This window comes from Bacillus thermozeamaize (assembly GCA_002159075.1).
Lineage (GTDB): Bacteria > Bacillota > Bacilli > ZCTH02-B2 > ZCTH02-B2 > Bacillus_BB > Bacillus_BB thermozeamaize.
In genome coordinates this window covers 1-57671 of record LZRT01000097.1, presented here as the reverse complement: position 1 = coordinate 57671, position 57671 = coordinate 1, and the positions used below count along the sequence as shown (strand labels likewise).

50 protein-coding genes, 2 tRNA genes, 1 rRNA gene, 1 pseudogene and 3 other annotated features (1 of these 57 running past the window's edge) are annotated in these 57671 nt (G+C 55.8%); of the genes and pseudogenes, 4 read left to right on the top strand and 50 right to left on the bottom strand.

Translation table 11 applies throughout. The annotated features are described in order from the left end of the window. The 15 genes from BAA01_06520 to BAA01_06450 all read right to left on the bottom strand — a co-directional run. Window positions 1-416, bottom strand: the 5' end (the start) of a protein-coding gene (locus BAA01_06520; GenBank protein OUM85790.1) for a cobalamin biosynthesis protein CobD. 544 nt of this gene lie to the left of the window's left edge; only the first 416 of its 960 coding nucleotides appear in the window; it begins with the start codon at window positions 414-416; its stop codon lies off the left edge, out of view. Between the two features lie 186 nt (window positions 417-602). Beyond that, window positions 603-1244 carry a bifunctional adenosylcobinamide kinase/adenosylcobinamide-phosphate guanylyltransferase gene (locus tag BAA01_06515; protein ID OUM85777.1) on the bottom strand — a complete coding sequence of 214 codons (642 nt, stop codon included), beginning with the start codon at window positions 1242-1244 and terminating at the stop codon, window positions 603-605. Continuing rightward, window positions 1244-2323: a nicotinate-nucleotide--dimethylbenzimidazole phosphoribosyltransferase gene (locus BAA01_06510; protein ID OUM85776.1), complete on the bottom strand. Its 1080-nt coding sequence runs from the start codon at window positions 2321-2323 to the stop codon at window positions 1244-1246. Before BAA01_06510 ends, BAA01_06515 begins: the two co-directional genes overlap by 1 nt. 118 nt (window positions 2324-2441) lie before the next feature. Further along, window positions 2442-3209 carry an ABC transporter ATP-binding protein gene (locus tag BAA01_06505; protein ID OUM85775.1) on the bottom strand — a complete coding sequence of 256 codons (768 nt, stop codon included), beginning with the start codon at window positions 3207-3209 and terminating at the stop codon, window positions 2442-2444. A gap of 139 nt (window positions 3210-3348) precedes the next feature. Beyond that, window positions 3349-4389, bottom strand: coding sequence for an iron ABC transporter (locus tag BAA01_06500; GenBank protein ID OUM85774.1), 1041 nt, complete (start codon window positions 4387-4389; stop codon window positions 3349-3351). A gap of 10 nt (window positions 4390-4399) precedes the next feature. Further along, a complete protein-coding gene (locus tag BAA01_06495; GenBank protein OUM85773.1) occupies window positions 4400-5368 on the bottom strand; it encodes an iron ABC transporter substrate-binding protein in 969 nt (322 codons plus the stop codon). Window positions 5369-5713: 345 nt separating this feature from the next. Then, window positions 5714-5900: a binding site (cobalamin riboswitch), on the bottom strand. 113 nt (window positions 5901-6013) lie between these two features. Continuing rightward, window positions 6014-6805, bottom strand: a complete 792-nt coding sequence (locus tag BAA01_06490) for a hypothetical protein (protein OUM85789.1) — start codon at window positions 6803-6805, stop codon at window positions 6014-6016. 115 nt (window positions 6806-6920) lie between these two features. Then, window positions 6921-7523: an ATP:cob(I)alamin adenosyltransferase gene (locus BAA01_06485; protein ID OUM85772.1), complete on the bottom strand. Its 603-nt coding sequence runs from the start codon at window positions 7521-7523 to the stop codon at window positions 6921-6923. 65 nt (window positions 7524-7588) lie between these two features. Beyond that, the gene (locus tag BAA01_06480) at window positions 7589-9751 is read right to left on the bottom strand and encodes a hypothetical protein (protein OUM85771.1); all 2163 of its coding nucleotides are present in this window, start codon (window positions 9749-9751) and stop codon (window positions 7589-7591) included. After that, on the bottom strand, window positions 9738-13538 hold the full coding sequence (locus tag BAA01_06475; GenBank protein ID OUM85770.1) for a cobaltochelatase subunit CobN: 3801 nt from the start codon (window positions 13536-13538) through the stop codon (window positions 9738-9740). Before BAA01_06475 ends, BAA01_06480 begins: the two co-directional genes overlap by 14 nt. Window positions 13539-13542: 4 nt before the next feature. Beyond that, window positions 13543-14424: a cobalt ABC transporter ATP-binding protein gene (locus BAA01_06470; protein ID OUM85769.1), complete on the bottom strand. Its 882-nt coding sequence runs from the start codon at window positions 14422-14424 to the stop codon at window positions 13543-13545. A gap of 12 nt (window positions 14425-14436) precedes the next feature. Next, window positions 14437-15240, bottom strand: coding sequence for a cobalt ECF transporter T component CbiQ (locus BAA01_06465; GenBank protein OUM85768.1), 804 nt, complete (start codon window positions 15238-15240; stop codon window positions 14437-14439). After that, entirely contained in the window at window positions 15237-15548 is a 312-nt protein-coding gene (locus BAA01_06460) for a cobalt ABC transporter substrate-binding protein CbiN (GenBank protein ID OUM85767.1), read from the bottom strand. The genes BAA01_06465 and BAA01_06460 overlap by 4 nt, the downstream gene beginning before the upstream one ends. A 15-nt stretch (window positions 15549-15563) precedes the next feature. Continuing rightward, complete coding sequence (locus tag BAA01_06455) at window positions 15564-16325, bottom strand: cobalamin biosynthesis protein CbiM (protein OUM85766.1); 762 nt, start codon at window positions 16323-16325, stop codon at window positions 15564-15566. A gap of 141 nt (window positions 16326-16466) precedes the next feature. Beyond that, window positions 16467-16676: a binding site (cobalamin riboswitch), on the bottom strand. Window positions 16677-16727: 51 nt separating this feature from the next. Next, window positions 16728-16946: a hypothetical protein gene (locus BAA01_06450; GenBank protein ID OUM85765.1), complete on the bottom strand. Its 219-nt coding sequence runs from the start codon at window positions 16944-16946 to the stop codon at window positions 16728-16730. A gap of 220 nt (window positions 16947-17166) precedes the next feature. Here BAA01_06450 and BAA01_06445 point away from each other — a divergent pair, with 220 nt between their 5' ends. Then, window positions 17167-17541: a hypothetical protein gene (locus tag BAA01_06445; protein ID OUM85764.1), complete on the top strand. Its 375-nt coding sequence runs from the start codon at window positions 17167-17169 to the stop codon at window positions 17539-17541. A 170-nt stretch (window positions 17542-17711) separates the two neighbouring features. On the opposite strand, the pseudogene BAA01_06440 reads toward BAA01_06445, so the two are convergent. From BAA01_06440 to BAA01_06425, 4 genes and pseudogenes are all read right to left on the bottom strand, one after another. Beyond that, window positions 17712-17843 (bottom strand): annotated as a pseudogene (locus tag BAA01_06440) (proline reductase). Between the two features lie 180 nt (window positions 17844-18023). After that, window positions 18024-18335, bottom strand: coding sequence for an alkyl hydroperoxide reductase (locus BAA01_06435; protein ID OUM85763.1), 312 nt, complete (start codon window positions 18333-18335; stop codon window positions 18024-18026). A gap of 297 nt (window positions 18336-18632) precedes the next feature. Then, complete coding sequence (locus tag BAA01_06430) at window positions 18633-19007, bottom strand: hypothetical protein (GenBank protein ID OUM85788.1); 375 nt, start codon at window positions 19005-19007, stop codon at window positions 18633-18635. A gap of 65 nt (window positions 19008-19072) precedes the next feature. Continuing rightward, complete coding sequence (locus tag BAA01_06425; GenBank protein ID OUM85762.1) at window positions 19073-19690, bottom strand: metal-binding protein; 618 nt, start codon at window positions 19688-19690, stop codon at window positions 19073-19075. A 158-nt stretch (window positions 19691-19848) separates the two neighbouring features. On the opposite strand from BAA01_06425, the gene BAA01_06420 reads away from it, so the two are divergent. Beyond that, window positions 19849-21144 (top strand): MFS transporter, encoded by a 1296-nt coding sequence (locus BAA01_06420; GenBank protein OUM85787.1) that lies wholly within the window; start codon window positions 19849-19851, stop codon window positions 21142-21144. A gap of 58 nt (window positions 21145-21202) precedes the next feature. Here the strand turns inward: BAA01_06420 and BAA01_06415 are convergent, their stop codons facing one another. The 21 genes from BAA01_06415 to BAA01_06315 all read right to left on the bottom strand — a co-directional run bounded on the left by BAA01_06415 (window position 21203) and on the right by BAA01_06315 (window position 44479). Further along, complete coding sequence (locus BAA01_06415; GenBank protein ID OUM85761.1) at window positions 21203-22978, bottom strand: acyl-CoA dehydrogenase; 1776 nt, start codon at window positions 22976-22978, stop codon at window positions 21203-21205. 32 nt (window positions 22979-23010) lie between these two features. Further along, complete coding sequence (locus tag BAA01_06410; protein OUM85760.1) at window positions 23011-24195, bottom strand: acetyl-CoA acetyltransferase; 1185 nt, start codon at window positions 24193-24195, stop codon at window positions 23011-23013. A 37-nt stretch (window positions 24196-24232) separates the two neighbouring features. Next, window positions 24233-26629, bottom strand: a complete 2397-nt coding sequence (locus tag BAA01_06405; protein ID OUM85759.1) for a 3-hydroxyacyl-CoA dehydrogenase — start codon at window positions 26627-26629, stop codon at window positions 24233-24235. Between the two features lie 163 nt (window positions 26630-26792). After that, a complete protein-coding gene (locus tag BAA01_06400) occupies window positions 26793-27194 on the bottom strand; it encodes an S-adenosylmethionine decarboxylase proenzyme (protein OUM85758.1) in 402 nt (133 codons plus the stop codon). Window positions 27195-27447: 253 nt separating this feature from the next. Further along, window positions 27448-27523, bottom strand: a tRNA-Ala gene (locus BAA01_06395). 11 nt (window positions 27524-27534) lie between these two features. Continuing rightward, window positions 27535-27611: transfer RNA gene (locus BAA01_06390), tRNA-Ile, on the bottom strand. Between the two features lie 89 nt (window positions 27612-27700). Continuing rightward, window positions 27701-27961: a hypothetical protein gene (locus tag BAA01_06385; GenBank protein OUM85757.1), complete on the bottom strand. Its 261-nt coding sequence runs from the start codon at window positions 27959-27961 to the stop codon at window positions 27701-27703. A gap of 50 nt (window positions 27962-28011) precedes the next feature. Next, window positions 28012-29451 (bottom strand): hypothetical protein, encoded by a 1440-nt coding sequence (locus BAA01_06380; protein OUM85756.1) that lies wholly within the window; start codon window positions 29449-29451, stop codon window positions 28012-28014. Window positions 29452-29453: 2 nt separating this feature from the next. Then, window positions 29454-30281 (bottom strand): hypothetical protein, encoded by an 828-nt coding sequence (locus BAA01_06375; protein ID OUM85755.1) that lies wholly within the window; start codon window positions 30279-30281, stop codon window positions 29454-29456. Window positions 30282-30404: 123 nt separating this feature from the next. After that, window positions 30405-31595, bottom strand: a complete 1191-nt coding sequence (locus BAA01_06370; protein OUM85754.1) for a hypothetical protein — start codon at window positions 31593-31595, stop codon at window positions 30405-30407. Between the two features lie 25 nt (window positions 31596-31620). After that, window positions 31621-33123 carry a hypothetical protein gene (locus tag BAA01_06365; protein ID OUM85753.1) on the bottom strand — a complete coding sequence of 501 codons (1503 nt, stop codon included), beginning with the start codon at window positions 33121-33123 and terminating at the stop codon, window positions 31621-31623. A gap of 66 nt (window positions 33124-33189) precedes the next feature. Next, complete coding sequence (locus BAA01_06360) at window positions 33190-34488, bottom strand: guanine permease (GenBank protein ID OUM85752.1); 1299 nt, start codon at window positions 34486-34488, stop codon at window positions 33190-33192. A gap of 222 nt (window positions 34489-34710) precedes the next feature. Next, window positions 34711-36987 carry a hypothetical protein gene (locus BAA01_06355; GenBank protein ID OUM85751.1) on the bottom strand — a complete coding sequence of 759 codons (2277 nt, stop codon included), beginning with the start codon at window positions 36985-36987 and terminating at the stop codon, window positions 34711-34713. Next, a complete protein-coding gene (locus BAA01_06350) occupies window positions 36974-38254 on the bottom strand; it encodes a hypothetical protein (GenBank protein OUM85750.1) in 1281 nt (426 codons plus the stop codon). The genes BAA01_06355 and BAA01_06350 overlap by 14 nt, the downstream gene beginning before the upstream one ends. Next, window positions 38251-39165, bottom strand: a complete 915-nt coding sequence (locus tag BAA01_06345) for an AAA family ATPase (GenBank protein ID OUM85786.1) — start codon at window positions 39163-39165, stop codon at window positions 38251-38253. The genes BAA01_06350 and BAA01_06345 overlap by 4 nt, the downstream gene beginning before the upstream one ends. A gap of 321 nt (window positions 39166-39486) precedes the next feature. After that, window positions 39487-40266 carry a hypothetical protein gene (locus tag BAA01_06340; protein OUM85749.1) on the bottom strand — a complete coding sequence of 260 codons (780 nt, stop codon included), beginning with the start codon at window positions 40264-40266 and terminating at the stop codon, window positions 39487-39489. Window positions 40267-40544: 278 nt separating this feature from the next. Beyond that, window positions 40545-42161, bottom strand: coding sequence for a chaperonin GroL (locus BAA01_06335; protein ID OUM85748.1), 1617 nt, complete (start codon window positions 42159-42161; stop codon window positions 40545-40547). Window positions 42162-42267: 106 nt separating this feature from the next. Continuing rightward, window positions 42268-42549: a co-chaperone GroES gene (locus tag BAA01_06330; GenBank protein ID OUM85747.1), complete on the bottom strand. Its 282-nt coding sequence runs from the start codon at window positions 42547-42549 to the stop codon at window positions 42268-42270. A gap of 268 nt (window positions 42550-42817) precedes the next feature. Continuing rightward, a complete protein-coding gene (locus tag BAA01_06325) occupies window positions 42818-43603 on the bottom strand; it encodes a twin arginine-targeting protein translocase TatC (protein OUM85746.1) in 786 nt (261 codons plus the stop codon). Window positions 43604-43680: 77 nt separating this feature from the next. Beyond that, the gene (locus BAA01_06320; protein OUM85785.1) at window positions 43681-43869 is read right to left on the bottom strand and encodes a preprotein translocase subunit TatA; all 189 of its coding nucleotides are present in this window, start codon (window positions 43867-43869) and stop codon (window positions 43681-43683) included. 133 nt (window positions 43870-44002) lie between these two features. Beyond that, the gene (locus BAA01_06315) at window positions 44003-44479 is read right to left on the bottom strand and encodes a hypothetical protein (protein ID OUM85745.1); all 477 of its coding nucleotides are present in this window, start codon (window positions 44477-44479) and stop codon (window positions 44003-44005) included. Between the two features lie 60 nt (window positions 44480-44539). On the opposite strand from BAA01_06315, the gene BAA01_06310 reads away from it, so the two are divergent. Then, window positions 44540-45004, top strand: coding sequence for a hypothetical protein (locus tag BAA01_06310; GenBank protein ID OUM85744.1), 465 nt, complete (start codon window positions 44540-44542; stop codon window positions 45002-45004). Here BAA01_06310 and BAA01_06305 read toward each other — a convergent pair. The 9 genes from BAA01_06305 to BAA01_06265 all read right to left on the bottom strand — a co-directional run bounded on the left by BAA01_06305 (window position 44963) and on the right by BAA01_06265 (window position 55925). Next, entirely contained in the window at window positions 44963-46648 is a 1686-nt protein-coding gene (locus tag BAA01_06305) for a hypothetical protein (protein OUM85743.1), read from the bottom strand. The genes BAA01_06310 and BAA01_06305 overlap by 42 nt on opposite strands. Window positions 46649-46758: 110 nt before the next feature. Then, complete coding sequence (locus BAA01_06300) at window positions 46759-47712, bottom strand: hypothetical protein (protein ID OUM85742.1); 954 nt, start codon at window positions 47710-47712, stop codon at window positions 46759-46761. Beyond that, window positions 47703-48005 (bottom strand): hypothetical protein, encoded by a 303-nt coding sequence (locus BAA01_06295; GenBank protein OUM85741.1) that lies wholly within the window; start codon window positions 48003-48005, stop codon window positions 47703-47705. The genes BAA01_06300 and BAA01_06295 overlap by 10 nt, the downstream gene beginning before the upstream one ends. A 47-nt stretch (window positions 48006-48052) precedes the next feature. After that, window positions 48053-48661, bottom strand: a complete 609-nt coding sequence (locus BAA01_06290; protein ID OUM85784.1) for a cytochrome B oxidoreductase — start codon at window positions 48659-48661, stop codon at window positions 48053-48055. Between the two features lie 29 nt (window positions 48662-48690). Then, complete coding sequence (locus BAA01_06285; GenBank protein OUM85783.1) at window positions 48691-50505, bottom strand: cytochrome c oxidase subunit I; 1815 nt, start codon at window positions 50503-50505, stop codon at window positions 48691-48693. 101 nt (window positions 50506-50606) lie between these two features. Further along, the gene (locus BAA01_06280) at window positions 50607-51641 is read right to left on the bottom strand and encodes a cytochrome c oxidase subunit II (GenBank protein OUM85740.1); all 1035 of its coding nucleotides are present in this window, start codon (window positions 51639-51641) and stop codon (window positions 50607-50609) included. 150 nt (window positions 51642-51791) lie between these two features. After that, window positions 51792-52562, bottom strand: a complete 771-nt coding sequence (locus BAA01_06275; protein OUM85739.1) for a hypothetical protein — start codon at window positions 52560-52562, stop codon at window positions 51792-51794. A gap of 96 nt (window positions 52563-52658) precedes the next feature. Further along, window positions 52659-52764, bottom strand: a binding site (cyclic di-GMP riboswitch class I). Window positions 52765-53012: 248 nt separating this feature from the next. Beyond that, window positions 53013-54296: an isocitrate lyase gene (locus tag BAA01_06270; protein ID OUM85738.1), complete on the bottom strand. Its 1284-nt coding sequence runs from the start codon at window positions 54294-54296 to the stop codon at window positions 53013-53015. Window positions 54297-54320: 24 nt separating this feature from the next. Then, on the bottom strand, window positions 54321-55925 hold the full coding sequence (locus BAA01_06265; GenBank protein ID OUM85737.1) for a malate synthase A: 1605 nt from the start codon (window positions 55923-55925) through the stop codon (window positions 54321-54323). A gap of 347 nt (window positions 55926-56272) precedes the next feature. Between BAA01_06265 and BAA01_06260 the strand changes: the two genes are divergently transcribed. Further along, complete coding sequence (locus tag BAA01_06260) at window positions 56273-57469, top strand: peptidase M14 (GenBank protein ID OUM85782.1); 1197 nt, start codon at window positions 56273-56275, stop codon at window positions 57467-57469. A gap of 85 nt (window positions 57470-57554) precedes the next feature. On the opposite strand, the gene rrf is transcribed toward BAA01_06260, so the two are convergent. After that, window positions 57555-57671, bottom strand: a 5S ribosomal RNA gene (rrf, locus tag BAA01_06255).

Genomic DNA, 57671 nt, shown 5'->3' with positions numbered 1-57671 from the left:
TCCCGCTCGTCCATGTGCTGCGTCTGGCGCCCAACAATCTTTCCGACATGTTCCCGCGCCCTCACAAGGCCTGCGGGTCCTGCCTCCACCAGCGGACGCCGGACAGCCTCTGCCGCCCGCGCCAGCTCGCGTGGCGCCACTGAGACATAGACCCCCCACACCGATACGGCGTAAGCCAACCAGGGACTGATCTGCCCGCTGATCCACACCAGTCCCAGCGAAACAAGGCATACGAGCAAAAGCACCGTTCCAACGAGAACCATCCCGGCCAGCCTGGCAAGCCACTCCCGGCAGCCCGGCCGGTTCAGCAGCCGATCGAGCCAGCGGATCACGTTGCCGATGAGCACCACCGGATGGGTGGGGCGAACCGGATCGCCCAGCACCGCATCCAGAAGCAGGCCGGCTGCCGCCACCATCCCGGCAGCGGACGGCAACCAGCCGACCCAGTCAGCCCAATCATCCCCATCCGTCCACACCAGGCCGGGTGTTATTGTTGACAAAAACCAAGCCGAAAAATCCCCATCCACCTTCTCATTCCCTCTTTGCCGCAAGTTTCGTTTCTGCGGGAAATCCTGAGGAAATCTTGCGGGAAATGCTGCATCCTACTTATGGGCAGAATAACCGGTTTCAGGTTTGATGCAGACCGGTATGCCGGATACCATCAGGATCACCTGGTCAGCCAGGCTGGCCAAAAGCTGGTTGCATCGCCCCGCCAGATCCCGGTATGCCCTTCCAAGCGGCGTTTCAGGAACCACCCCCCAGCCCACCTCATTGGTGACGATGATCAAATGATAAGGTATGCGTGACAGCTGCTCGCCGAAGCTGCGCATCTCCTCTTCCAGATCTGCTTCCAGGCTTGCCAGTTCCATTCTTGCCAAGCTATCCAGTTGTTGAGCCGACCCTGACTCCTCCGGCGCGGCCACCGCCAGGAGGCGGTTACTCCAGTACAGCGTGGCGCAGTCCACCAGGACGCCGGCCGGCGGGACTTTCCGTGCCGCCAGCTCGCGCAGGGTGGAAAAAAGCGCCATGGGCGATTCGACCGTTTCCCAGTCAGGCGGCCGCCGCTGGCGGTGGCGGCGGATGCGATCCGCCATTTCCTCATCCAGAGCTTGGGCGGTGGCCACATACACGACCTCTCCCCCGCCGTCCCCCTTCTCCCGTTTTCCCCGCACCAACTCAACCATCAACCGCTCAGCATACCTGCTTTTGCCGGATCGGGCGCCGCCTGTGATCAGGCAGAACATCACGCACCCTCTCCCTTCCGGTTGTCCACGCCGGCTTCGGCAAACGTGGCCATTCCCCAATGCACCTCAGCCGCCACATCAAAGGCGGACAGCATCATCCCTGCCCCTGTCCCTTCACCAAGCCGCATCTGGAAGTGGAGCGGCGCCCGCTGGTCCAGCAGGTCCAAGGCGATCTGGTGCCCTTTTTCCGCCGAGACATGCGAGGTGAACAGATAGGGCTTGACAGGCGGACAAAACCGGACAGCCCAAAGGCCCGCCACAGTGACGATGAACCCGTCCAAAACGACGGGAATCCGTGCCCGGGCCGCACCAATGACCGCCCCGGCCAGAGCGGCAATTTCCAGTCCGCCGACACAGGCCATCACGTGCAGGAGATCATCCTTGCCCACGCCACCTTCCAGCCGGTGAAATCGCAGCGCCTCCTTGACCACAGTCACTTTACGGCGGTAGGTCCTTTCATCCATGCTGGTTCCCATGCCCACTACCTGCTCGGCCGGCAACCCGGTCAAGGCCGCCAGCAGGCAGGAACTGGGCGTCGTATTGCCAATCCCCATCTCTCCCAGAGCCAAAACTTGAACGCCCGTCTCAGCCAGCCGGCAGGCCGCGTTGATCCCGACACGAACCGCTTGCTCCGCTTCCTCCAATGTCATGGCCTGCGCCCGCATCAGATTGGCCGTCCCCGGACGCACCTTCTGCCGCCATAAACGGGGATGCTCCGGCAGTTCCTGGCAGACGCCCACATCCACCACCGTCACCTGGGCGCGGACAGCCCTTGCCACCGCATTGATGGCCGCCCCTCCCGCGAGAATATTCTGGACCATCTGGGCTGTCACCGTCTGCGGATAGGGCGTCACGCCTTCCGACACCACCCCGTGATCCCCGGCCATCAACAACACGCCTTTGGCCGGATGACGGGGCATCTTTCCCCCGGTGATCCCGCACCAGCGGATGATCAGCGATTCCAGTTGGCCCAGGCTGCCCGGGGGTTTGGTGAGTTGATCCAGCCGCTGCGCGGCCTCCCGCATCGATCCTTCATCCAGCGGCAGAATCCCCTGTCGCACCTCTTCCTGAAACGACATCCGCTCTCTCCTTCCTCTGTCCTTGTTGCCGGCATTGTCCGGATCATGTTGCATGCGAACCGAAACTTGACTGCTTTCTGCGAACCATCACTTTACTGCTTTCACTTTTCGGGCCTTCTCAGGCCAAAAGCACCTGGGGGACCCCTTTCCGCGGATGGGGAAGGATAATCGGGGAGGTCCCGTACACCTCGCGAATCAGCGGTTCAGTCAGCACCTCCTGCAAGGAACCGAAGCACCGGACGCGTCCCTGGTGCATCAGGATCAGCTGTTGGCTATACAGGGCCGCCAGATTCAAGTCGTGCAGGACGGCGATGACCGTCAGGCCACACCCCGTCTGCCATTGGCGGATCAGGTTTAACAGCGCGATTTGATAACCGATATCCAGAAATGTGGTGGGCTCGTCCAGGAGGAGCAGGCGGGGCTGTTGGGCCATTGCCTGGGCAATGGCCGCTCGCTGTCGCTCACCACCGCTGAGCTGCTCAAGGGGTTTGTGACGCAGGTGGATGAGCCCGGTTTGTTCCAGAATCTGCTCCACCACCCGTTCATCCTCCGGCGTGGGGCTCTGAAGCCATCTCTGATAGGCAAACCGGCCCATCATCACTACCTCTTGTACCGAAAAGGGCAAAGGAGGCAGGCCTTCCTGGCGGACCACCGCCACTTTCCTGGCCAATTCTTTCCGGCGATAAGCCAGCACCGGCTTGCCCTCCAGCCTCACCTGGCCGGTATCGGGCCGTTCAATCCCCGCCAACAGCCGGATCAACGTGCTCTTTCCGCATCCGTTCGGCCCCAGGATGCTGAGAAACACCCCTCTGCCCACTTCAAACTGAATGTCCTGCAGGACAACCTGTTCCCCATACCGCTTGCTCAAGCCCTCCACGGACAGCATCTCGCCTCTCCCCTTTCCGCACGATCGAACACTGTGGGCGCCTTGCTTGTGAACTGTGAGCGCCTTGCTTGTGACTGGTTCCGGATGCCATGCGATTTCCACTCGCCGCGATTGGCTCTCTCCCATTGACCGGACGGGATTACCCCCGCTGCCGCCGGACCCGCCGCAGCAGGTAGGCAAAAAAGGGAGCTCCCAACAAAGCCGTGATCACGCCGACCGGCAATTCGCGCGGGGAAAAAACCATCCGGGCTGCCGTATCTGCCCATACCATCAGAATGGATCCCGCCAGCGTGGACACGGGGATCAGGATCCGGTGATCGGCGCCGACGAGCAGACGCATCATATGCGGAATGACGAGTCCCACAAAGCCAATCGTCCCCGAAACGGACACGGCCGCCGCCGTCATCAGGGTGGAGGCGGTCAGGACCAACAGGCGGACCCGATCCACCGAGACCCCCAGGTGGGCTGCCTGCGCTTCGCCAAGCGAGAGGATGTTCAGGGAATTGCTCAGCGCAAACAAAAGAAGCCAGCCGAACATCAGGAAAGGAAGGACGACCCAGGAAGAAACCCAATCCTTCAAGGCAAAACTGCCCATCAGCCAGTATATGATCTGCTGCATCCGGTCATCCGAAATCGAAAGAAAAAAGGAAAGCAAGGCGCCTAAAAAAGCCTGTACCACCACACCTGACAACAGCAGCGTCTCCATGGCCACCCCCCGTTCCACCATCGCCAGCCGGTAGACCAGGAACAGGGTCAAAAGCCCCAGGCTAAATGCCACCGCCGGAATGGTCCACTCGCCGAGCAAGCTCTGCCAGCCAAAGACGATCACCACTGCCGCACCCAAGGCGGCGCCCGACGACACACCGAGAATATAAGGATCAGCCAAAGGGTTGCGCAAAACGGCCTGAAACCCTACGCCAGCCACTGCCAAAGCAGCGCCGACAAGCATGGCCAGCAAAATCCGCGGCAGCCGGACCTGCCAGACAATCGTCTCCGCCGACGCGGGCCAATCAGCCAAGGTGTCCGGATACAGGCCCGCCTTCAATAAGAGAATCCGCCAAACCACATCCACAGGCAGCCGGGCGCTGCCAATGGACACGCTGATCACGACGCTCGTCAGCAATACGCCCGCCAGGCCACAGATCCAGGCCAGAATGAGCCACTTTTTGTACAAGTTCATGCACCCTGATTTAGAAACGTTCCGGATACAGGCACTTGGCCACCTGTTCCAGGCCTTCCACCAGGCGAGGGCCGGGACGGGAGACCAGATCGCTGTTTAGATCATAAATCCGGTTCTCTTTGACAGCGGGAAGATCGGCCCAGGCCTTGCGGGCGCGGATTTGCTCCGACGGTTTTTCTGTTTCATACCCCCCATAGGTGGTGATGATCACATCCGGCTGTGCTGCGATGACCTGCTCTTCTGAAAGTTGCACCCAACCTTCTTCCTCTGCCGCCACATTTATCCCGCCGGCCAACCGGATGAGATCATCGATAAAAGTCCCCCGGCCAGCCGTGTAAAGATCGGGACTGACCTCCACCCAGACCTTCACCTTTTCTTTTTCGCTCAAATCAGCCACTTTTGCGGTAATCGCCGCCTTTTTCTGCTCCATCTGCTGAATGACCTCTTCCGCCTTGTCCAGGGTGCCTGTCGCTTTTCCGAGCATACGCAAGGCTTCATACACCCCATTAAAATTCTTCGAGTCCGGCAATGCCAGCACCTTCAGGCCTGCATCCCGCAGCGGCTGGATCGACTTGTTGTTGGCTGACACGTGGGCGATAACCAGGTCGGGCTCCAGAGAGAGGATCTTTTCGATGTTCGGCTCGAGTCCCCCGATCTTCTCGATTTCCTTCACTTCTTCAGGGTAATTGTCCCAATCCGTCACGCCCACCATTTTGCTGCCCAGTCCCAGCGCGAAGGCATTCTCTGTATTGGACGGCGCAAGGGACACCAGTCGCTCGGGCGCCTTTTCCAGGTGAATCTCCGCACCCGAGGCATCTGTGATCGTCAGGGGAAAAGCAGAAGTTGATGCGCCATTTTCCGCCGGTGCCGGCTGTTGCTCGGGCTGCGAATTGGAAGCGGCACCCCCGCATCCCGCCGTCAGAAGAACGACCACAAGCAATGCCACATGCAAAAACCGCCATTTTCTTCTCCAACTCATCGTTACCGCATTCCTCTCCTTAAGATTTTTATTGATGTTTTCCAGATTGAAGCTTTTCCTGCGCCATGATGGTTTCGTCGATGGTGTTTTCCGCTACCGCGGATAAAAAGAAATACCCCTGCCTTCACAAAAAGGCAGGGGATCATGTCTGCGACATCCGCTCATGATGGATGAAACGACCGATGACGATCTCGCTCTGTTCAGGCGGGCAGGCCGCTCTGGAAATCAAGGAAATCAAAGACATCAAGAGCAGCAAAAACTTGCCGTGGCCGCAAGAACGCCACGACATCCAGCCCTTGCCTGCAGCGAGAGGCATCCGTCGTACCGCCATTGCCCTTCCGCGAAGGATAGCAGTTGCAAATAGGCAGGTCTCCTGGCTCATGGTCATCGAAACACCAACCCTTCCCATTCGCAAGATGCGAACAGTGGCATGTTGGGTTCTCCCATTCACAGTGGCGGGACCGCGCCGGATTTGCACCGGACTTCCCTTTTCACACCCGCTGTACGGGTGACCTATTTGCCGCTCTATGCACTTGTAAAGTGACAAGTCCGCAAGGAATGAATCGTTCGTTTCTTGAAAGCTTTCAGCTTGACCGGTCAACTGATGCTTTCATTATAGACGATTCCCACTTGTTGAACAAGTGTTTAAGCCTCAATGGCCACTTTGTATCCGCTATGTTTCTTCACATGAAATACCCCATGTTCAAAAATCAGGTACTGGCCCTTGATGCCGACAAGACGGCCCGAAATTTGCGTCTGCTTGTCCAGGTTCAATGGACGGATTTTTTGAATTTGCTCCAGCATCGGGTACATGATTTCGACCAACTGCCCGTCATCCAGCAGGAAGGAACGGAAATGCTCAGGCACCCATTCCCGCACCTGATCGCGGACGGCAAACAGGTCCGCCTCTGCCAGCTCGCCGGCCAGCATTCGCCGCCAGTTGGTTTTGTCCGGCAAATACTGGCTCAAATGGGCTTCCAGCTCCCCGGCCATCTTGCGCGTCGGCAATTCGGCAATCGGGATGGCCTGGATTGCCCCTTGGTCAATCCATCGCTTGATGGAGTTCCCCTTGCGCGTAATCCCTACCTTGACATCACTGCTGAGGGCCAAGTAGACAATGTGGGGTGTCATGCAGTGTACCTCGGCCCATGCCTCATCCCGGCATGTACCGAGATGAAAATGGCATTCGTGGGGCTTTACGATGCACAGATCGTTTTCCGCCAGATCGCGAAAACAGGGGTAACAATACCCGTTGTTGTAGGTCTTCTTGACCTTTCGCCCACAGTGGATGCAGGCTTTCTCATGCAAAAAAGAGAGGGAGAGTTCCTGATCCAGCCAGTCGTTCAGAGCCACCTGCTGCTCATCCAGTTGCAAAAAGTACTGCACCGGCTCCCATACTTGATGATGCAACCCCTGGATATACCCCTGAACTTTCATTTCGATCACCCCTAGTCCCTCGCCGCTTTCTCACCGCTCCTGTTTGTTGATTGTAGCATAACCGCGCAAGAAACATCACCTCTTCCTTGCAGGAGGGGTGAATCAGGCAGCCGGCTCACTCCGCCTGTTCCTGCTTCTCCAACCGTGACCTGTTGCGGAAAACCTCGCGCCCCCGCTCATATTGAATGTCCTCCACCGCTTCGCGGGCGTTGGCGGCCCGGGCCATCACAAAAAAGAGATCGGAAAGGCGGTTTAAATAATGCCGCACCTCGTGATTGATCTCGCCTTGGCGGGTGAGCGTCACGGCGCGCCGCTCCGCCCGGCGGACGACGCTCCGGCAAAGATGCAGGGCAGAAGCAATGGATGTGCCGCCGGGCAACACAAACTTTTTCACCGCGGGTGCCTGCGGCAAATAATGGTCGATCCACTTTTCCAGGCGCTCCACGTGTTCTGCGCTCACCTTGTACGGGCGCCGCTCCTTGATCACGGCCAGGTCGCCGGCGCAGTCAAACAGTTCTTGTTGCACCTCCGTGAGCAACGCGATCATATCGGCATACTTTTCCCGATCCCGCTCCGCCATGCGAGCGATGGCATCGCCGACAAAACAGTTGGCCTCATCCACCGTCCCGTAAGCTTCTACCCGCACATCATCCTTGGGCAGCCGGCCGCCGAAGACCGCGGTTTCGCCGGCATCTCCCCGACGCGTGTAAATCTTCATCGGACAACGCTCCTTTATCGCTCCTTATTATGTTTATAGTTCCTTTATGTTTATAAAGGTCATTTTCAATCATTTCCGGTAAAAACATCATCTTCTGCCATTCCCGGCCCCTTCATCCCCTCCAGCCGGAGGTCATCCAGACGGATCACCGGCGCCTGGAGCGCTTCGGCAAGCAAACGGGCGCACCCCAACCGAAGCCAGCCTGTCTCCGTATCAATAACCGTGGCGGAAATGCCTTCCCGGGCAAGGCATCTTGCCTCCTTCAGCACCTCCGCAACAGGAGAAGGTTCACCCTTGCTTTGGAGGGAGACTTGCGGCAAATTGACCCTGCCATCCGTAAACAGCACCAAATGCGGTTGCCATTGCGGCTGTTTTTCCCGCCAGCGCAGAAAAAGCTCCCGGCTCTTGCGCAATCCTAGGGCCAACGGCGTATTGCCACCGGTACGAAGCGCTTCCAATGCCTTCCGGGCCGCCTGCAGGCTGCGCGACGGCGGAAGCAGCAATTCCGCCTGCCGATTGCGGAACGCAACAAGAGCAAACATCTCGCGCCGCCGATAGGCGGCCTCCACGAGAGAAAAAACGGCGCCCTTGACCTGGGCCATCCGTCGATAACTGGCCATGGAACCGCTGGCATCGATCAAAAAGAAGGACAGGCGCCGTCGCCTCAGGCGGAATACTTTTTGCTGCAGATCCTCCGGCCGGAGGTGGATGCCTCCTCTTGCCCGCTGGTGCAAAGCAGCCTTGTATAGGCTCTTGGTCCAATCGATGCGCCGCACGCGTGCCAGGCCGGCATCGGAAAGCGGGCGGGTGCCGACCCGCCGCCCTTTCAAGGGGTGCGCTACTCCCGTTTTCATCCCGCGGGAGGCTGGACCGTAACCACGGCGGGCCTTTTTGGCTGAAGGTCGCTTCACCTCTCCGTCCAGATGGGGGGATTGCGCGCGAAACCAGCTATCCAGGGGGAACATCTGCTCCATTCGCCGTTCACCTGGAAACATCTCCGTCCCTGTACCCGGTTCCCCGGAAGGAACGTCTGGATTGCCTGAAAGAGAATCTAAATTCCCTGCTGTCGTTGCCGGTTTCCTCACAGAATCCCTCTCCAGGGAACCACGGGAGCTTTCCATCGCCTCCCGGCCCATCTGTCCTTGCTCCTCGCCCTCTTCCCCCTCTGCAGGCCCATGCTCCCCCCGCTCCCCTGTTTCAGGAGCGAAAGAGGCTTCGCCATCCGTTCCCTGCCTGCTGCCCCCATCACCCGGGTCAGGCTGCCAAGGCTGGCGGGCACGGTGAAAAAGGGCCAGACGGGCGGCCTGGTTGACATCCTCCGCCGTCACCACATCCCTTCCCCCATAAGCAGCCAGGGCCTTGGCCGCCTCGCAGATGACCAGATCGGCGCGCATCCCTTCCGTCCGCGCCTCCAAAGCAATCCGGGCCACCTGCTCCATCCGCTCCCGCGGCATCTGAACCCGATGCAGCCGCTCCCGCGCCAGGCTGACCCGCATGGCCACCTCTGCCTGCCGCTCCTCCCATTGGCGACAAAAGGCATCTGGATCCTGCTCAAAGGCCATCCGCCGCTCCATCACCGCCATTCGCTCCTCCACCGTCTGCGGCGTCACCACCTCCACGGCCAGACCGAAGCGATCCAGAAGTTGCGGACGCAGCTCCCCTTCCTCGGGATTCATCGTCCCCACCAGGATAAAGCGGGCCGGATGGGTGAGGGAAAACCCTTCTCGCTCCACACGGTTCCAGCCGGAAGCGGCAGCATCCAGGAGGTAGTCCACCAGATGATCCTCCAACAGATTGACCTCATCCACGTACAAAATCCCCCGGTGCGCTTGCGCCAAAAGCCCTGGCTGAAAGCAGCGTTCCCCTTTTGCGAGCAGCGCCTCCAGGTCCGGATGGCCGAGCAGCCGGTCTTCCGTCGTCCCCAGAGGCAGCTCGACCAGCGGCGGCTTTCGCCATGCCGCCTCCCCCTCCCAGGGCCTTCCCTGGCAATGGGGACAGAAGACAAAAGGCGCTTCCGGATCACAACGATAAGGACACCCTGGAACGACGGGAATGGGCGGCAGAAGGGCGGCCAGGGACCGCACGGCCGTCGACTTGGCGTTGCCCTTTTCCCCCTGGATCAACACGCCACCCACCCTGCCTGAGACGGCATTGAGCAACAGCGCCAGCTTCAGGTCCTCTTGTCCGACGATGGCAGTAAACGGGAAAACGGGCTTAGCTGCGTTCACCCTTTTCTCTCCTCTCCATGCTCCCTTCTTCGATCCATCCTTCCGCGGCCAACAAGGCTTCCGCCAGCGCTTGCAACGTCTCAGGGCGCGGCTTCTGCCACATGCCCCGCTGGGCTGCCTCCAGCAACCGTTCCGCAATGTCTTTGAAAGCCCAGGGATTGGCGCGGCGGAAAAATGCCCGCATCGCGTCATCCAGTACGTACGTCCGGCTCAGCTGCTCATACATCCAATCGTCGATGATCCGGGCCGTGGCATCGTAACCAAAGAGAAAATCGACGGTGTTGGCCATCTCCAGCGCCCCTTTGTAGCCATGGCGCTGGACCGAGGCCAGCCACTTGGGGTTGACCACCCGGGTACGGAAGACGCGCCTCGCCTCCTCAGACAGGGCGCGCATCCGCACGTGCGCCGGATGGGCCGAGTCACCGAAGTACATTTTCGGATCCTTGCCTGTCAATGAGCGGATCGTGGCCACCATCCCGCCATGCTCCTGAAAATAATCGTCGCTGTCAAAAATGTCGTGTTCCCGGTTGTCCTGGTTTTTGGTGGCGATCTGCACCTTTTTCAACCGGTTTTGGAATTCCGCTGCCGCCGGCTTGCCGTAGTGCTCCTGGGTATAAGCATAGCCCGACCAGGTGAGAAACACGCGGGCCAGATCCTGCTCATCCCGCCACTCGCGGCTCTCGATCAAAGGCAAGAGGCCGGAGCCATACGTGCCCGGTTTACTGCCGAACACGCGGTACATCGAAGTCTCCCGCGCGTCCGCTTCCGGAAGGCCGGCAGCCACTTTGGCGGCGGTCTCCTCGCGCACATGCCGCGCGAGGGGATTTTGCTCATCCGGCTCATCCAGCCGGCTGACCATCTCGACCGCCTGGTTGATCAGCTGAACCAGGTTCGGAAAAGCATCCCGGAAGAAGCCGCTGATCCGCACCGTCACATCCACCCGGGGGCGGCCCAGCTCGGCCAGAGGAATCACCTCCAGGCCTGCGACCCGGCGGCTTTCCTGCTGCCAGACGGGTCTCACCCCGAGAAGGGCGAGAATTTCCGCCACATCGTCGCCGCGGGTGCGCATCGCCGAAGTGCCCCAAACCACAATCCCCACCGTTTCGGGATATTTCCCCTCTTCCTCCAGATAACGGGCAATCAGCTTCTCCGCCAGTTGCTTCCCGGTCTCCCAAGCCGCCGGCGACGGCAGGGCGCGGGGATCCACCGAATAAAAGTTCCGCCCGGTAGGCAAGATGTCCGGCATCCCCCGCGTGGGCGAACCGCTGGGACCCGGCGGCACGAAACCGCCGTCCAGCCCGTGCAGCAGGTTCGTGATCTCTTGTGACGTCTTTAGCAGCCGGGGAAGCAGGTCCTCGCGCGCATAGGCGATCACCTTGGCCGCAGGGCTCCCGGGCGAGAGCAAGGGCGCAGGCAGCTGCATCGCCCCGGCGCTGCGCGTGATCGCGTCACCCAAAGCGGGCCGGATCACCGCTGTTTTCAAAAGCGCTTTGCTGAGGCGCACAATCTCTTCCCGCAGCCGGCCGGCCGTCCGGACTTTCCGGATGCCTTCGGCCGGCACGGCGCGTTCCCGCCTTCTTCCCACATCCTCCTCTAGTTCCTGCCAGTTCAGGCCCAATCCGCTCGCCACCGCTTCCGGCAAGGACATCCGCTCACCTGACGGCAGCTGCAACAATCCATAGAGCAAATCCGCCCAGGCCTCTTCATCACCCGGCAGTTGCCCTAAAATGTGAAGGCCGTCACGAATCTGGGCAGACTTCAGTTCACAGATGTACCCGTCGATCTCACCGATAAACGCCTCAAAATCTTCGGGATAGGTTTCCACCTGCAGATCTTTGTCCAGCTGGGCCCCGACGACTGTCTGCCAGATTTCCCGTTCAATGTGCGGCAGCTTCTTCGGATCCAGGACCTGCATCTGGGCGTGCTCATCCAGCAACTGCTCCAGCTTGGCCAGCGCATCGTAGGTGTCGGCAGTCGTCAACACCGGCACCAGATGGCTGATGATCGTGGCATGACTGCGCCGCTTCGCCTGCGTCCCCTCGCCGGGGTTGTTGATGATGTAAGGATAAAAGTTGGGCAAATCGTCCAATACCACTTCCGGAAAACAGCTCTTGGAAAGGCCGGTCCCTTTTCCCGGCAGCCACTCGAGGGTGCCGTGTTTGCCGACGTGCACCACCGCGTCCGCCTGGAAAATCTCCCGCAGCCAATCGTAATAGCCTATATAGTGATGGGTGGGCACCAGATCGGGACTATGGTAGATCGCGATCGGATTGTCCCCGAAGCCCCGGGGCGGCTGCAGGCCAACGAAAATATTGCCGAAGCGAAGGCCGGGGATCACCAGTTTTTCGTCGTACAAAAAAATCTCTCCCGGCGGCTGGCCCCAGCTTTCCACGATCTTTTCCCGGGCATCGGACGGAATCTCTGCCCAACGCTTTTGGTACGCCTGCCTGGTGAGATGCCCTTCCGCGTTGGCCAGCTGTTCCTCGGTCAGATGGTCGCGGTCGTTGCTGCAGCGGGCAATCAGACGGTGCACCAACTCATCCCCGTCTCGCGGCAGCTGCGCCGCATCGCCCAGGTCGTACCCCGCCTCGGCCATCGCGTGGAGAATCCTGACCAAGGAATTGGGCGTATCCAGGCCCACCGCGTTGCCGATACGGGAGTTTTTGTGGGGGTAGTTGGTCAGCAAAAAGGCAATCTTTTTCTCGGCGCGCGGTTTCTTCCGCAACCGGATCCAGCGGCTCACCAGGCGAGCCAGAACATCCACGCGATCCGGCACCGTCACGTAGCGGCGAAGGGGGGCCCCGAGAACAGGATCCTCCTGAACCAGCTCTTTGAAAGAAAACGGTACCGTGATGATTCGGCCGTCAAACTCCGGCATCGCCACGTTCATCGCCGCATCCACCGGCATGAGCCCGGCCTCGCTCTTTTGCCAACGCTCCCGGCTGTGCAGCGAGATGATCGCTTGGAAGACGGGCACATCCAGGCGTTCCAGCCATGCCTGTTCCGCCTCCTGCTGTGCATATGCGGAAAAGCTCAGCGTGACAATTAAGGCATCGACGAGCGTTTGACCCGTTTCATCCATCAGGAAGTCAAGAAACCGGCGCTCTCCCTTTCCAGCTTGATCCAGCTTCAGGCTCTGGGTGAAGATGGGCAGGGCGGTGCACCCCTGCGCCGCCAATGCGTCGATCAGATCGTCCACAAACTTCAGGTTGCGGCTCATCCAGTGGGCGCGGTAAAAGAGGATCCCGACCACCGGCCGGCCCAGATCGGCGGTTTTTCGCCATGCCGCAAGATCCAGCGCTTCCAGGGAACCTTTTTGGTAGATGCCCGCCCAGGGCAGTTCCGCCGGCTCATCGTAGCCGAAGCGGGTGCCCAGCCAGGTGTCGCTGATCATCCGCAACAGTTGCTGAAAGTTTTTCACGCCGCCGTAGACGGCATAGAGCATCGCCCGGTTGGACAGCGAAACAGCCACGTTGGTCGCCTCGACGAGCTCCGGGTACGGCTCCTGATCCCCCGGCCAGGCCAGCAGGGGGATCCGCTTTTTGTGGCAAACAGCCACAATCCGCTCAAAAGCCGCGGGATGCGCTTTTTTTCCTCCCAGCAGGCGCAACACCACGACACCGGCTTGCTCCAGCCAGGCATCCAAAAAGGCGTCAGCCGCCTCCTCCCGTTCGCCCCAGTCCGTCACATTGGCCGCGCGGATCGGGGGGAAACCGTCCGGCAACCCATCCAGGGCCGCCCGCAACGTCAAAATATCGGTGTCCGCCGTCGTCAGGTAGATGATCACGTGGTCATCCCTCCTCCGCATCTCTGTTTGTCCCGTCCAGGCTTGCCGGCAAAAACCGCCGCAACTCCTCCACCGTGCGGGGCATCCCCCGCACCGGAACGGCCCATGTTTGACCCAGCGTTTCCTTCAGCACCAGCCAGACTTCCGCCAGCAGCGGCACGCCGAGCCGGATCGCCGTCAACACCTCCCGTTGGCTGAACACCTCTTCGGGCGGGCCTTCCAACACCAACCGGCCCTGATCCATGACAAAGATCCACTCTCCCCACGCCAGCGCCAGATCCAGATCGTGCGTGGCCATGAGAATGGTCGTCCCCGCTTCGTGCAGGCGATCCAATTCCGCAAGCAAGCGTTTCTCATGGAACGGATCCAAGGAGGCGGTGGGTTCGTCCAGCAACAGCAATTCCGGTTCCACCGCCATGACCCCTGCCAGGGCAACCCACTTCTTCTGCCCCAGGCTCAACTGATGGAGAGGATGTTGGGCAAAGCGGACAAGCTCAAATTGTTCCAGAATGTCTGAAACACGCCGTTTCACCTCCGCTTCCGCCAACCCCAGGTTGCAGAGGCCGTAAGAAATATCCTCCGCGACGGTACCAGCCACAAACTGCTGCTCGGGATCTTGCAGCAGGAGTCCCACCTTGCGGCGAATCTCCGCCAGCCATTTGCGCTCATAACGGAACGCCTGTCCGCGCCACCTCACCACTCCGCGTTGCGGACGGCAAATGCCGTTGGCGTGCAACAAGAACGTCGATTTGCCGCACCCGTTACGCCCCAGCAGGACACACTTCTTCCGCGGGGGAACGCGGATGCTCAAACCGTGCAGCGCCTTCTCCGCCGCTCCTGGATAGGCAAAGTGCACCTCCTCAAACTCCAACAACCACTCAATCATCTCATCCCGTCCTCATCCACCATGGGTCCTCAACCACCATTCCAGGGACAACAGCAGAAGCCAGCCGGCCATCGCTTCCACCGCATAGCGGCGGGAAGGTTGATAACCAACCGCGCTGACCACCTGCAACTGGCCCGTGAAACCCCGGGCGGACAGCCCCGTCGCCAACTGTTGAACCCGCTCGTTGGTACGGACAAACAGCTTGACGATCAGCCGCCCCAGGTCGCTCATCCCCTGGCGAAATCCCCGGTATCCGCCGCGGGACACTTGGGCAATCCAAATCTGTTCCGCTGTCTCCAGCAGGACAAAGACAAACCGGTACATCACCAGCAGCAGCTCCGTCAACAACGGTGGCACGCGCATCCTGCGCATGACCTGCAACAGCTCGGCAAAAGGCACCGTCAACAAGACAAAAGAGAGGCAGGAAACGGCGGCCGCTGCGCGGAGGGCCACTTGCAGCGCCTGCGCCACGCCCGTGTGGCTGAGGTATATGGTGTACGCTCCCAAGCGAATTCCGGCCCAGACATCGGCAACGGCGGCCGGCATTTGTCGTGCCGGCATCCATGAGACGCACAAGGCCGGCAAACTCATCATTAAAAATGCGGAGATCACGCTCAACAAACCGCCATACGTTTTCAACGGGATTCTGGCATATGCCACGATCCAGCCGCTCATCCACAAAAACACGCCCGCCTGCACAAGAGGATGGCCGAGAAGCGCAATCAACAACGTTCCACAGGCAAAAAGAAGCTTCTGTTCGGGCGGCAGTCCCCGCAAGCGATTGGTATAGGCCAGGGTATCCATGTGCAACCTCACTGGTCCGATCCGCCCCGCGTCCGTTCTCTTTCCATCCGGCCCCGCAGCAAGCCGGCGATGTACCCGATGACAGCCGCGCCAATCCCTGCCTGCAACGCAAACAGGAAACTCTCCACCTCCGAGCCAGGCGGCGCAAACAACGGCTCAAACCACGGCCGATAATCCGGGGCCATCTGGCTGATCGCCTCGGTCGCCTGCGCATCGGCTCCGCTAAAGTCTTTACTCTTGATGAGCCACAGCGGGCCCGCCACCAACGCCACGAGCAATCCGACGAGCGCCGCGTTTGTCTTCCATCCATTCCGCTTCATTCTCCTGTTCCCCCTCTATTTCTCCAACGCCTCTCTTTGGAAGATGGGCAGGGTCCGCAGTTCCCGCGTTGGTTGCGCCACCAGCCAGTTCCAGACCAACACCGTTAAAATCCCTTCGCTGATCGCCAGCGGTACCTGTGTCACGGCAAATATGCCCGCAAATTTGAGGAATGCGGCCATTACCCCGCCCGTTGCGTCCGGGAAGGCCAATGCCAGCTGAAATGACGTGACCACATAGGTGGAAAGGTTCCCCAGCGCTGCGGCTGCAAAAACAGCCAGCTTTTGATTCCCGCCCGCTTTCCGGATAAGATGAAAAAAGCCGTATGCGACAAACGGACCGGCAACCGCCATCGAAAACCCATTGGCTCCCAGCGTGGTCACCCCCCCGTGCGCCAGGAACAAGGCCTGAAACAGCAAAACCAGACTCCCCAGAACCGTCATCGCCGGCGGTCCGAACAACAATGCCCCAAGCCCCATCCCTGTGGGATGAGAGCTGCTGCCGGTGACCGACGGCATTTTCAACGCCGAGAGAACAAAGGCAAAGGCACCGGCCAACCCGAGAAACAGTTTGGCATCCGGATGCTCCCTCACCACCCGCGCCAGGGAACGCAGCCCCAGGAAGAAAAAGGGCAAAAACATGGCGTACCAGAAAAGGCTCCAGTGAAGCGGCAAAAACCCCTCCATGATGTGCATGGCATGGGCCTCCTGCGGCGACGCCGTGAAGAAAAACACGGTCAAACCCAGCGACAATAGCAACCAAAAACCAGATCGCTTCACACTCGGCACCTCCCCGTTCACACATTTTCACGAACATGTTTACAGAAAAAACAAAATAAAAAAGAAAGCATCTTTCCACGCTCGGAAAAGATGCCAAATCACCCATCGCCCATATGCTGCACCTCCTCATCCGCGTGAGTCCGGTTGCTTCCGTTCCATGGCAGGTCTCCTGGCTCCAAGTACAAACGCAGCATCGCGCCCTTCCCATTTTCCGTCCGCGCAGAAAACAGTGGGTCACACTGGCGATGCCACTCCTTGTCACAGTGGCGGGACCGCGTCGGATTTTCACCGAACTTCCCTTTTAAGCCATTTGGAAATCATCCAAACGGCACCATGGAACGATCGTATGAAGTTGTCCCTATTGATTGTAGCATAGAAAGTTTAAAAAACAAGGGCAATTCCTCAAAGCCGGCTCTCATCCTGCCATCCGTCACTGATCCCCAACAGCTGCGCCACCCGCCGCTGGTATCTCAATCCTGTCTTCTTTCCGGACAGCATTTCGCTGAAACGGCTCTCCGGTATCTGGTGCTCCCGGCAAAATTCTTTTTGCGTGATTCCCAAATCCAGCAATCGTTTTTTCACGCGCAAGCCAAATGGCGTCAGTTGCCTCCGCCGTTTCACATCCTCTTCCCCTTTCCCTCTTTCATTCCGTCCATCATCCCTCTGTGAAGAAACGCCGCATCGATGTATAATGGGACTATCTGGAATGAATTACAAAAAGTCATCACTGCTTTTATTATAATCCCGTTTTCGGGAATGTTCAACAAAATTTTCTCTTATAAGGGATTTTCGCGATGTCAAAGAGAAATAATGAAGGAAAATGACGGAAGGAAGAGTTAGGTTGTCACACCTCGACAAGCGACTGGATTCCCTCGGAAACCGCCTGCGGCATCTGCGGAAAGAGGTCCACCGCCTCACGCTCGAACAATTGGCACGTCAAACCGGGATTTCGCGCGCCAACCTCAGCCGCATTGAAAAGGGAGAGGTCAGCCCGACCGCAGACACATTGATCACGTTGGCCAACTTTTTTGGTGTCTCCCTTGACTGGCTGGTCTTGGGGGAAGAAAAAGGCGTCTCTGCCAGTACCGTCCGGGAAACGAGCCATTTCTACACGTGGATGGAGGAACTGGACGAAAAGGAAATGACAGAGGTGCAACTGTTCGTCGATTTCTTGAAATACCGAAGAAAGAAAACGAACCCCCGTCCCAAAAATTAAGGGGCTCAGGAACAGATGGATCAATAGCTGGGAAAGTCCATCACGTAGGTGAATCGCCCGCGGTGGCGCATCACGCCGGATGGGTCAGGATTCAGGGTGACAAGGACCGTTGGAATGCCGGCGGCTCCAATCGCCCGCTGCACCGTGACCACGGTACGACGGCACAAAGGTCACCCCGCTGTCAAGAGCACCCCATCCGCCTTGGAGCGTGTGATCTCCTTGGCCACGGCCGGGACCGTTTCCTCGACAATTTTCTTCAGGCGCATCGCATCCCCCATCATCGTGATGTGCTTGTCGCCCACCCACCGATAAACCCTCAACCGCCAGTTTCCGAAGGCGATCGATGGGAACGTGTTTTTTCGTTAATTTTCGTATGTCGCGAGTTTTTGTTCATGATTTTGTTTTCTTGCATTATCGACGGGAAAGAGAGCATGTACAGGGATGTACATGCTCGTTGCGTGAATCTGGCGTTACGAAGGATGTTACAGCTTGCGAAGGACTTCAAACAACTCCTCGTTGTCCGGCAGCTGATCGATGGGATGCACGTCGATGAAGCGGATAATTCCCTCTTTGTCGATGATAAAGAGAGCCCGCTCACTCATCCCCTCATCCCTAAGAACACCGTATTTTTCGGCCACTGCGCCGTGCGGATAAAAGTCTGAAAGAAGCGGATAGGTGATGCCGCCAAGCGACTTCTGCCAAGCTTCATGACTGGGAATGCTGTCAACGCTAATACCCAAAACTTGGGTATCATACTCTTCAAAACGAGGCAGATCGTCCTCGTATGAAGGCATTTGCGCCCCTCAAACAGGCGTCCAATCCAGCGGATAAAAAGCGATAAAAACGTTTTTCTTGCCGAAGTAGTCACTCAAGGTGATGACGCGATTACCCGTGGCTTTCAGGGTAAAATCAGGTGCCTTGTCGCCTACCTTCAGTGTCTTTGTCTCTGTTGCACCTTTCGGCATTCCCTCATCCTCCTTACTGCCTGGTCTTGGAATGGGATGTCCCAAATGGCAGTATACCATGTTTGAACCTGGCTGAACAAATGATGACAATGTGAAAATAAATTTATTGTTTCTTGATAATTAATTTTAAAAAATGCCCCCGTGTTTGTGAAGAATCTCCTCGGCCTCGGGCAAATCCTTTTCATCGGCAATGACGGTGACCAGCACATTGCGGGTGATCGCCATTTCGTTGCCGTCTGCCATCCCACTCGCGCTCGGATCGGCGGCCAACAAGACGGCCGCATCCCGGTTCGTAAAATCGGTACCCAGCACCACATTTCCCAGGCCCGGAACCTTTCCGGTGATGAGGTTGTGAAACGCGTCGGTCGGCTCGCCCGGATCCATCCTCACCTCGTCCATCTGGACCGTCTCAAAGCCGCTTTTCTTCAGCTCGGAGACGGCCTTTTCCGCCTGATCGAAAGAGGAAAATGTCGCCAAAATGCTGCGCTGCGGCGGCTCCAATCTCAAGTGGTCGCACCTCCCGGATTCTAGGGCATACAACCATAGCTTGGATGAGCCGGCCGATTTTATGCACGGACAAACGGGTTGTACCGTTTTTCTTCTCCGATGGTTGTGGCTGGACCATGGCCGGGATAAACGACGGTCTCATCAGGCAGGGTGTACAGCTTTTCCCGAATCGAACGGGCCAATTGGTCAAAGTCGCCTCCCGGAAAATCGGTCCGGCCAATGGAACCTTGAAACAACGTGTCTCCCGCAAAAACGACGTCATTGGCGACAAAGGAGACGCATCCCGGCGTGTGTCCGGGGGTATGCCGAACCTCCAGCTCCCATCCTGCCAATGCCAGCCGCTGCCCATCGTACAGCAGTTCGTCTGCGGGCGGCCCATCAATCGGTTGGCCAAACGATACCGACATGTTGAGCCTGGGGTCAATCAGCCAATCCTTGACCGCTTCATGGATGTATATCGGGGCACCCGTCGCTTCCTTGGTCGCCGCCAGGCCGCCAATGTGATCCAAATGGGCGTGCGTGAGCAAAATCGCTTTGACCTGATACGGTTTGATCAGCGACAAGATCTGATCTTCCCCGTAACCGGGATCAATAACCACCGCCTCGTTGGTCGCTTCGTTGACCAGCAGATAAAAATTGGTTTGCCACATTCCCAAAGGCCGGGTGATGATTTTCATACCTATCCCTCCATCTGCTCAAAGTGCGTTGCGCTTACTGTCATTGTAACCCTTTGGCCGAAAGCTGCAAAAGGTGAATAGTCGCCGTTTCCCCAGGAGACATTAGGAACAGATTTGATCTCATCCTCATTATCACGAACGCATAGAGGAGCATGTATGTGGCTGAAAGCAAATCATCCGGCAAAACCAAAGACTTAGTCGCATTGACCAGCGTCCCCTTGATCATGGTGCTGGGCAATTCCATGCTCATTCCCGTATTGCCACAGATAAAATCTGCCTTGAAAATCAGCCAATTTCAGGTCAGCTTGTTGATCACGTTATTTTCGCTCACGGCTGGAATTGTCATTCCCCTGGCCGGTTTCCTCTCCGATCGCATCAGCCGCAAGGCGGTGATCATCCCTTCTGTTTTGCTGTACGGTGCCGGAGGATTGCTGGCTGGCTTTGCCGCTCTATGGGTGGATAAGCCCTATGCTCTGATCATTGCAGGGCGTGCCTTGCAAGGGCTGGGAGCTGCCGGCACAGCACCCATCGCCATGGCTTTGCTGGGCGATCTCTTCAGGGGCGGCGCACAAAGCAGGGCACTGGGACTGTCTGAATCAGCCAATGGCATGGGGAAGGTGATTAGTCCCATTGCCGGCTCGTTGCTCGGCCTCATCGCCTGGTGGGCTCCTTTTTTTGCCTTCCCCATCCTGTGTGCCGTCTCCGCCCTGATGGTGTGGCTGATGGTGAAAGAACCGGTACAGAAAGAAAAATCGCCTTCCCTGCGTGAATATGTTCGCGCTCTCGGTGACATTTTCAAGCGGGAAGGACGATGGTTGCTCTGTGCGTTTTTTGCCGGTTCAGCTGGGCTGTTTGTGCTGTTTGGCATTCTGTTTTACCTCTCCGAAGTCCTGGAATCCCAGTATCAGATTGACGGCGTGTGGAAGGGAGGCGTACTGGCCATCCCGCTGCTCGGTATGGTGGTCACCTCCTTTGTCACCGGTTCCCTCATCCGAAAAAACGGAAAGCTGATGAAATTCCTGATCATTACTGGACTTTTCGCCCTTTCAGGCAGCCTGGCGCTGGCCATTTTATTCAAGAACCTCTATCTGTTTATCGGCCTGATTACGCTGGGCAGCATCGGTACCGGCGCCGTTCTGCCCTGTCTGAACAGTTTTATCACGGGCGCCGTGCGCAAGGCAGAACGCGGCATGATCACCTCGATATACGGCAGTGTCCGGTTTTTGGGCGTGGCTATCGGGCCGCCTGTGTTCAGCTGGTTAATGGACATCTCCAGAACCGTGATGTTGGCATCCGTGGCCAGTCTGGTGGCCTTTGCCGCCTTGTTGGGCTTATTTCTCATCCATCCGGCCAAAAACGGCGGCCAGACAGAAAAAAATGCAAAACGCAAAAAAATGCCCTTTTTTCCCAGCCATCTCATTCAGAAGCGGGCGCGCGGCCGGGTACGGACATGAAATGAGAGGGGCTGTTCCGGTCCTGAGGAACAGCCCCTGTTCTACTTCATGAAATCTTTTAGCTGACATATTTTTCTGCTTCAATGACCCGCTGGGCAATCGCCCTTTTCAGCGCAATGGTGTTCGCCGGATTGCGGCGCGCGAGTTTCTTGAGAATGGACAACTGGGTAAGCAGTTGGTCGCCTTCGCTGATCGCGGCCAGCGATTCGCGCGCCAGTCGTTCCACTTGCTCAAACGCCTCGTGCACATAGACGCGCGTCATGTCGATTTTGTTTTGATGCGCCGCTTCCCCATCGCGCGCGATGGCCTTCAGCGTCCGCAGGTAGGCCGATTCCATCGTGTAAATGGCGATGATCATGTCTGCCACGTTGGCCAGCAGCTCCTGTTCTTGCTCCAGCTTGGTCTGGTACTTTTGAACGCCCAATCCGGCAACCATCAACGTGATCTTTTTGGCCGCGTCAATCAGTGTTTTTTCCGCGCCCAGCAGGCCTTCAGCCGGCGTCGGAATGTAACTGATAAGCTCTTTCTGCAGGTTCTGGATAGCAGAAAGCAAAGGAAGGTCGCCACGCATCGCCTTCTTGACCAGCGTTCCCGGAATCAGCAGGCGGTTGATTTCGTTGGTCCCTTCAAAGATCCGGTTAATCCGGGAGTCACGGTACATCTGCTCGACCTTATACTCTTGGATGTAACCATATCCGCCGTGGATCTGAACAGCCTCATCCACGACCTGATCCATGATCTCGGATCCGAACACCTTGTTGATCGAGCATTCAATGGCGTATTCTTCGATCCGCTTGCCGGTCACGACGCCGATGTCCGGAGCGTTGGAATCCAGCCCCTGCAGCGCCTGATCAATCAAGCCGGCGGTACGGTAAACGGTCGATTCGTTGACATAGGCGGCGATGTTCATTTCCGCCAGTTTTTGCTGAATCAAGCGAAAACGGCTGATCGGCACATTGAACTGCTTGCGCTCATTGGCGTATTTGGCGGACAGTTCAATCGCCCATTTGGTTGTGCCCACGGCGCCGACGCCGAGCTTAAAGCGGCCGATGTTGAGGATGTTGAAGGCGATGACATGGCCCTTGCCAATCTCCCCGAGGACGTTTTCCACGGGCACCTTCACATCTTCCAGAATCACAGGACAGGTGGAGGAACCTTTGATTCCCATCTTCTTCTCTTCCGGTCCGATGGTCACGCCAGGGAAGTTGCGCTCGACGATGAAGGCGGTAAACTTTTCCCCGTCCACTTTGGCATAGACGATGAAAATGTCGGCAAACCCGCCGTTGGTGATGAACTGCTTGCTGCCGTTGAGGATATAGTGCTTGCCGTCCGCTGACAATACGGCCGTCGTTTTGGCGCCCAGCGCATCGGAACCGGAGCCAGGCTCGGTCAGGGCGTAGGCGGCGATCAGTTCGCCGGTCACCAGTTTCGGCAAGTATTTTTGCTTCTGTTCCGGACTGCCGAACAGGACGATGGGCAAACTGCCGATGCCGATGTGCGCCCCGTGCGTCAACGCAAAGGAGCCACCACGAGTCATGTTTTCGCTGAGGATGGTCGCGCTGATCTTGTCCAGATCAAGCCCGCCGTATTCTTCCGGCACTTCTCCCCCGAGCAAACCCAGTTCCCCGGCCTTGCGCATCAACTGGATCGACAGGTCGTAATCGAGGCTTTCCAGCTTTTCCCGTACAGGCTCGATTTCTTTTTCCACAAACTCAAGCACCGTACGCCCAATCATTTTTTGCTCTTCGGTGATGTCTTCCGGTGTAAACACTTGCTCCGGGGAAATCTCTTCCAGCAAAAAGCTGGCGCCTTTCACTTTCTCCTGTGTGCTCATCCACATTCCCTCCTTAAAATGGCTGTTGTCGATTACGCTGGGAACTCGAAGACGCCGGCCGCTCCCATGCCGCCGCCGATGCACATCGAGACGACGCCATATTTTCCGCCGCGGCGCTTCATCTCATATATCAGTTGCACCGTCAGTTTCGCCCCCGTGCAGCCGAGCGGATGCCCCAACGCGATCGCCCCGCCGTTGACGTTGATTTTCTCCAGATCCAGCTCCAGTTGGCGGATCACGGCCACGCTTTGCGCGGCAAAGGCCTCGTTGATTTCAAACAGGTCCACTTGATCCACGGTGATGCCGGCCAGCTTCAGCGCCTTCGGAATGGCCACGACAGGACCGATGCCCATGACCTCCGGCTCGACACCGCCGACAGCAAAGGAGCGGAAAATGGCCAGGGGTTTTAAGCCCAGTTCCTCCGCTTTATCCGCCGACATGACCACCACCGCGGCCGCACCGTCGCTGGTTTGCGAGGAATTCCCCGCGGTGACTGTGCCATTGACCTGGAAGGCCGGACGGAGCTTGGCCAGCGTCTCCATGTTGGTGTCGGGACGAACCCCTTCGTCGGTGTCGAACTGCTTCGTTTGCTCAATCACTTTCCCGCTTGTTTCGTCAAACGTCCGCTCAACCACCGTGACCGGAACAATTTCTTCTTTAAACTTTCCTTCCTGTATCGCCCGGTGGGCCAGCCGGTGGCTGCGTACCGCGAATTCATCCTGCATTTCGCGCGTGATCTGGTAACGCTTGGCCACCTGTTCCGCGGTGTGCCCCATCGACATGTAAATTTGCGGCATGTGTTCCACCAGATAAGGGTCGGGCGCAATCTTGTTGCCGGTCATCGGCACCATGCTCATGCTCTCCACGCCGCCGGCCACGATCACGTCGGCCATACCGGTCATGATCTGCTGGGCGGCCAGGGCGATGGTTTGAAGCCCCGAGGAACAAAAACGGTTCACCGTCATGCCGCATACCGTCGTGGGCAAGCCGGCCCGCACGGCGACAATCCTGCCCAGGTTCAGCCCCTGTTCCGCCTCCGGCATGGCACAGCCGATGATCACATCTTCCACGTCTTCCGGTTTCAGTCCGGGAGCGCGGCGAATCGCCTCTTTGACGACAATGGCCCCCAGCTCTTCCGGCCGGGTGTTTCGGAGCGAACCGCGCGGCGCCTTGCCGACGGCCGTGCGTGCCCCGGAAACGATCACGGCTTCTCTCATTGGCTTCTCCTCCTCCTCATGTCTTGTTTGTATTTCATCAGTTGCGCAGCGGCTTACCCTTGACAAGCAAATGTTGCATCCGTTCCTGGGACTTGGGTTCGCCAACCAGGCTCAAGAAAGCTTCCCGCTCCAGATCCAGCAGATACTGCTCGGTCACTTCGGTACCAGCCGGCACCTTCCCGCCAGCCAGCACATCCGCCAGCTTGTTCGCAATCTTCATGTCGTGGTCGCTGATGTAGCCGCTCATCCGCATCGAGTAGGCCCCCAGCTTCATCACGGCAGCGCCGGGTTCCCCGACGACGCGGATCTTGGGCGGCACGGGCGGTTGGTAACCGCGCGCATCCAGTTCCAGAACAGCCTGCTTGGCATCGTGGATCTGGTGATCCCGGTTGACGCTGATGCGATCCTGCGGCCTCAGGAAGCCCAGCTTCTTGGCGTCGGCCGCGCTGGTCGCCACCTTGGCCATCGCAATCGTTTCAAAAGTGCGGTTGACCAACGGCTGCAGGTCCACCCCGGCACCTTGCGGAACGGTGGCAAGATTGCGCAGGAGCAGCTCTTTTGTCCCCCCACCGCCGGGAATCAGCCCGACCCCCACCTCAACAAGGCCCATATAGGTCTCCGCCGCAGCCTGCACCAAAGCGGCCGGAAAACAGACCTCGGCCCCTCCGCCCAGTGTCTGGGCGTGCGGGGCGGCCACCACCGGACGCCGCAAATATTTCAAGCGCATATTGACATCCTGGAATTGCTTGACGATGAGTTCGATCATGTCCCAGTTCTCATCCTGGGCCTCCATCAGGATCAGCATCAGGTTGGCGCCGACGCAGAAGTTTTGCCCTTCGTTGGCAATCACAAGGCCGCGCCAGTTTTTCTCCACTTCCTCAGCGGCGATGTTCATCATCTCCACGATGTCAGCCCCGATGGCGTTGTTGGGCGAGTGGAACTCCAGGAGCGCCACATCGTCTCCCAGATCGATTAAGCTGGCGCCGCTGTTGGAACGAATCACCCGGTTTTGCTCTTTCAGGGTGCGAAGCGAGATCCGCTTCGGATTGGCTGGCACCGGTTTGCTGGTGCCATCAAGCGCCGCATAAAACAGGCCTGCTTCTGTCTTTTCATAGAACGAGGTTTTGCCGCTTGAAATCCATTTTTCCACCCACTCGGGGATGGTTTCTCCTTCCGCCTTCATCCGTTCCACGCTTTCCACGAGTCCAATGGCATCCCAAGTCTCAAACGGTCCCTGCTGCCAGTTAAAGCCCCACTTCATCGCGTTGTCCACGGCCACAATGTCATCGGCAATCTCCGGCAACTTGGATGCCGTGTAGAGGAGCACCCGCTTGGTCATCTCCCAGACGAATTGCGACGCCTCGTCCTTGCCCCAGAGCAATGCCTTGAACCGCTCTTTCAGGCCGGGAGCCGCCTTTGCGGCCTGCAAGGAAGCGGAGCTGAATTTTTGCTGCGGACGGTACTCCAGATAGGGCGCGTCCAAGACCAGATATTGCGTTCCTGCATCCGTTTTCACTTTCTTGTAAAACCCTTGTCCCGCTTTGCGGCCAATCCAGCCCTTTGCCACCATCTCCTTGATGAACGCGGGCACCTCAAACACCTTTTTCTCCGCTTCATCCGTGACGTTGGCATACACGTTGTTGGCGACGTGGATAAACGTGTCGATGCCGACCAGATCCAACGTGCGGAACGTGGCGCTTTTTGGCCTGCCCATCACCGGACCGGTCAGCTCGTCAACCGCCTCAGGCCCCAGCCCTTTTTCCAGCATCAGATGAAGAACCGTCATTAGTCCGTAGGTGCCGATCCGGTTGGCGATGAAGTTTGGCGTATCCTTGGCCAGCACCACGCCCTTGCCCAGGACATCTTCCGCAAACCGGGTCATGAACTGAATGATCTCCGGATCAGAGTCCCGATGCGGAATGATTTCCAGCAATTTCATGAACCGGGGCGGGTTGAAGAAGTGGGTGCCCAGGAAGTGCTTGCAAAAGACTTTAGAGCGGCCTTCCACCATTTGATGGATGGATACCCCTGAGGTGTTGGTGCTGACGATGGTTCCCGGTTTCCATACCTTTTCCAGCTCTGCAAACAGTTGTTGCTTGATCTGGAGGTTTTCGACCACTGCTTCAATGATCCAGTCCACCTCTGACAGCCAGGACAGGTGATCGGTGGTGTTGCCCACCGTGATTCTCTGCGCGTCGTCGTTATCGTAAAAAGCCATGTTTTTCTTGGCGTTCTCCACACCGCGCGCCGCCAGGCGATTGCGAACCTCGGCATCTTCCAGCGTCAGTCCGCGCGCTTTTTCACTCTCCGTCAACTCTTTCGGCACAATATCCAGCAGATAAGTCTGGATGCCGACGTTGGCCAGGTGGGCTGCAATCGCCGAGCCCATCACGCCTGCGCCGATGACGGCCGCTTTATGAATCCTCCTCTGCATCGCTTGCATTCCCCCTGTTTGTCATTCGCCCGTTTTTCATCGGGGATTGAATGAATCCTCATTCACATTATGACATAAGTTTTCTCTCTCGTCATCCCCCATTTTGTCGGACGGCTGTTTTTTTTTGCACTGAAAAACCCCCGCTTGAACGGGGGTTTTTGGATTACGTCGCCAGTTTTACTTTTTTCTCAAACGGATTGGTCACCTCAATCGGACCAGTCCCGCGCATGAGCATTTTCGGGTAGAACTTCTTCGGCTTGAGAATGGATACCAGGTAATCAATGGCCACCTGTGGATCGACCACCTCGCCGCAGGTGTAACAATCCAGTGCAGCAAACCCTTTCTCTGGATAAGTGTGAATCGAAATGTGGCTTTCCGACAAGAGGACGAGCACGGTTGCACCCTGCGGTTCAAATTGCTTGGATTGCACCGATAGGACGGTAGCCCCTGCCAATTCCGCAGCTTCGACCAGTTTTTTCTCCAGAAATTTTACATCATTCAGCAGATCGAAGTCGACACCCCACGTATCCACCGCTACGTGTCTTCCGAAGGTTGAGTACGCCACCTTTCGGCCCCCTTCCTAGCAAGTTTTTTTGTGTGGAAAAAAATCGCTAGGACCTACGCATTCACCACGGGGGAAAGTTAGTCCAAAGAGTTCCTTACCCTTTCAGTGAATCTGGTTCCTGCAGCACGCGAATCCAACTTTTAACGAGGACTAAGTTACCATAGAACGCGTCACTTTTCAATAGATGACAAAAAATAAACCACCTGCTGGTGGCACGTTGGTTGGCCAGCCCCAACAAGACGGCGCGACGGAATGGTGGAGCTAAGCGGGCTCGAACCGCTGACCTCCTGCGTGCAAGGCAGGCGCTCTCCCAACTGAGCTATAGCCCCTTCGATGAACATGGTGGGCCTAAGTGGACTTGAACCACCGACCTCACGCTTATCAGGCGTGCGCTCTGACCAGCTGAGCTATAGGCCCACATTGGTCTTGCTGGCTGACCACCTGCATTTTAACACGGAACACCCGGCACGTCAATATGGTTCAGCCGCAAGGTATTGCGCTTGTCCTCAGTGAAACCGCCGGAGCGCCTGTTCATCCTTATCCGGCGGATCCCCCATTCCTTCCCTCGACAGTTTCAGCCGCAGGAGTTGATACGTGTACAGGGTGACCATTTGCAGGAGCTCCTCTTTGGACAGTCCTTGAATCATCGCTAATAAATCTTCCCGGCTGTGGTCCAAAAACAATCCCATCACCAGGGCGAGGATATCCTCTTCATCGCCGCGGAGAACATTTCGGTACATGGCGTAAATCTCATCCACAATCTTCATCACCTATCGACCGCCTTTAGTCAAATTCATGATGTTCATCTCCGGAACAGTCATGACAGCGGCTGCCAGAGACGCCGCTTCGCCTCTCTGACAAACCTGGGATTTTGCAGATCCTGCTCCAGAATATCCCGCAGGAATTCCGGCAAATAAAAGGTAAAATCAAGTCCTTTCTGCAATTCTGGATATCCGACGCCAAACGTAAACATGTCAATCATCCCGACGGTATACATTTTCTCCGGCTCCAGCAGCTCATCGCCGACCCAGACCCGTCTGATTTTTCGATACGCCGGGCCATTCGGGTCATACTGGACGCGCAGGCCGGATGTGCTGAGGTTCCCCAGCACCTTTCCGCGAAAGCCAAACCCGCGAATCGGCCGTTGCTGGAACTCCCTGAGCAGGGACTGCTCCAAGCTTTTCAGCAACACCTCACCGCTGATCCGCGCCCGGCAGGGGTTAATCGGCGAAGGACAAATTTGATGCAAAGTCCCTTTGCTAAGCATCCCCGCCTCGATGTTGCCCAGCAATTGGCCGGAGTTGACCAGCCCGATGTCCGCATTGGCAATCCGGCGCAGGCCGTCGGCGAGCAGGTTCCCCAGATCAGATTCCGCATCATAACGGATGTGCAGCGCCTCCGGCACCCAAGCGGTTGGCTGGCTGAGAACCTGGGCAGCCGCTTTGCGATGGCGGGAAATCACCGCCTGCGTTTCGGGATCGGCCGGCCTGGTAGGCTCCATGGCGATCAGCTCGGCACGCATTTGGCTGACGCGCCGCTTGTCGAGATCATATCGCACCTCGACATGACCGAGGTATTCGCCAAATTTGCCCGCCGCAGCAAGCAGAATATCGCCCAGCCACTCACCTTCCGGAAAGGCATGATGGGTATGCGCCCCAAAAACCAGGCTCCCCGGCGGCAGGACATCCGCGAGCCGGATGTCCTCGTGGATGCCGACATGAGACAGAATCACCCATTGATCCACCTGGTCCCGGCAACGGTGGATCCAGCCGGCCACCACCTCCTGGGGCGAAGACATCTCCCACCCCATCAGGTTGTAAAAGGCTTGAAAGGCTGCCGTGACACCGAGAAAGCCGAGCCGGATCCCTCCCACCTCAAGCAACAGGAACGGCTCTGCCCATGCCGGCGGCTGTCCTGTCTCCCGATCCGCCATATTGCTCAGAAGAATTTTAAACGGAACATCCTTGTACAGCTTGGCCAGCTGTTCTTTTGTAAAGGTCAGCCCTTCATTGTTTCCGATCGTGATCAGATCCGCACCCAGTGTCTTTAAAATGTCTACGTTGGCCTGCCCTTCCGTGCCTTCGGTCACCGGATGCATCCGATCCATGTGATCCCCCAGATCCAACACGATCACCGGCTCCCCGAGCGCCTCCCAACGCTTGCGCATCATGCGCACCTGATAGGCAATGATCGGCATTTGCTCAAAACGGCTGTGGATGTCGTTGGTATGCAAAAAATGAATCGTCAGCTCCCTCAAGCCTACCACAACCCCTCAATCAGCAGGTTGAGACCTACCCCTGCGATCGCCAGCCTCGTAAACCAAATCAACGCCTTTCCGGACATGCGCGAGGAGATCCAGCTGCCCAGCTTCCCGCCCGCCCAGGCTCCCGGTATGAGCAAGAGCGCCACAAGCCAGTTGATATTCCCCAAAAAGACGTGCGTCAGGCTGCCAAACGAGCTGGTCAACAAAATCGTAAACATCGAGGTGGCCGTCGCCAGTTGCGGCGGAAAAGCGAAAAAGATCACCATCATCGGCACCATCAGGGCACCGCCGCCTATCCCGAAAAATCCGGCCATCATCCCGGCAACAAAAGAAACCGCCAGAGCAATCCAGTGATTGTAGCCATACCGATACTCCCGGCCAGTTCCCGCTTCCACGTATAGCCGCTCCACATGCCACTTCACCCGGCGTGGCCGGATCCGATCCCGGATCGACAAAAGGAAGGCCATCAAGATCAGAAACAACCCAAAAAAAGCCTGAAAGCGCTCAGAGGTGACATGTTGGTTGAGCCAGGCGCCAAACATGGAAGCCGGCCCACTGGCGATAAAAAAAAGCAGGCCGCTCTTGACATCCACCCTTTTTTGCTTCATGTACGACAGGGTGGATGATAAAGCGGTAAAAACCACGACCAGCAACGAAGTGCCCACAGCGACCTGAGCTGTCACGCCGGCGAGAGAGGGCAGCAAGCCACTGAGAAACAATAGACCCGGCACGATGATCACGCCGCCGCCCAAGCCGACGATGCTGCCAATCGTGCTTGCCACCACGCCCAACAAGAGCAACAACAAAGCCAGCCATACTGTCATTCCGATTCCCCATTCCTCTTGATTGTCCCGGCTTCTCCCCGCGGTTGCTCAAGGCAACCGGTCACGAAATCGTAACATTAGCTATTATTATAAACACATCCTCGCCTCTTTCGAAAGGGGACATTATTGACCCGTGGCCCAGATCCACCATTCTTCGGCCAATTGCTGGAACGGTTTGCCCAGCGCCTGTTCAAGGGCCCTGACGGTTCTCCGGTTCACCTCCTGCAACTTTTCCGCGGTGCTTGCGGGAATATAGGGCTGTTGGCGAAGCAGCCGGAACGCCTCGCGCAAAGGTTGATATCCGTATCTCTCCAGCAGAAATTCCACAATCAGCCGCGATTGATGATAATACTGGGGCGCTTCCTCCGCAGTCAGCTGTTCCAGCTGGACGGAGGCGAGCTTCGGCCAGCTCCACAGTTCCGAGCGGGGAATGACAGGCAGTGCATCGTTTTCCGGGATGCGATCCATGCGTGCACTCGTCTGTTCCGCCAACCCTTCTTGCAGCCAATAGGCCGCATTGTCATTGGTCAGCTCACCCAACATCTTGTGCACCATCTCATGGATGATTGCGGAATGATAATATGTCTTGTACCGGTCTGAGATGTCGGCATTGGCCTCTACCAGCAGCTTGATCGACTCTCCGTATTCATTCCAGCCTCCCGCCCAGTCGGGAAGCGACCATTTTACGGATTGAAGAAACCAGTCCTTCTTTCCATACAATTTCACCGCCACGGGCTGCCGCGGCTTCCAGCCGTAAAGGGAGGCCAGCCGTTTTTGGACCTGATCGGCCATCCCCTGCAGCTCTCTGGCAAAGGGCAACAGCCGCTGATGGGTCACCTTGACGATCGTATGCGGGCTGCGTGTTTCCAAAAACGGCAGATCGGCATCTTTCCACCCCGCGGGTGTTCGCCGAAAACAAATCGGCACCCGGACACGGCGCGCCTTCCCTCCTTCTTCCGCCCGCTGCTCGATGAGCGCCACCACCTCATCATTGGCCCGCCTCTCCAAAAATGCGCTCACGCTCCGCCGATACTTCCTCTCCTTGACAAACGCGGCAGCATCTGTAAACCAGTGCCGCTGTTCCTGCCAATAAACGGCATCTCGGTCATCAATCGTCTGCATGTACCGTTCCAGCGAACCGCTGATCACCGCGCTTTCCTGCTGTCTGACCAACTCGCGGATCTCCGTTTGCCAGCTTTCAGGGATCTTCTCAGTGATGGAGATGCCGAACATCCCCCCTGCACAACCGAAGATGCCCATGCACAGCATCAGCCACAGCGCCGCCAATCTGAGCAGCTTGACCCGTCCGGCCATCTCTGTCAACGCTCCTATCTTTTTCCTATTGCAACTGCTCAGCCAGCTCCTCCCACCGCTCCCTGCCGAAGTGCCGGATCATCAGCCGCTGAAAGTCGCTTCCCGTCGCCTCCCTGAACTGGTATTCCCTGTAGTATTCTTGTAAGAAACGCATCATTTTATCCGCGCCCAGTTGTTGATATACCCGCCAGAGCGCCATCGCGCCCCGCTGGTAGACATCATAATCGTAGGTCTCCCAATCGGCAAATTCCCACAACGGGCGGCGGACGGGACCGCTTTTCTCTTTCAGATCGCCGGGAGGGCTGGCGACATAACGTTCTTTTCCCGCGATATACAGTTGGCCGTACTCAGGTTCGATGTCAGAGAGAAACCACATGGTGGAAAATTCGCTCAAACTCTCATCCAGCCACGCCTCGCCCACCTGATCGCTGCCGACGGCGGCATACCACCATTGATGCGCCGTCTCGTGGGCCACCACCACCGTCCCATAGCGATCCTCCGGGTGTTCAAAAAACTTTCCTCGGACGAACGCCAAACCCGGATACTCCATGCCGCCAAAAAAGCCGCTAGTTCGGACGACGTCGAATTCCTCATAGGGGTAAGGTCCAAACTTCTCCTGATAAAATTGCAGCGCCTGTACCGCCACCTGGTGCAACCGCGTTGCAGCCCGCACATCATCGCTTGTCAAAAACCAGGTATTGACCGTCACGTTCCCCACTTGCTCCTGAAGATATGCATATTGCTGATCCACGACCACCATCGCAAAATCCCGCACCCGCCTGGCGCTCACCTCATATTGCACCCATTCCCCGTAAGGCGTGCCCTGCAAAAGGTCATGGCCCGTCGTAATCAACGTATACCCTTGCGGCAGGCTCACCTTGAGACGATAATCGGCAACCCGGCTGTAAAACGGATCCCCGATTGGATAATACGGGTAGGCATGCCACGTCCCTCGCTCGTAAACCGCCAGCTGCGGGGACCAATTCCCAAGCCAAATGGCATGCTGGTCATAGCTCAACCGTCCTTCGTTTTTCGGCAGGCGCAGCAAAAAGTGAATCACGACCTGCAACTTTTCTTTTTTCCGCCAATTCAGTTCATCCAGGTACAAAAGCGTCCCCTCCTGGCGGTACGATACTGGCCGGCCGTTGACCACCACACGCTGGATCTCATAGCGGCCCGGCAGACGCTCTTCTCCGAGCAGGGGTTCCCAATGACGTCCACGGGTCGGCATGTCCGGCTGGAATTGCCGCGGATAGACATGAAAAACCACCTCATTCAGCAGCCGGTCGCTGCGATTGATCCCTTCCCACTTCCAGATCCCCGTCATCTGCTTGCCAATCGGATCGATCAGCACTTCCCCGTCGTATGCCGACAAAAAAAGATCCCCCGGCTCGTCCCGCACAAACCAGGCATGCCAGATCCACCCGAGCAAAAAAACCATCATCCCCGCCACAAAAAGCCAAATGAACCGCCATTTTCCCCGCCAAAACGCCGGCAAGTCCGTCCACCTCCAAAAAAAAAACAGCACAGAGGTTACCTTCTGTGCTGTTATATGAGACAAACCCGATCTTTATGTTTACAGTTGAACCTTCGCTCATAAAAAGATAAATCGCAGGACAAACAAAATCCCAAGCACGTACATGACGGGATGTACCTGGCGCCCCTGACCGGCAAACAACTTGGCCAGCGGATAGGCGATGAATCCCAGTGCGATTCCCGTAGCAATGCTGAACGTCAACGGCATCAGCATCATGGTGAGAAATGCGGGGATGGCTTCAGCCATCTCCTTCCATTCAATTTCCTTCAAACTGGCAGCCATCATCACCCCGACCACGATCAAGGCCGGAGAGGTAACCGCAGCGGTGCTGGCCACCGTTTCTACGACAGGGAAAAAGAAAATGGACAGCACAAAAAATCCCGCTGTCGCGACGGCTGTCAGGCCGGTCCTTCCACCCGCTGCTACGCCTGCGGACGACTCGATATAGGAAGTGACAGTGGATGTCCCCAGCAGGGATCCCCCCATGGACGCCAACGCATCGGCAGTCAAAGCCCGGCCGGCACGAGGCAACTTGCCGTCTTTCAGAAACCCGGCCTGATTGGTCACACCCACCAGTGTCCCTGTGTTGTCAAACAAGTCGACAAACAGAAAAGCGAAAATGATCGTAAACAATCCCATATTCAGGGCGTCGAGAATATCCAGCTGCAAAAAGGTCGGAGCAATCGACGGCGGCGCTGAAACAATCCCCTTCGGCAGCGGAACGACGCCGGCAATCATCCCGACGACGGCCGTAGTCAGCATCGCATAGAAGATGCCTCCGCGCACCTTGCGCACCAGGAAAAAAATCGTGACAATGAGTCCGAAAAAGGTCAACAACACATTGGGATCGGCCAAATTCGCATTCAGGCTTACCAGCGTCGCTTCATTGGAAACAATGATCCCCGCGTTTTTCAGGCCGACGAAAGCGATGAACAGACCGATGCCCCCGGAGACGGCATGCTTCATCCCGGTGGGAATGGCGTTGATAATGGTTTCCCGCACCTTCGTGACGGTCAGAAGCAAAAAGAGAAAGCCGGAGATAAACACCGCTCCCAGCGCCGTCTGCCAGGGCACACCCATCCCCAGCACCACGGTGTACGTAAAATAGGCGTTGAGTCCCATGCCGGGTGCCAATGCCACCGGATAGTTGGCCAAAAGCCCCATCAGGAGACTTCCCAACGCCGATGACAGCGCTGTGGCGACGAAGACGGCTCCCAAGTCCATGCCACCGTCTTTCCCGAGAATCGCCGGGTTAACCACCAAAATGTAAGCCATCGTCATGAAGGTGGTCAAACCGGCCAGGATCTCGGTGCGAATGGTCGTCCCATTTTGACGAAGTTGGAAGAACCTTTCCATTTCATTTATCCCTCCTCTGAAATAAAAAAGATCCAGGTATCTGGAACTTCCCTGGATCTTCTCCAATCCATCTGAATCCCACGACAAGGGCAGATGACCGCATGGCGAACGATCCATACGGATCTTACCAGTAATATCGCCATCCGTCAATGGAAAAAGCGAATTTTATTTGCTATTCCATGCCAAACGTTCGGAAAAACACCTCTTATTCCGTTCCCGCTTTCACTTCCTGGAGTGCATGGCAAGAAACGAGCGATAGAGCGCGTGAAACATTTGGTTCAACCCGCCCTGCTCCAGGGTATCGGAAGCGCGCCCGCCATAGCGGAGCTGCTCGTACAACACGGTCTGGCGCGCCAAATCCTCCTCCAGCTCGTCACCCACCCGTATTCGCTGAAGGTATTCCCGGATGGTCTCCCGCGGCTCTCGCCGGTGCCGCCGGGCAAAAGAAGCGAGCAGCCGCCGGTATGCCCTCAGGTAAGTTTCCGGAGATACGTCACGGCTTCTCATCCGCCTTGCCTGCCACCAGAACCAAAGATGGATTCGGTACCGCCACCAGGCCAACCCCATCAAGATCAACAACGCCAACGTCACCAAAGCGATGCGCACGTCTGGCCCGTCAGACAGCGGCATCCATTCCTGCCAGCCGATTGGCGGTCCGGAAACGGCCTGTTCCCCGCTTTCCTCTTCCGGTTTCTGTTCTGCCTGTTCCGGCGGTTCATCCCCAGGGGACACGGCAGAAACGGCCTCTTGCTGCGTCATTTGCGGCATCACAAAGCCTTTTGTCGGCTCAAACGGCAACCAGCCCACGCCTTCAAAATACACTTCCACCCAGGAGTGCGCATTTCGGCTGTAAACCTTCCCTTCATAGTAGCTCTGTTCCTTGGCACCCGCTTCTCCGTCAGCGGGTGGGACGGTCTTTTTCACCAGCTCTCCTGCAGTAAACCCCTTCACCCAGCGGGCAGGAATCCCTACCGAACGTAACATCACCACCATCGAAGTCGAAAAATAGTCGCAATAACCCCTTTTTGACTCGAAAAGAAAATGGTCCACAAAATCCTGATCCGCTTCCGGAATACTGACTTCTTGGGTGTCATATACGAACTCCGGAGAACGCAGGTACTGTTCCACCGCTTTGGCCTTGTCATAGGGATTGTCGGCGTCGCGGGTAATCAACGCGGCCAGCTGCCTGACACGCGGCGGCAGGCTTTCCGGCAATTGGAGGTAACGTCGGCGGATCTCCTCCGGATATGCCTGTCCGGTGAGCCGCATCTTTTCCTCGTCAATGACCGGCAACACGGAGCGCACCACGGCTTTCGTCACAGGATTTTCCTCCGTAAAGATGCCGCTGGCTTCATCGCCCCAGATCAACGTCTGAGCGCCGGCATCACCGGAGAAAACGCGCTTTTGAAAGGCGGCCTCCTCTACCACCTGTACCATCCCCTGGTGAAAGATAGGGTAGCGTTTGTTTGCTCCGCCTCCAAGCAAAGGCGCTCCCGCCGCCCATGCGATTTGCTGTTCCACCTGCCGGACGGCGATCGCCGTGTCGTCAAAAAGATGGGGAAAATCAGGAGGGACCTCCTCCCCGACGGCAACCGTGAGCGGGCTGTCTTTGTCCCTTTCCGCGGTCATGCTTATCCATCCCTTGCCGGTATAAAAATCCTTGCTCTCGCCGCGCAAATAGGCCCGTTCCGTCGTCTGAACCTCCAGGACCACGGTGTCATCCTGGACAAAAGGTCCTCCCAAATGGGCATCATTGGTTCCATACCCCACCTTCTTCGCACTGCCCGGGATGCCTTCCGGTTGGCCACGGTGAAGCAGCCAGGGAACCGGATCGGGCCAGGCGGGTGCCGGTTTCGGCGCCGCATAAGCCACAGCCGTGGCCAACATGAGCAGCGCCAAACTGCCTGCCAGCCATTGAACCCCCATGCGCAACGGCAGGCGCCCGTCGGACAGCGGCAGGCGGAGCCACGCCATGAGGAAAAGTCCTGACACCAGGGTCATCATGATGGAAAAACGGCCTTCGTACGGCGTAAAAGTATCCAATACGGAAAAATAGACCACACTCAAAAAGACAAACCACAACACACGCCGCTTGACGTAAACATAGTGCCAGATGACAAAACAGGCAAACCACAGAGCGATGAGAAAGAAAAAGGTGCGACTGAGAGGGGACATCGCCAGCCAGTCACGGGCAAGCAGGAAAGGAAGGCTGGCCTTGATCTCGCGGCCCCATGCACCCAGCCAGCTGAGAGAAAACCATCCGGTATCCCGGTAATAATGAACATAAAACAAACAGACGAACCCGGTCCAAGTCAGCGCAAAGGGAAGCCAACGGGGCTTTCGGAACAGCCGGGACAAACAAAACACGGCGAGGAAGGACAAAAAGATCCGCAAGTCTGCCGTATCGCTCAACACTTGAAAAGGTTTCAGCCATTCCCAACCCATGAAAAAGAGAAACAGGGCGACAATCAGCAGATGAACACCTCTACGAACCGACATGTCCTCCCTCCTTGGCCGGATGTTGCAAGAACAGATTTTGCAGGCGATCCTCAGCCACCCGGTAAACCGGCACGCCCAACCGCAACAGCTGGGCACAGGCCGCTTCCTGAGCCCGTTCCGTTTCGGATTCAGTCAACCAAAAAACCTGGATGGATGTCGCACGCTGGACCTGAACCCCTTGCCGAACCAGTTCAACCAGCGCTTTATCGAGCCTGGGGCTGATGATCACCATTTGCTGGCCGCCTGTCCGCTGCGGCAACTGTTGCCGGATTAAAGACGGGAGATTCATTTCTCCCACCGCCTCCTCAACAGCCAGGTAGCGGCAGATCTGCTGCAGCTGCCTCTGATCCGCCTTTGGCGTCAATCGAACCCGATGCCGTCCCTCAGCCACCAAGCCCACGCTCTGGCCGCTGGACACCGCAGCATAGGCCAGCGAGAGAGCAAGCTCGATCCCCCGCTCCAGCAGATGAAGACTGGCCTCCGAATAGCTGTGACGATATAAATCGAGAAAGATAAGGACCGGACCTTTACCCTGCCGTTCAGGCAATTTGCTCTTCAGTCCGGTGGTGCGTGCGCTCTGCTTCCAGTGGATCTGATTCAGGCGATCCCCTGGTTGCCAGTCCCGGATTCCGGCCACCAGCGTAGACTCTTGTTGCCTGAGGTTCCGGTGCGGAACAGGCGTCCGGACGGCCTGGTGTTCCCCTGCCCCGGCTGCCCACCCCCGCAATAGCTGATAGCGTGGATAAACCACCAGCTCCTCTCGCACATGCAAGCGAATCTGCCGGTGCAGCAAGCCGAACAGATCCCCTGTCGTCACGCGGACTTCCCCAAGGACAAACTGCCCTCTCGGCAACGGGGACAATTCGTACGCAAAGGTCAGGGTTCTTTGAAACCAAGGAAGCCGGAACATCATCTCCGGGGAGCAAACCGCCTGCAGACGCCGCGGAAGCTCCTGTTCAACCTTGATCCAAAGAAACGGCATGGGAAAACGGCGGCGCAGCTTGAGCTGGACACGCAATGTGTCTCCTCTGGTCCACTTTCTGTCTTCGATGATCGTCTCCACCGACACCCCATAGCCGCCCACCAACCAGACCAGTCCCTCGTAGACACTGACTACGGTTACGGTATAAAAGAGAAAACCGCTGACAAACCCGCCCTGAAATCTCCAAAAGACAAAGCTTGCCAGCCAGAGAAAAACAACCAACCAAAGATTGGTCTGCTTCATCCCGTGGTACCATCCCCCGATCTTTGGATAGAAATGGATCATATGGGCACCGGAACCTTCTGCAAAATCCCCTCCAACACATCCCTTTCCTTCAAACCGCCCAGTCGTGCCTCGGCATGCAGGATGAGCCGGTGGGCAAGCGTGTCATAGACCAGGGCCTTGACATCATCCGGCAAAACATAGGAGCGCCCGTGAAGATAGGCATGTCCCTGCGCAGCGCGCAACAAGGCCAGTGAACCCCGTGGACTGACCCCCAGGTAAATGCTGGGGTGCTTTCTCGTCTGTTCCACCAATTGCACGATGTAGTACTGGATCAGCTCACTGGCTGCCACTTGCCGGACTTCTTCCTGGATCTGCAGCAATTCTTCGGCACTCAGCACCGGCTCCAGCTTGTCCAGCATCCCGCCTGTCTGCATGCGGGCCAACATCGCCACCTCATCCTCGGGGCTGGGATACCCGAGACTCAACTTGAACATAAACCGATCCAGCTGCGCTTCCGGCAGCGGGTACGTTCCTTCATATTCCACAGGGTTTTGCGTCGCCAAAACAAAAAAAGGCTGGGGCAACGGATAAGTGGTCCCATCCACCGTCACTTTTCCTTCTTCCATCGCTTCCAGGAGCGCCGCCTGCGTGCGGGGCGAAGTGCGGTTCACCTCATCGGCCAACACCAAGTTGCCCATGATCGGCCCAGGACGGAATTCAAACTGGGCCGTCTGCTGATTGTAAACCGATACACCGGTGACATCCGAGGGCAACAAGTCAGGCGTGAACTGAATCCGCTGAAAGCGCAATCCCAATGTCCTGGCCAACGCCCGGACCAGCATCGTCTTGCCGACCCCCGGAACATCTTCCAAAAGCAGGTGTCCTCCTGCCACAATGGCCACCAGGCATTTGACAATCACATCATCTTTGCCGATGATCACCTGTTTGACATGCTCCAGCACTTCCATCATCCGCGGATGGCCGAGACGTGCCGGCTCGTTGCGTCTCTCCAATCCAAGCTTCTGCTCCATTGCCTTTGTGATCATGTGATCCGCCTTTCGCTTGAAATCGAACAACCTCATCTCACCCCAAGATCCACATTCACAGTCCTTTTTTTCCTTCTTCATACATCCTTCGCAACAGCCCTTGCCATTTGCGCATCAAACCTCGAGCATTCATAAACCTCAAGCATTCATGTTCATTATACCTTCTCCACGCAACCACCGCACTGTTTCATTTTTTGTCAAAATTAAATACAACGGCCTCATGCCGTAGCGATGCTCATCCGTCTCCTATAATTTTGATGCAATGTCGTAAAAAATCTTCTGCCATTCGTCCACTTTTCCCCAATCCCGGCCGTTCCGGACAATAGTCACATGCTTCAGAGGAGACACATAAATAAACTGCCCATAGTTGCCCATCGCAAAAAAGTCATAACCGGTATCACCTCTTCGGTAGCCCCACCAAAGATACTGGTAATAACCGCTATCCGAACGGAAAAAATTCTGCAGGGACTGGTTGTCGTAGTACCGGTAGTAATCCGGGTGGACACTTCGGTTGGGTCGTGTCGACTCGGCGATCCAATGTGGGGAGATGATTTGTTTGCCTTCCCAATTCCCTTGATGCAAAAACAGCCTGCCAAACTTGGCAAAATCAATTGCTCTCGCGTTGATGCCGCTTTCCATTTTTTCAAAGCCGTGCTCAAGGCTGTCGGTGCTCCACGATGCCGGATATTCCATTCCCAAGGGTTTCCATATTCTTTCTTCCAAGTATTGGGAAACCGATTTGTGCGTCGCCCGCTCCAAGATGATTCCAAGCAAGAGCGGATGATAGTTGTTATACCAAAAAAATTTGCCCGGCTCTTCCTTCATCTCCACTTCACTCAACGCCATCCTGCGAAGGTCCGTCGCATAATACGTTTTGGTGTCATCGCCCCACAGAAGCAATCCTTCTTTATACTTGATACCCGATGACATGGCAAGCAGGTGCCTAATCGTAACATCCTGGAATCCCCTGTTTCGCAGTTCCGGAATGTAATTGGTAATCGGCTCATCCACACTTTTATATATCACGTCGCATCCAGATAATCCGGTTTTGTCGCCAAAAACATGAGCATGGCGGCAACCATCACCGCAACGGCTATTTTTGCTGCTTTCACAAAATCCCCCCCGATGGTGTTTCTCACGCAAGGTGACGTTGGCTCCTAACTGCCTCTAGCAAATAACGTATCACTTCGAATCAAAATTGCAATAAAAACCATGCAACAAAAACAATATATTGCCAGGATGACACAAAAAAAAAAAGAGAAATCCTTGATTCATCAAGGATTTCTCCGTTCATCAGCCGGTCATTACATCATGTCCATGCCGCCCATGCCCGGCTGGTTGTTGTTCTCTTTCTCAGGAATTTCAGCCACAATCGCTTCCGTCGTCAGGAACATCGCCGCCACGGAAGCCGCATTCTGCAGGGCCGAACGGGTCACTTTTGCCGGGTCTACAATACCTGCTTCAATCATGTCTACCCATTCGCCGGTCGCAGCATTGAAGCCGATGCCCGGTTTTTCCTTCTTCAGCTTCTCAGCGATCACCGAGCCTTCCAATCCAGCGTTGGCCGCAATCTGACGCACCGGCTCTTCCAGCGCGCGCAAAACGATCCTTACGCCGGTCAACTCGTCACCTTCGGCTTGCACCGCTTCCACCGCTTTGATGACATTGACCAGTGCGGTACCGCCGCCAGCGACAATGCCTTCTTCCACGGCAGCGCGGGTGGAGTTGAGGGCGTCCTCAATGCGGAGCTTCTTCTCCTTCATTTCGGTTTCTGTGGCCGCACCCACCTTGATCACAGCCACGCCGCCAGCCAGCTTGGCCAGACGCTCCTGCAGCTTCTCGCGGTCGAAGTCGGAAGTGGTCTCCTCCAGTTGCTGACGGATCTGGTTAATCCGGCCGTTGATCTTGGCCTTGTCGCCATAGCCGTCGACGATAATGGTTTCTTCCTTGGTCACCTTCACCTGACGGGCGCGTCCAAGCTGTTCAATCGTGGTGGACTTCAGCTCCAAGCCGAGCTCTTCGGTGATGACCTGTCCGCCTGTCAGGATGGCAATGTCCTCCAGCATGGCCTTCCGCCGATCGCCGAATCCAGGCGCTTTGACAGCCACTGCTGTAAAGGTGCCGCGCAGCTTGTTCACGACCAGAGTGGCCAGCGCTTCCCCTTCCACATCTTCAGCAATGATCAGAAGCGGCTTGCCTTGTTGTACGACGCGCTCCAATACCGGCAAGATCTCTTGGATGTTCCCCAGTTTCTTGTCGGTAATCAGGATGTACGGATCTTCCAGGACAGCCTCCATTTTTTCGGTGTCCGTGATCATGTACGGAGAGATGTATCCGCGATCAAACTGCATTCCTTCGACGACTTCCAGTTCGGTCGTGAAGCCCTTGGACTCCTCAACGGTGATGACGCCGTCATTGCCAACCTTTTCCATCGCTTCGGCAATCAGCTCGCCAATGGTCTCATCCGAAGCAGAGATGGCAGCCACTTGGGCAATCGATTGACGGCCTTGAATCGGCTTGGCAATCTTCTTGATTTCCTCCACGGCCGCATTGACCGCTTTTTCAATTCCGCGGCGAATCACCATCGGGTTGGCGCCCGCTGTGACGTTTTTCAATCCTTCGCGAATCATCGCTTGCGCCAAAACGGTTGCCGTCGTGGTTCCGTCCCCAGCCACATCATTGGTCTTGGTGGCAACCTCTTTCACCAGCTGAGCACCCATGTTTTCATACGGATCTTGCAGTTCAATCTCCTTGGCAATCGTCACGCCGTCATTGGTGATCAGCGGAGAACCAAATTTCTTTTCCAGTACGACGTTGCGCCCTTTCGGTCCCAGCGTGACTTTCACTGCGTTGGCCAGGGCATCCACGCCGCGCAACATTGCAGCACGTGCCTTCTCGCTGAATTCAATCTGTTTCGCCATGATTGTTTCGCCCTCCCTGTTTTGATAATGTGGTTGAGAAACGCATGACAATCCAAGCGTTCAGTTCGGATAAGTAGTTGGTTCCTGCGCTTCCATGTAGCCCGATTTACTCACTGATCGCCAGGATGTCGCTTTCACGCATGATCAGATATTCTTTATCGCCGATCTTCACTTCCGTACCCGCATACTTGGAAAAAATGACACGATCCCCTTCTTTGACTTCCATGGGAATCAATTGACCATTCTCATATCTGCCTTTTCCCACTGCCACGATCCGGCCTTCCTGTGGCTTCTCTTTGGCTGTATCCGGTAAGACAATTCCGCTAGCGGTCGTCTCTTCCTGTTCAATGACTTCCACAACCACCCGATCTCCCAGTGGCTTGATCATCGATAAACCCTCCTTGAGCCAGATTTGTATTATTAGCACTCAACTTACACGAGTGCTAACACACCCTTTATATTAGAGGATTTGGGAATCATTTGCAAGAGGTTGGCATGATTTTTTCCCTTGTTTTTCATCCTCTTTCAGTTTGTCCACAGCCTTGCACAATATTCCAGCCACAGGAAGACAAAAAAACCTACAGGCCTTTCGTCCCGCCGATGCAACGTCGGCATCCCTGTCGGCAATCCATCCTGTAGGTTGTTGGATCCTTTATTCACGATTCATTGGCTTCATGCAGGGAACGAGCCCGCTGCATTTTCCGATAGGTCAACACCGATAACCACAAACTGATTTCATACAGCAGGAACAGCGGAATGGTGACCATTAAATCGCTCACAAGATCCGGCGGTGTGATCATCGTCGCAATGATCACCAGGGCCAAATAGGCATATTTTCTTGCGCGCGACAGAATCCGAGGATTCAATATGCCCAGCCGGGTCAGGAACAACATGACCACCGGCAATTCAAACAGCAGGCCAAACGGCAGGATAAAGTTGAACATGAACTGGAAATACTGGGCCACCCCGTACATCTCGTTGGCGCCGATCCGTTCCGCCAGGGACTGCATGAAGCGGAGAAGCATCGGAAAAAGCACCGTATACGCAAAACAAATGCCGCCGGCGAAAAGGACGGCAGAAGCAGGAATATACCGCAACGTCACGCGGCGTTCCCGGGGTGTCAGGCCCGGCGCCACGAAACCCCAAAGCTCAAAGAGCAGGTAGGGCACGACCACCACCAAGCTGGAGATAAAGGCCACCTGGAGCCAGACCCAAAGCGCATCGCCTGGCGAAAACACGTGCCAGTCAACCTGCACCTGTGCCCCCGCTTTGAGCCACTGAACGATTGGTTCCGAAAAGGCAAAACCGGCAATGAAGCTCAGAACAAAGACAATCATCACGCGGATGAGACGTTTCCGCAACTCGGCATAATGCGCCAGCCAGTGCATCTCCTTGGCGTCTTGCTCTTCTTGAATGTGCCTTCTCCGGGTCAATCGCCTCATCTCTCACGTCTCCCCGCAATGGCCTCGAAAAGAATCAGATGAAAAACACGTCATGGGTACGGATTTGAACGGACACGCTACTTTACGTCCTTGCGTTTTTCTTTCATGTCGCTGTCTTCGTCATCCACCAGACCTTGTGTCGCATTTTTAAATTCGCGCAGCGTCTTGCCGAACGCCCGGCCCAACTCCGGCAATTTCGAAGGTCCGAAAACCAACAAGGCCACAATCAAGATCAGCACCAGACCTGACAAGCCGATACTATTCACCTTTTCTGTCACCTCCCGGGCCAAGGGCTCCAATGTTAGACGATGCCCACAAATTCTAACCCTCATCATACACTCAACCACTGTTATCTGCAAGGCAAACCTTTTTGACAAGTGATTGACAAATTTTTTCGATTCAGCTTCCTTCCGCTCCAGCCGATTTTTCAGCCAGCTGGGAACCAGTCGGCCTTTCCTTCAACCCGGTCAAACCCATTTCCTCCTTTTGCGCATCCGAGAGAACCAGCATCTTGGCCTGGCATTTGGCTTTGATTTGCCCGTCTTCCCCGCGAACGACCGCCTCCACGTCGATGATCCGCCGGCGTTTTCGCACCGGGTACGCCTCCACCGTCACCCGTTCGCCGACCCGGATCGGCGCAAGAAAAGAGACGTGCATCTCGCCGGTCAGCGCCACCACACCCAAGTGATGTACAACGTACCCCAGCGCCTCATCCATGATCGTACAGGTCAGACCGCCATGTTGAATGCCCGGCCAGCCGACATGCCACTTCTCCGGACAAAATTCGGCTCTCACCCCTTCTCCGACCCTTTTAAACCTCATCCCCAACCCTTTCGGGTTTTCTTGATCACAGGCAAAACATCCTTCGAACCCCATTTTTCCCCTCCTTGTCTACGCATTAATGGTATAATTTAGCATAGTGGAGGTGCATAGCGAATGGAAATCATCCAGGTTCTCACATGCCGGTTGGGAAAAGAAGTATTTGCGCTCGCGATCCGTCATGTACAGGAAATCCAGCGTCTTGCCACGATTACTCCTTTGCCTTTGTCAGCCCCTTACATCAAGGGCGTCGTTCCGTTGAGAGAAAAGTTGATTCCGGTGATTGATCTGTACGTCCGGTTCGGGTGGGAGTCGATGGCCTTTACGGAACACCATCGGATGGTGGTGGTGGATTCCGGGGAAACCCGGTACGGAATCATTGTGGATGAAACCCAGGATATCGTGGAATGCACATGCACGCGCGAGGAAACCATTCCTGACGGACTCAGCATCCCGCCGGTCTTTGTCGATGCCATCTGCACGTATCAGGAGCAAAAAATTCCCCTGCTCAGTCCCCTGCAGATCATCGGCAAGCCGTCGTCAGTAAGCCATGGTCCCGCGCAGAAGATCCAGAATGCTTGAAGCAGGCAACGGTTGACTGACCAAGTATCCTTGAACACGCGTGCAACGCCATGTTTTCAGCAGCGCCAATTGTTCACTCGTTTCCACTCCTTCGGCCACCACTTCCAGCCCCAGGTGCCTCGCCAAGGTGATGGTAGACCTGACAATCGCCTGATCATGCCGGTCTTTCGTCACCCCACGGATAAACGACTGATCCAGTTTCAACACATCCAGCGGCAATCTTTTGAGATGGCTCAGAACCGAATATCCTGTACCGTAGTCATCCAGTGCAAACCGCACCTCCATTTCTTTGAGGCGTGACATGGCTTCAATGACCTGCTCCGGTTTCTCAATGAACAAGCTTTCTGTCACTTCCAACTCCAAAAGCCGAGGAGGCAGGGAGGATTCCCGCAACACATCCTGGATGAGTTCGATGAGGTTTCCCTCCAATAACTGCCGCAATGACAAGTTCACCGCAATCTGAATCTCGTAACCTGCTTGAACCCATTCCTGGCATTGACGACACGCATGACGCAAAACCCATTCGCCAAGGGGCACGATGAGTCCAGTCTCTTCAGCGATGGGAATAAATTGGGCAGGCGAGATAAATCCCGCTTCCGGGTGATGCCAGCGAACCAATACCTCAACGCCGGTAATTTTGTGCTCCTGCAAGTCCAGCTGCGGTTGGTAAAGCAAGATAAAATCTTCCCGACGGATGGCCGTGCGCAACTCATTCTCCAGAAGCAAATGCTGCCGGATTTGTACATGCATGGACGGTTTGAACACTTGCACCCGGTCACCTTTTTCTTTTGCCCGGTACATGGCGATATTGGCATGCTGAATAAAGCTCTCGGCCTCGGTTGCGTCCATGGGACAGAAACTGACGCCAATGCTTAATGTCATTTGAAAAACACGGTCAGACACATAAATGGGACGGGACACCGAAGCGCGAATCATCTCCGCCATCCGCATTACTTCATTCATATTTTCCACTTTCGTCAGTACACAGGCAAATTCATCGCCACCAAATCTCGCCACCAGGCCTGCACCGCCGACGCACTGGCCCAACCGGTTGGCAATCTCTTTCAATACCTCATCACCATGCTCGTAACTGCACGCGTCATTGACTTGCTCAAACCGATCGATGTCCAGCAGCAAAAGGGCCATGATCTGATCTTGTGTGCGGAAGTATACCAGACGTTCCAACAGCTGCCGGAAGGCAGTCCGGTTCATCAGACCGGTCAGGGGATCATATTGGAACATCTGGTCGTTTTCCCGCTGCGGCGCAAGCCCGTTTGACGAACCGGAAAAAATGCTCACGTAAAATGCCGGTTGCCCTTCCTGATCGCGCACCACATGAGCCTGTATTTTTCCGGGCAACGGCCTCCCGTCCTTCGTGCGGAGCCATATCTTTCCCTTCCAGCCACCCGTTTTTTGCAAGGCACGCTCCATCTCTTGGCCAAAAGCCGGCTCATGCAGCGCCGATTGAAGCGCCTTCTGATGTTTTCCGATCACCTCTTCTGGCGCATATCCGGTTAAACGAGTGAAACCAGGGTTGACCATCTGGATTGTCCCGTGCTGGTCAGCGACAATAACCCCTTCTTCCATGTTCAGAAAGACGGTTTGGTAACATTGCAACCATTTCAGCGCATTATTTGGATGCATCCAGATTTCAACCCCTCTTACGCGCAATCGCTTATAACCTGCGCTTTATCCTTTTCTTAAATTTAATTAAAGAAAAAGACGCCTGTTACGGCGCCTCTTGATGTTGGAACTCAGTTACGCAAACGTCCACTTGCCTTTTCTAGGAGGATCAAATTTTGCACTTCCGGTGTCACTTGCTGTTCGCGCCGAGCCCACTGGTAAATCACCATCGCCAGTACAATCATATACACAATTTCCTGTATCAGGATCATAAAGATGCTGCCCAATTGCTGGTCCGACAACTTTGAAAGCCATGGCACCAATTGTGGCGCGCCGGCATAAGACTCATACAGCGGCACGCCTGAGAATAATATCAGAACACAAGCAGGCATCAGCGCCAACCCATCGACAAAGAGGTACACGATCTTTTTCCCTTCGGACAGCCTCGGAAACTCATCGATCGTTTGAACAATCGGCAGCCAGTTCATCATGGCCGTAAAGAACAACACCGAATGAATCAGCGAACCCGCAATCTGGTATTCCTTAAAAAACTCAAAAATAAATGGAAAGTGATAGAAAGAAAGCAGCAAGTTGAACAACACCAATGAAATGGAGGCACGGCGGCTGAAGAAAGCATAAACTCCGCGAAGGATGCCCAAGGATAGCACGGAACGGTACATCCGGTCCGTCATCCCGTACAGGATGAGCGGTGGCACAATGAAGTACAACACGGCCATGGTCAGCATATGAATGCTAAACAGAAAGAAATGGCCGATGATGTGAAGCGGGCTTCCAACCGCCAGGTAAAACAAAGCCATGCCCAGGAAGAAGGATACCATTTTTCGCTTGGGAACACGGCCGGCATCTCCCGGGGGATTTTTCAGAAAAACACCCCGGGCAGCCGCAATATACCATCCCAGAATCGCCAATACGGCCAACAGCCATGGAATGCTCCAGGCCGACCACAAGGCCGAACCATTCATGATTTCTGGCGTCAGCGGAATGCCTCCGCACCATTTCTGATCCGTCCAAAGCCGCGGATCAGGAGCCGTCAACAGGTTTGCGAGCGAAAAGGTTACGGCCATAACAGAATCACGAGGATGAAAATGATCCCCCAGAAAATACCCGTTCCGATAAAAATGGTCGGGAACAGGTGACCCTTTTGATCCAGATGCATAAAATCAGCCAACTGCAGCAATACCAGGATCGAAGCCATGATAAGCAGGATCACCGTCAATGCGACTGGGGTTAAAAGCTGATTGGCCACCATCCAAAAGGCGGCGATGCTGATCAGCATCATCACCACATAGGAGATGATATGCTTGCGCATCGAACGGCTTTTACCCGTCTCCACAGAATGATCCAGATTTGTCTCCATCTCCCTAACCCCCTTTGCCTCGTTCTCGCTTGCAAAAATCGTTCCGTTCAAACACCCAGCGACCCCATCAGGTACACCACGGTGAAGATAAACATCCACACGACGTCCACAAAGTGCCAATACAGCGTCGAAATGAAGATCTTGGGAGCGTTCACGACATTCACTCCGTTTTGGACCACTTGCACCGTCACCGCTGTGAGCCAGCACAAGCCAAAAGCCACGTGAAAGCCATGGAATCCCACCAAGGTGTAAAAGGAGGAGGCAAAGGCGCTGGTCGTATAACCAAGGCCTTCATGCACATAATGATAGAACTCGTAAATCTGCAACAGCAAAAATCCCAAGCCCAGCGCGATCGTAACACCTAACCATCCGGCTGTGACGCGCGCATTCCCGCGTTCCATCGCGTTGACGGCAAAAATGCTCGTCAAGCTGCTGGTAATCAGCAAAAAGGTCAGGACAAAGACGAGGCCATATCCGAACAATTCTTCTGGTTTCGGACCATCTCCCGTCTGGTGACGCAACACCAAGAAGGTGGCAAAAAGACTGGCAAACAGGACACTTTCTCCGCCTAAAAAGAACCAGAACCCGAGTATTTTGTTTCTTCCTTCCAACGTCCTGGAAGCCAATCCCAAATGAAGCCGGTCGCCGACATTCAGCCCTGTCGGGGCATGTTGTTCTGCTGCCATTATGATCCCTCACCTTCTACTGCCCGGATTTCCTCAACCGGAATGTGATACCCTTCGTCGTCATTCATGCTCCGGACCACCATCGCGATGCCCAAAATTCCAAGACCGATCAGGGTCAAATAATAATGATGGAAAATCAAAGCAAAGCCAGCGACAAAGACCCCAAAGGCCATAATGAACGGCAAAATGGAGGATGATGGCATATGGATGGGACGAAGCGGTTCAGCCACCGGCATCCGGTTTTTCCCTTCCATCTTCTCAAGCCACCAGGCATCCAATCCGCGCACCAAAGGAGTCTGCGCAAAGTTGTATTCAGGAACAGGCGAAGGCACGGACCACTCCAACGTGCGTCCGGTTCCCCAAGGATCGTTGGATGCCTTTTCTCCACGCGTAAAGCCGTAAATGATATTGGCCAGCAACAACAGTGTCGAAAAGGCCATGACAAACGCCCCGATGGTTGACAACAAGTTGAAAAATTCCAGGCCCACACCGGCATTATAGGTGTACACCCGGCGCGGCATGCCGAACAGGCCGGAAAAATGCATCGGGAAAAAGGTCAGGTGAAACCCGATGAACATCGTCCAGAAGTTGATCTTGCCAAGCCCCTCATGCAACATGCGGCCAAACATTTTCGGGAACCAGTAATAGATGGCCGCCAACACCCCGAACACGGTCCCGCCAAACAGCGTGTAATGGAAGTGCGCAATCACGAAGTAAGTGTCCTGATACTGGTAGTCAGCCGGCGCAGACGCGAGCATCACCCCGGTCACACCAGCGATCACAAACGTCGGGATAAAACCGACGGCAAACAGCATCGGCGTGGTAAAACGAAGCTGTCCGCCCCACATCGTGAACAACCAGTTGAACACCTTGATACCGGTCGGAATGCCGATCAACATGGTAGCTACAGCAAAGATGGCGTTCACCATGGCCCCCAGGCCGACGGTAAACATGTGGTGAATCCAGACGCCAAAACCAATAAAGCCGATCAGCACAATCGCGATCACCATGGTCGGATAACCGAACACACGCTTATTCGAAAACGTGGCCACCACTTCCGAAACAATACCGAAGGCCGGCAGAATCACGATGTACACTTCCGGATGGCCAAAAATCCAGAACAGGTGCTGCCAGAGCACCGGGTTGCCGCCCAGCGCCGGATCAAAGAAGATCCCGCCAAAGATCCGTTCAAAGCTGTACAGGAACAGACCGACGGTCAGCGGCGGAAAACCGAACAGGACCAGCGCCGATGAAATCAAGGCTGTCCAGGTGAACAGCGGCATCCGCATCAAGGTCATCCCCGGCGCGCGCATGTTCAGAATGGTTACGATAAAGTTGATGGCGCCCATCAGCGTACCGAATCCGGCGATCTGCAAACCGAGGACAAAAAAGTCCATCCCCGGGCCTGGGCTTAATTCCTTCAGGCCAAGCGGCACATAAGCAAACCAACCTGCCGCCGGCGCGTCGCCGAAAAACCAGGTGATGTTCAGCAGCAGCGCGCCAAAGAAGGTCAGCCAGACACTCAGCGCGTTCATGAAGGGAAACGCCACATCGCGCGCTCCGATCTGGATCGGCACGATATAGTTGAACAAGCCAAAAATCAACGGCATTGCCGCAAAGAAGATCATGTTGGTCCCGTGCATCGTAAACAGCTGGTTAAAGAAATTCCCAGTAAAGATTTCGTTCTCTGGTGATGCCAGCTGCACGCGCATCATCAACGCCTGGATGCCTCCGACACCCAAGTAAAAAATTCCGATAGCCATATAAATGAGGCCAATGCGTTTGTGATCCACGGTGGTCAGCCATTGATACAGCCAACCCCAAAATCCCTGTCTTTTTGCGGTACCAAGAGCTGGCGATGCAGGATACGCGATCTCTTCCAGTTTTTTTGCCAACCCAGTTCCCTCCTAACGTCCTATTTCAAGTCTTTCAGGTATGCGACCAATGCCTCGATCTCCTCGTCTTTGAGCGGCACAGCAGGCATCAGCGAACCCGGTTTGACCTCCTCAGGGTTTTTAATCCATTTTTTCAGGTTCTCATCCGTCTTCTTCAGATAACCCGCGACAGTCTCGCGGTTCCCAAATCCGGTCAGGTTGGGCCCGGCCGTCCCCTTGAAATCGGTACCGGTTACAGCATGGCAACTGGCGCAGCTTTGCGCAAAGATCTTTTCACCCTCTTCTGCCAAGGGGCTTGTCGGCTGCGTTTTCGGATTCTTCATATTGTCCACCCAGCGTTGAAACGCCTCGGGCTCCTCTGCCACGACCAGGAAATCCATCACGCCATGGCCGTCCCCGCACAATTCGGCACATTTCCCGATATAAGTCCCCGGCTTGTCCGCCTCAAACCACATGAAGTTGGTTCTGCCGGAAATCAAGTCGGTTTTCCCGGCCAGCCGCGGGACCCAAAAAGCGTGCAAGGTGTCTTTCGTTTCAAGGTACAGGTTGACCTTGGTACCTGTCGGAATGTGCAGCTCTTGCGCCGTCACAATGCCGTAGTCTGGATATTCAAACTCCCACCAGAACTGAGCTCCCTTGACTTTCACGTCAATCACGTTTTCGCCCGCCTGAACCTTATCTAACGCAAACGTGGTGGTGATGGTGGGTATGGCCAGAATGGTCAGCAGGATGATAGGAACGATCACCCAGATGAATTCCAGCAGGAGACTCCCTTCCATCTGTTTCGGCGGTTCCACATCTCCAGGCTTTTTGCGGTAACGGATCAACACATAGATGAGAATGACCGTCACCACTGCAACTACAAAAGACATAATATAAATGGCCAGCCAGATTAGATCTTTCTGCATTTTTGCAACAGGGCCGGCGGTGTCGAACACTGACATCTCATACTGTTGTTGACATCCGGTTAAAACAACAAGAATGAGCCCGAGCAATGCGAAGACAATGGCCCTACGTCTCATAAAACGGTTTTCCTCCCTTACATGTATAGTCATGATGTACGCGGTTTCCTGCCACCTTCCTGCTGACTTTCACCACCTTTTTTCCGCCCCTTCGACACTTGGCTACAATAGTAGCATACCATACAAAAAGTGAGAAGTCTGCACTCCTCACCACGTAAACTTGTGACAAATTTTTTACCAACCTCAAGGCATTTTCAAGGGAGATGGCCTGCCCAAAAAATACCCCTGTCCTAGCTGAATGCCCAATTTTTGCAGGGTTTCCAGCTCTCGGGCCTTTTCGATCCCTTCGGCAACGATGAGCACCCTTTCATCCAGGAGTTCCCGAATCAGTTTGATCATGCGTTGCTTTTTGTCGGATTCATCCACATCTTCAACCAAAAAACGATCAATTTTGATGAGATCCGATTCCAATTCGGTCAACGTCTGTATACTGTATCCGCTGCCGACATCATCCAAAGCAATGGATACGCCTAACCTTTTTAAACGATCCAGGCAATCCCTCATCCTGGTGTAGTTGTCCACCATTTCACCTTCGGTGATTTCCAGCATAATGCGTTCACCAGACACGCCGGCTGCAGACAATACAGACTGAAAATCACGGTAGAAATCGGCATGCAATAACGTGGAGGGAAGGACATTTAGAAACAAGTAGCCTGAAAAAGAAGCAAAGGTACGAATGGCTCCTTTCAATGAGGCCATATCCAGTTCATAACTCATGCCCATTGCCTTGGCAATGGAAAACAAATCATGAGGGGAAAGGTTATGCCTCTCATCGACTCGCAGCAATGCCTCGTATCCAAACAGCTTCTGCCGATGAATGTCCATGATCGGCTGAAACAGGTGAATAAATTCCCCCTGATCCAGGAGTTCCTGCAACCATTGGCGCAATCCTTCCTGATGGATCGGTGCTTGCAACATTGATTCTTTGGTTCCCATCGCTCCCATCTTGTCCATTCTCTTGCTGGACTCCCCTATCACCATGTACACTCCCATTTCTTGTAAAAAAATAAAAAACGACCACTGCCAATGTGGTCGCAATGATTCGTCGACCTTGGCAGCCCGGCGATCATCGAGGACATGCCTTTTCAGAGCACAAGTCCTCCTTAGACCCGTAGCTTTGCGTCCCAAGCTTTCGCTTGGTTTGCCATTTTCAAGGTATTTTCTACATTATCTTACATTTTTTTCATAGGATCAACTATTTCAATATGAACACATTCATTAGTTTAAAAAAAAAAGCATCCCAACCTGCAACCCGTTCACGCAGGCCCTAGGGATGCTGCATTCTATCTGGTGGAAACAGCCTTGAGTTTGATGAGGATACGATCGAAAGACCAACAGCTGAAGTGCAACGTCAAGCTGCCATGATTCAGATGTCATTCACCAGAAGAACATGAGTTGGACGGATTAAGATACAAACTGCTCTTCTTCGGTCGAACCGGTCATGGCTGTCGTCGACGATGTGCCGCCGGAAATGACCAAGGACACTTCATCAAAGTAACCGGCACCCACTTCGCGTTGATGCCTGGTGGCCGTATATCCGTGAACCTCGGCTGCAAATTCTGCTTGCTGAAGTTCGGCGTAGGCTGCCATGCCCCGCTCCTTGTATCCGCGCGCCAATTCAAACATGCTGTAGTTGAGGGCGTGGAAACCGGCAAGCGTGATGAACTGGAACTTATAGCCCATTGCTCCCAGTTCACGCTGGAATTTGGCAATGGTCGCATCGTCCAGCTTCCGCTTCCAGTTGAAGGAAGGCGAGCAATTGTACGCCAGCATCTTGCCGGGGAATTCCTTGTGAATCGCTTCTGCAAAACGCTTTGCTTCATCCAGATCGGGCTCTGAGGTCTCGCACCAGATCAGATCGGCATAGGGAGCATAGGCCAGACCTCTGGCAATCGCCTGATCCAGTCCGGCGCGGACGCGATAAAATCCTTCCGGTGTGCGTTCGCCCGGAATGATGAACTCCTGGTCGCGAGGATCGATGTCACTGGTGAGCAACTGAGCTCCGTTGGCATCCGTCCGCGCAATCAGGATGGTCGGAACTCCCATCACGTCGGCAGCCAAACGGGCCGCAATCAGGTTGCGAATCGCCTGTTGGGTCGGAATCAGGACCTTGCCGCCCATATGCCCGCATTTCTTTTCGGAAGAAAGCTGATCCTCGAAGTGGACACCGGCAGCACCCGCTTCAATCATCGCTTTCATCAGCTCGAACACGTTCAGGGGACCGCCGAAACCGGCTTCTGCATCGGCCACGATCGGCGCAAACCAGTAAATGTCATGGTTCCCCTCGGCGTGATGAATTTGATCCGCCCGCTGCAGTGCCTGGTTGATTCGTTTGACCACGTGCGGCACGCTGTTGGCGGGATATAGGCTTTGGTCAGGATACATCTGTCCGGCCAGGTTCGCATCAGCCGCCACTTGCCAGCCGCTGAGGTAAATGGCCTTCAGTCCCGCTTTGACCTGCTGCACCGCCTGGTTGCCTGTCAGGGCGCCCAGCGCGTTGATATACGGCTCCTCGTGCAGCAACTTCCACAGACGTTCTGCACCCATCCGCGCCAGCGTATATTCAATCTTGATCGAACCGCGCAAGCGGAGAACATCCTCTGCGGTGTAGGTGCGGGTAATCCCCTTCCACCTCGGGTCCTTTTCCCAACTTTCCTGGAGTTGACGAGCTTCTTCGCGATCAATCATGATTCATTCCCTCCTGTTTGATGTTTACGCAAGCATTTCATACCCTGGCAGCGTCAGAAATTCTTCAAACTGTTCCGCCGTCACCAATCGATCCAGCAATTGGGCAGCTTCCTCGTAGCGTCCAGCCTGATACTGCTCCTGGCCGATCCGCTCGCGAATCTTCTCCTGTTCTTCAGCCAAAATCTGGCGGAACAGCTCGACAGTTACTTTCCTGCCGTCGTCAAGGATGCCTTTGGGATGGCGAATCCATTGCCACACCTGAGCACGGGAAATCTCCGCCGTCGCCGCATCCTCCATCAGGTTGTTGATCGGGACGCATCCGATGCCTCGGATCCAGGCCTCGATATATTGCAGACCCACACTGACGTTGGTCCGCAGGCCTGCCTCAGTAATGGTTCCTTCCGGCACCCGCAACAGATCTTCGGCCGTGACCTGGACATCTTCCCGCTTTTTGTGTATCTGATTGGGCGTCGGCATCAAGCGGTCGAATACCTCTTTGGCCACCGGCACCAAACCAGGGTGTGCCACCCATGTTCCGTCATGGCCATCGCCCGCTTCGCGTTCCTTGTCTGCCCGGACCATGCTGAGGGCCCGTTCGTTGGCTTCCGGATCGTTCTTCACCGGAATATAGGCTGCCATGCCGCCGATGCAGTGCGCGTTTCTGCGGTGGCAAGTCTTGATCGCCAAAAGCGAATAAGCCCGCATGAAGGGAACGGTCATCGTCACTTGCGCCCGATCTGGCAGGATGACCTCGGGCCAGTTCCGGAATTTCTTGATGTAGCTGAAAATGTAGTCCCAACGGCCGCAGTTGAGGCCTGCCATATGTTCGCGCAATTCATAGATGATCTCATCCATTTCAAAAGCGGCCAAGATGGTCTCGATCAGGACGGTCGCCTTGATCGTCCCGCGTGGAATCCCCAGCCTCTCCTGCGCATAGAGGAACACGTCATTCCACAACCTGGCCTCCAGATGGCTTTCCATCTTGGGCAGATAAAAATAGGGTCCTGTTCCCTTTTCGATCAACGTTTTGGCGTTATGGAAGAAGTAAAGTCCAAAATCAAACAGGCTTCCTGACATCGGCTGGCCGTCCACCCGAACGTGTTTTTCCAGCAAATGCCAGCCTCTTGGGCGTACCACCAGTGTGGCAATCTCGTCGTTCAACCGGTATTCTTTGCCCTCCGGGCTGACAAAATCGATGGTTCGGTTGACCGCATCGCGCAAATTGATCTGCCCGCCGACGACATTCTCCCAAGTTGGCGCGGTCGCATCTTCAAAATCGGCCATAAACACCTTTGCGCCAGAGTTCAGCGCGTTAATGATCATCTTCCGATCGACCGGCCCCGTGATCTCCACGCGGCGATCTTGCAAATCATCCGGTATGGGAGAAATGGTCCAGTCACTTTGGCGGATATGTTCGGTCTCAGGCAAGAAGGTAGGACGTTTGCCTGCATCCAGCTCTGCCTGACGCTCCGCTCGCTTCTTCAGCAGCGCTATCCGAGTGGCGTCAAATTTGCGATGCAGTTCCGCCAAAAAGCCAAGCGCCTCAGGGGTGAGAATTTCTGCAAATTCGGCGCTGACGGGAGCCGTCACTTCGACACCTGGTGGATAAGTACCAATCTGGCTGCTCATGAAACGGGATCATCCTTTCTATATCATGATGGGCACACCGAGATGGCACAGGGGAAAAACGGCGTGAGGCAAGGTCCCCCCCTTTGAACTATTATATAACAGTCTATTATAGTACAGTTTCTGTATTGTATTATAACATACTTGATTTTCCTGTCAATAGATCTGATGGTGAAAAGATCATGTCTGAATAATAGAATATTTGTTTTCTGAGGCACACACGCCCAGCGCCGAGAATATGATAAAATTGCCGCTTCGCTTAAAGAGGGTTACGGGAGGTGCATGAGATGCCCGATTCACGCCAACAGCCAGATTCCCCACAGCCGGATTCCCAGCAGCCCGCCCGGACGATACGTTATGTCGTCCAACCCGGTGACACACTGTACCGGATCGCCCAACGTCATCGAACCAGTGTCACAGCCATCTTGTCCGTGAACCCGCAGATCGAGGATCCCGCCTTCATCTTGCCGGGACAAGTCATCTATATTCCGGCCCGTGGTTTAAGGCAGTACGTCATCCAGCCAGGAGATACCCTCTACAAAATTGGCCGCGCCTTCGGAGTCACCGTGGATGAATTGCTGCAGGCCAACCCCGGAATCGAACCGGAAAACCTTCAGGCCGGCCAGGTGATTAACATACCGGACGCCCCTCCTCGTCACATCGTGATCCCCCGGGAAGATTACGGTTACGACGAAATGATGGCCGATCTTGAAGTCCTGCTCCAACAGTTTCCCTTCCTTTCCGTTCAAACCATCGGCTCCTCCGTGCTGGGCCGGTCCATCCCGGCAATACGACTGGGTACGGGGCCAAAAGAGATCCACTATAATGGATCTTTTCACGCCAATGAATGGATCACCACGGTCATCCTCATGAGGTTCATCGAGGCTTATGCCCGCGCGTTCCAGGAAGGCAGAAACATCGGAACGTTCCACATTCCGACCTTGTTTGCCCAAAACTCGCTCTGGATTGTTCCCATGGTGAACCCGGACGGCGTGGAATTGGTACAGGAAGGGATCACGCCAGATAACCCGTTTTTCGAGCAGGTGCTCGCGATAAACGGCGGTTCAAGAGATTTCCGTTTCTGGAAAGCAAACATCCGTGGCGTGGATTTGAATGATCAGTTTCCGGCAGGTTGGGAACGGGAAGTGGCACGGCGGGGCGTTCGCGAACCGGCTCCCCGCGATTATCCTGGTCCAGCCCCGCTCTCCGAACCCGAGGCCATCGCCATGGCCAACTTCACCAGAATGCACGATTTCCGCCTGGTCATCGCGTTTCATACGCAAGGCGAGGTCATTTATTGGGGATACAATAACCTGGAGCCGGCTGAATCACAAACCATCGCGCGGTATTTCGCCGATGTTAGCGGGTATCAGCCAATACGCACGATTGAAAGTGATGCAGGATACAAGGACTGGTTTATTCAGGAATGGCGCCGCCCCGGGTTTACGATCGAACTGGGCAGGGGAGTCAATCCCTTGCCCATCGATCAGTTCTGGGACATCTGGAGCCGGGTGATCGGCATCTTGCTGGTTGGCCTGGTGGTATGAACCGAAAAAGTGACGCTGTAACCAAAATAAAAAGCCCATGGACCTGTATCGTCCATGGGCTTTTTGTACGGGATATTGACCGGCTGCCTGGCAACGTCCTACTCTCCCAGGGGCTCCCGCCCCAAGTACCATCGGCGCTGGAGGGCTTAACTTCGGTGTTCGGGATGGGAACCGGTGTGTCCCCTCCGCTATCGTCACCAGA

What these genes read in the sequence shown, in the direction of transcription:
- BAA01_06410 (OUM85760.1), bottom strand. Translation starts at nt 24,195, where the DNA reads ATGAGAGAAGCCGTGATCGTTTCCGGGGCACGCACGGCCGTCGGCAAG.
- BAA01_06355 (OUM85751.1), bottom strand. Translation starts at nt 36,987, where the DNA reads ATGTCGGTTCGTAGAGGTGTTCATCTGCTGATTGTCGCCCTGTTTCTC.
- BAA01_06305 (OUM85743.1), bottom strand. Translation starts at nt 46,648, where the DNA reads ATGCATCCAAATAATGCGCTGAAATGGTTGCAATGTTACCAAACCGTC.
- BAA01_06485 (OUM85772.1), bottom strand. Translation starts at nt 7,523, where the DNA reads ATGAAGATTTACACGCGTCGGGGAGATGCCGGCGAAACCGCGGTCTTC.
- BAA01_06270 (OUM85738.1), bottom strand. Translation starts at nt 54,296, where the DNA reads ATGATTGATCGCGAAGAAGCTCGTCAACTCCAGGAAAGTTGGGAAAAG.
- BAA01_06300 (OUM85742.1), bottom strand. Translation starts at nt 47,712, where the DNA reads ATGGCCGTAACCTTTTCGCTCGCAAACCTGTTGACGGCTCCTGATCCG.
- BAA01_06295 (OUM85741.1), bottom strand. Translation starts at nt 48,005, where the DNA reads ATGGAGACAAATCTGGATCATTCTGTGGAGACGGGTAAAAGCCGTTCG.
- BAA01_06265 (OUM85737.1), bottom strand. Translation starts at nt 55,925, where the DNA reads ATGAGCAGCCAGATTGGTACTTATCCACCAGGTGTCGAAGTGACGGCT.
- BAA01_06370 (OUM85754.1), bottom strand. Translation starts at nt 31,595, where the DNA reads ATGGCCGGACGGGTCAAGCTGCTCAGATTGGCGGCGCTGTGGCTGATG.
- BAA01_06315 (OUM85745.1), bottom strand. Translation starts at nt 44,479, where the DNA reads ATGGGGTTCGAAGGATGTTTTGCCTGTGATCAAGAAAACCCGAAAGGG.
- BAA01_06350 (OUM85750.1), bottom strand. Translation starts at nt 38,254, where the DNA reads ATGATCCATTTCTATCCAAAGATCGGGGGATGGTACCACGGGATGAAG.
- BAA01_06325 (OUM85746.1), bottom strand. Translation starts at nt 43,603, where the DNA reads ATGAGGCGATTGACCCGGAGAAGGCACATTCAAGAAGAGCAAGACGCC.
- BAA01_06385 (OUM85757.1), bottom strand. Translation starts at nt 27,961, where the DNA reads ATGAAGATTGTGGATGAGATTTACGCCATGTACCGAAATGTTCTCCGC.
- BAA01_06360 (OUM85752.1), bottom strand. Translation starts at nt 34,488, where the DNA reads ATGGAAAGGTTCTTCCAACTTCGTCAAAATGGGACGACCATTCGCACC.
- BAA01_06415 (OUM85761.1), bottom strand. Translation starts at nt 22,978, where the DNA reads ATGAGCACACAGGAGAAAGTGAAAGGCGCCAGCTTTTTGCTGGAAGAG.
- BAA01_06425 (OUM85762.1), bottom strand. Translation starts at nt 19,690, where the DNA reads ATGAAAATCATCACCCGGCCTTTGGGAATGTGGCAAACCAATTTTTAT.
- BAA01_06375 (OUM85755.1), bottom strand. Translation starts at nt 30,281, where the DNA reads ATGACAGTATGGCTGGCTTTGTTGTTGCTCTTGTTGGGCGTGGTGGCA.
- BAA01_06495 (OUM85773.1), bottom strand. Translation starts at nt 5,368, where the DNA reads ATGAGTTGGAGAAGAAAATGGCGGTTTTTGCATGTGGCATTGCTTGTG.
- BAA01_06310 (OUM85744.1), top strand. Translation starts at nt 44,540, where the DNA reads ATGGAAATCATCCAGGTTCTCACATGCCGGTTGGGAAAAGAAGTATTT.
- BAA01_06335 (OUM85748.1), bottom strand. Translation starts at nt 42,161, where the DNA reads ATGGCGAAACAGATTGAATTCAGCGAGAAGGCACGTGCTGCAATGTTG.
- BAA01_06330 (OUM85747.1), bottom strand. Translation starts at nt 42,549, where the DNA reads ATGATCAAGCCACTGGGAGATCGGGTGGTTGTGGAAGTCATTGAACAG.
- BAA01_06505 (OUM85775.1), bottom strand. Translation starts at nt 3,209, where the DNA reads ATGCTGTCCGTGGAGGGCTTGAGCAAGCGGTATGGGGAACAGGTTGTC.
- BAA01_06510 (OUM85776.1), bottom strand. Translation starts at nt 2,323, where the DNA reads ATGTCGTTTCAGGAAGAGGTGCGACAGGGGATTCTGCCGCTGGATGAA.
- BAA01_06515 (OUM85777.1), bottom strand. Translation starts at nt 1,244, where the DNA reads ATGTTCTGCCTGATCACAGGCGGCGCCCGATCCGGCAAAAGCAGGTAT.
- BAA01_06405 (OUM85759.1), bottom strand. Translation starts at nt 26,629, where the DNA reads ATGCAGAGGAGGATTCATAAAGCGGCCGTCATCGGCGCAGGCGTGATG.
- BAA01_06275 (OUM85739.1), bottom strand. Translation starts at nt 52,562, where the DNA reads ATGGACAAGATGGGAGCGATGGGAACCAAAGAATCAATGTTGCAAGCA.
- BAA01_06435 (OUM85763.1), bottom strand. Translation starts at nt 18,335, where the DNA reads ATGCCTTCATACGAGGACGATCTGCCTCGTTTTGAAGAGTATGATACC.
- BAA01_06490 (OUM85789.1), bottom strand. Translation starts at nt 6,805, where the DNA reads ATGAAAGTTCAGGGGTATATCCAGGGGTTGCATCATCAAGTATGGGAG.
- BAA01_06280 (OUM85740.1), bottom strand. Translation starts at nt 51,641, where the DNA reads ATGACTATACATGTAAGGGAGGAAAACCGTTTTATGAGACGTAGGGCC.
- BAA01_06345 (OUM85786.1), bottom strand. Translation starts at nt 39,165, where the DNA reads ATGATGGAAGTGCTGGAGCATGTCAAACAGGTGATCATCGGCAAAGAT.
- BAA01_06470 (OUM85769.1), bottom strand. Translation starts at nt 14,424, where the DNA reads ATGATTGAGTGGTTGTTGGAGTTTGAGGAGGTGCACTTTGCCTATCCA.
- BAA01_06460 (OUM85767.1), bottom strand. Translation starts at nt 15,548, where the DNA reads ATGAAGCGGAATGGATGGAAGACAAACGCGGCGCTCGTCGGATTGCTC.
- BAA01_06500 (OUM85774.1), bottom strand. Translation starts at nt 4,389, where the DNA reads ATGAACTTGTACAAAAAGTGGCTCATTCTGGCCTGGATCTGTGGCCTG.